This is a genomic window from Sellimonas catena (assembly GCF_027924685.1).
GTDB classification, from domain to species: domain Bacteria; phylum Bacillota; class Clostridia; order Lachnospirales; family Lachnospiraceae; genus Sellimonas; species Sellimonas catena.
The window spans coordinates 1-57671 of record NZ_BSBO01000011.1 but is presented as its reverse complement, the minus strand read 5'-3'; the positions used below and the strand labels follow the sequence as shown (position 1 = coordinate 57671).

The 57671-nt window shown below is 44.6% G+C and carries 48 protein-coding genes and 2 pseudogenes (1 of these 50 running past the window's edge); 7 read left to right on the top strand and 43 right to left on the bottom strand.

What is annotated here, in order from left to right:
* The 27 genes and pseudogenes from Selli1_RS06710 to Selli1_RS06580 form a co-directional block, all read right to left on the bottom strand.
* Window positions 1–465, bottom strand: the 5' portion of a protein-coding gene (locus tag Selli1_RS06710; protein WP_281872547.1) for a nucleotidyltransferase family protein. It extends 432 nt beyond the left edge of the window; 465 of the gene's 897 nt are visible here — the first part of the coding sequence; it begins with the start codon at window positions 463–465; the stop codon falls past the left edge of the window.
* A gap of 135 nt (window positions 466–600) precedes the next feature.
* Window positions 601–2259: a 2-isopropylmalate synthase gene (leuA, locus tag Selli1_RS06705; protein WP_087252532.1), complete on the bottom strand. Its 1659-nt coding sequence runs from the start codon at window positions 2257–2259 to the stop codon at window positions 601–603.
* A gap of 28 nt (window positions 2260–2287) precedes the next feature.
* Window positions 2288–2551 (bottom strand): HPr family phosphocarrier protein, encoded by a 264-nt coding sequence (locus Selli1_RS06700; RefSeq protein WP_087168360.1) that lies wholly within the window; start codon window positions 2549–2551, stop codon window positions 2288–2290.
* 14 nt (window positions 2552–2565) lie between these two features.
* On the bottom strand, window positions 2566–3831 hold the full coding sequence (locus tag Selli1_RS06695; RefSeq protein ID WP_281872546.1) for a CdaR family protein: 1266 nt from the start codon (window positions 3829–3831) through the stop codon (window positions 2566–2568).
* Window positions 3812–4690, bottom strand: coding sequence for a diadenylate cyclase CdaA (gene cdaA / locus Selli1_RS06690; RefSeq protein ID WP_281872545.1), 879 nt, complete (start codon window positions 4688–4690; stop codon window positions 3812–3814). Before cdaA ends, Selli1_RS06695 begins: the two co-directional genes overlap by 20 nt.
* Before the next feature lie 55 nt (window positions 4691–4745).
* Complete coding sequence (locus Selli1_RS06685) at window positions 4746–5876, bottom strand: hypothetical protein (RefSeq protein ID WP_281872543.1); 1131 nt, start codon at window positions 5874–5876, stop codon at window positions 4746–4748.
* The gene (locus Selli1_RS06680) at window positions 5869–6276 is read right to left on the bottom strand and encodes a hypothetical protein (protein ID WP_087168364.1); all 408 of its coding nucleotides are present in this window, start codon (window positions 6274–6276) and stop codon (window positions 5869–5871) included. The genes Selli1_RS06685 and Selli1_RS06680 overlap by 8 nt, the downstream gene beginning before the upstream one ends.
* A gap of 46 nt (window positions 6277–6322) precedes the next feature.
* Complete coding sequence (locus Selli1_RS06675) at window positions 6323–7030, bottom strand: ComF family protein (protein WP_191427797.1); 708 nt, start codon at window positions 7028–7030, stop codon at window positions 6323–6325.
* A gap of 22 nt (window positions 7031–7052) precedes the next feature.
* On the bottom strand, window positions 7053–9263 hold the full coding sequence (gene recD2, locus Selli1_RS06670; protein WP_191427798.1) for an SF1B family DNA helicase RecD2: 2211 nt from the start codon (window positions 9261–9263) through the stop codon (window positions 7053–7055).
* A 121-nt stretch (window positions 9264–9384) separates the two neighbouring features.
* Window positions 9385–10383: a rod shape-determining protein gene (gene mreB / locus Selli1_RS06665; RefSeq protein ID WP_087168366.1), complete on the bottom strand. Its 999-nt coding sequence runs from the start codon at window positions 10381–10383 to the stop codon at window positions 9385–9387.
* 168 nt (window positions 10384–10551) lie between these two features.
* On the bottom strand, window positions 10552–13383 hold the full coding sequence (gene uvrA / locus Selli1_RS06660; protein ID WP_281844393.1) for an excinuclease ABC subunit UvrA: 2832 nt from the start codon (window positions 13381–13383) through the stop codon (window positions 10552–10554).
* A gap of 16 nt (window positions 13384–13399) precedes the next feature.
* Window positions 13400–15388: an excinuclease ABC subunit UvrB gene (uvrB, locus tag Selli1_RS06655; protein ID WP_087168367.1), complete on the bottom strand. Its 1989-nt coding sequence runs from the start codon at window positions 15386–15388 to the stop codon at window positions 13400–13402.
* Between the two features lie 304 nt (window positions 15389–15692).
* The gene (locus tag Selli1_RS06650; protein WP_138372381.1) at window positions 15693–18893 is read right to left on the bottom strand and encodes an N-6 DNA methylase; all 3201 of its coding nucleotides are present in this window, start codon (window positions 18891–18893) and stop codon (window positions 15693–15695) included.
* 407 nt (window positions 18894–19300) lie between these two features.
* A pseudogene (locus Selli1_RS06645) lies at window positions 19301–19570 on the bottom strand (DEAD/DEAH box helicase family protein); the annotation flags it as partial.
* Between the two features lie 3 nt (window positions 19571–19573).
* On the bottom strand, window positions 19574–20089 hold the full coding sequence (locus tag Selli1_RS06640; protein ID WP_138372380.1) for a riboflavin biosynthesis intermediates N-glycosidase: 516 nt from the start codon (window positions 20087–20089) through the stop codon (window positions 19574–19576).
* 28 nt (window positions 20090–20117) lie between these two features.
* Window positions 20118–20555 carry a hypothetical protein gene (locus Selli1_RS06635; RefSeq protein WP_138372379.1) on the bottom strand — a complete coding sequence of 146 codons (438 nt, stop codon included), beginning with the start codon at window positions 20553–20555 and terminating at the stop codon, window positions 20118–20120.
* Window positions 20556–20819: 264 nt separating this feature from the next.
* Complete coding sequence (locus Selli1_RS06630) at window positions 20820–21533, bottom strand: putative ABC transporter permease (RefSeq protein ID WP_138372378.1); 714 nt, start codon at window positions 21531–21533, stop codon at window positions 20820–20822.
* 308 nt (window positions 21534–21841) lie between these two features.
* The gene (locus tag Selli1_RS06625; RefSeq protein WP_138372377.1) at window positions 21842–23161 is read right to left on the bottom strand and encodes a sensor histidine kinase; all 1320 of its coding nucleotides are present in this window, start codon (window positions 23159–23161) and stop codon (window positions 21842–21844) included.
* Window positions 23162–23380: 219 nt separating this feature from the next.
* Complete coding sequence (locus Selli1_RS06620; protein WP_191427144.1) at window positions 23381–24223, bottom strand: 4Fe-4S binding protein; 843 nt, start codon at window positions 24221–24223, stop codon at window positions 23381–23383.
* 31 nt (window positions 24224–24254) lie between these two features.
* The gene (locus tag Selli1_RS06615; RefSeq protein ID WP_191437119.1) at window positions 24255–25019 is read right to left on the bottom strand and encodes a 4Fe-4S binding protein; all 765 of its coding nucleotides are present in this window, start codon (window positions 25017–25019) and stop codon (window positions 24255–24257) included.
* A 22-nt stretch (window positions 25020–25041) separates the two neighbouring features.
* Window positions 25042–26898, bottom strand: a complete 1857-nt coding sequence (locus Selli1_RS06610; protein ID WP_191437118.1) for an ATP-dependent nuclease — start codon at window positions 26896–26898, stop codon at window positions 25042–25044.
* Between the two features lie 150 nt (window positions 26899–27048).
* Window positions 27049–28590: an LCP family protein gene (locus Selli1_RS06605; protein ID WP_281872542.1), complete on the bottom strand. Its 1542-nt coding sequence runs from the start codon at window positions 28588–28590 to the stop codon at window positions 27049–27051.
* Between the two features lie 203 nt (window positions 28591–28793).
* Window positions 28794–29435: a cytidylate kinase-like family protein gene (locus tag Selli1_RS06600; protein WP_087168875.1), complete on the bottom strand. Its 642-nt coding sequence runs from the start codon at window positions 29433–29435 to the stop codon at window positions 28794–28796.
* Window positions 29436–29474: 39 nt separating this feature from the next.
* Window positions 29475–30242: an SseB family protein gene (locus tag Selli1_RS06595; protein ID WP_087252519.1), complete on the bottom strand. Its 768-nt coding sequence runs from the start codon at window positions 30240–30242 to the stop codon at window positions 29475–29477.
* A gap of 85 nt (window positions 30243–30327) precedes the next feature.
* Complete coding sequence (locus Selli1_RS06590; protein WP_087168873.1) at window positions 30328–31911, bottom strand: ABC1 kinase family protein; 1584 nt, start codon at window positions 31909–31911, stop codon at window positions 30328–30330.
* A gap of 5 nt (window positions 31912–31916) precedes the next feature.
* Window positions 31917–32309, bottom strand: coding sequence for a phasin family protein (locus Selli1_RS06585; RefSeq protein WP_087168872.1), 393 nt, complete (start codon window positions 32307–32309; stop codon window positions 31917–31919).
* Window positions 32310–32327: 18 nt separating this feature from the next.
* The gene (locus Selli1_RS06580) at window positions 32328–32708 is read right to left on the bottom strand and encodes a diacylglycerol kinase family protein (RefSeq protein WP_087168871.1); all 381 of its coding nucleotides are present in this window, start codon (window positions 32706–32708) and stop codon (window positions 32328–32330) included.
* A gap of 253 nt (window positions 32709–32961) precedes the next feature.
* Here Selli1_RS06580 and Selli1_RS06575 point away from each other — a divergent pair, with 253 nt between their 5' ends.
* Entirely contained in the window at window positions 32962–33399 is a 438-nt protein-coding gene (locus Selli1_RS06575) for a gamma-glutamylcyclotransferase family protein (RefSeq protein WP_087168870.1), read from the top strand.
* Window positions 33400–33687: 288 nt separating this feature from the next.
* Here Selli1_RS06575 and Selli1_RS06570 read toward each other — a convergent pair whose 3' ends face one another.
* Complete coding sequence (locus Selli1_RS06570) at window positions 33688–34914, bottom strand: MFS transporter (protein ID WP_171027844.1); 1227 nt, start codon at window positions 34912–34914, stop codon at window positions 33688–33690.
* A 182-nt stretch (window positions 34915–35096) separates the two neighbouring features.
* On the opposite strand from Selli1_RS06570, the gene Selli1_RS06565 reads away from it, so the two are divergent.
* On the top strand, window positions 35097–35981 hold the full coding sequence (locus Selli1_RS06565) for a serine hydrolase domain-containing protein (protein ID WP_281872538.1): 885 nt from the start codon (window positions 35097–35099) through the stop codon (window positions 35979–35981).
* Window positions 35982–36107: 126 nt separating this feature from the next.
* On the opposite strand, the gene Selli1_RS06560 is transcribed toward Selli1_RS06565, so the two are convergent.
* Genes Selli1_RS06560 through Selli1_RS06530 form a run of 7 tightly spaced genes read right to left on the bottom strand, consistent with a single transcriptional unit; the run spans window position 36108 to window position 42504 of the window.
* Window positions 36108–36986 carry a DMT family transporter gene (locus Selli1_RS06560; protein ID WP_281872537.1) on the bottom strand — a complete coding sequence of 293 codons (879 nt, stop codon included), beginning with the start codon at window positions 36984–36986 and terminating at the stop codon, window positions 36108–36110.
* 20 nt (window positions 36987–37006) lie between these two features.
* Entirely contained in the window at window positions 37007–37819 is an 813-nt protein-coding gene (locus Selli1_RS06555; RefSeq protein ID WP_281872536.1) for a hypothetical protein, read from the bottom strand.
* The gene (locus tag Selli1_RS06550) at window positions 37816–38229 is read right to left on the bottom strand and encodes a hypothetical protein (protein WP_144289696.1); all 414 of its coding nucleotides are present in this window, start codon (window positions 38227–38229) and stop codon (window positions 37816–37818) included. Before Selli1_RS06550 ends, Selli1_RS06555 begins: the two co-directional genes overlap by 4 nt.
* Window positions 38230–38234: 5 nt before the next feature.
* Window positions 38235–39011, bottom strand: coding sequence for a carbohydrate ABC transporter permease (locus tag Selli1_RS06545; RefSeq protein ID WP_087169443.1), 777 nt, complete (start codon window positions 39009–39011; stop codon window positions 38235–38237).
* The gene (locus Selli1_RS06540; RefSeq protein WP_281872535.1) at window positions 39004–39861 is read right to left on the bottom strand and encodes a carbohydrate ABC transporter permease; all 858 of its coding nucleotides are present in this window, start codon (window positions 39859–39861) and stop codon (window positions 39004–39006) included. The genes Selli1_RS06545 and Selli1_RS06540 overlap by 8 nt, the downstream gene beginning before the upstream one ends.
* Window positions 39862–39898: 37 nt before the next feature.
* Window positions 39899–41185 carry an ABC transporter substrate-binding protein gene (locus Selli1_RS06535; RefSeq protein WP_281872534.1) on the bottom strand — a complete coding sequence of 429 codons (1287 nt, stop codon included), beginning with the start codon at window positions 41183–41185 and terminating at the stop codon, window positions 39899–39901.
* Between the two features lie 38 nt (window positions 41186–41223).
* Entirely contained in the window at window positions 41224–42504 is a 1281-nt protein-coding gene (locus tag Selli1_RS06530; RefSeq protein WP_281872533.1) for a type 2 periplasmic-binding domain-containing protein, read from the bottom strand.
* 300 nt (window positions 42505–42804) lie between these two features.
* Between Selli1_RS06530 and Selli1_RS06525 the strand changes: the two genes are divergently transcribed.
* From Selli1_RS06525 to Selli1_RS06515, 3 genes are all read left to right on the top strand, one after another.
* On the top strand, window positions 42805–43497 hold the full coding sequence (locus Selli1_RS06525; protein ID WP_204863942.1) for an ATP-binding cassette domain-containing protein: 693 nt from the start codon (window positions 42805–42807) through the stop codon (window positions 43495–43497).
* Window positions 43494–44255 (top strand): ABC transporter permease, encoded by a 762-nt coding sequence (locus Selli1_RS06520; RefSeq protein ID WP_138372368.1) that lies wholly within the window; start codon window positions 43494–43496, stop codon window positions 44253–44255. The genes Selli1_RS06525 and Selli1_RS06520 overlap by 4 nt, the downstream gene beginning before the upstream one ends.
* Window positions 44256–44393: 138 nt before the next feature.
* Window positions 44394–45776: a vWA domain-containing protein gene (locus Selli1_RS06515; RefSeq protein ID WP_281872532.1), complete on the top strand. Its 1383-nt coding sequence runs from the start codon at window positions 44394–44396 to the stop codon at window positions 45774–45776.
* 48 nt (window positions 45777–45824) lie between these two features.
* On the opposite strand, the gene Selli1_RS06510 is transcribed toward Selli1_RS06515, so the two are convergent.
* Together Selli1_RS06510 and Selli1_RS06505 are read right to left on the bottom strand one after the other, a co-directional pair.
* The gene (locus tag Selli1_RS06510) at window positions 45825–46505 is read right to left on the bottom strand and encodes an HD domain-containing protein (protein WP_087254079.1); all 681 of its coding nucleotides are present in this window, start codon (window positions 46503–46505) and stop codon (window positions 45825–45827) included.
* Between the two features lie 23 nt (window positions 46506–46528).
* A complete protein-coding gene (locus Selli1_RS06505) occupies window positions 46529–47902 on the bottom strand; it encodes a PhoH family protein (RefSeq protein ID WP_281844743.1) in 1374 nt (457 codons plus the stop codon).
* 251 nt (window positions 47903–48153) lie between these two features.
* Between Selli1_RS06505 and Selli1_RS06500 the strand changes: the two genes are divergently transcribed.
* Window positions 48154–48894: a DUF3592 domain-containing protein gene (locus Selli1_RS06500; RefSeq protein WP_087169454.1), complete on the top strand. Its 741-nt coding sequence runs from the start codon at window positions 48154–48156 to the stop codon at window positions 48892–48894.
* Window positions 48895–49339: 445 nt separating this feature from the next.
* On the opposite strand, the gene ppdK is transcribed toward Selli1_RS06500, so the two are convergent.
* The 6 genes from ppdK to trpC all read right to left on the bottom strand — a co-directional run bounded on the left by ppdK (window position 49340) and on the right by trpC (window position 57108).
* Window positions 49340–51967, bottom strand: a complete 2628-nt coding sequence (ppdK, locus tag Selli1_RS06495) for a pyruvate, phosphate dikinase (RefSeq protein ID WP_087169455.1) — start codon at window positions 51965–51967, stop codon at window positions 49340–49342.
* Between the two features lie 268 nt (window positions 51968–52235).
* On the bottom strand, window positions 52236–53642 hold the full coding sequence (locus Selli1_RS06490) for an aminopeptidase (protein ID WP_087169456.1): 1407 nt from the start codon (window positions 53640–53642) through the stop codon (window positions 52236–52238).
* 84 nt (window positions 53643–53726) lie between these two features.
* Window positions 53727–54494 (bottom strand): tryptophan synthase subunit alpha, encoded by a 768-nt coding sequence (trpA, locus tag Selli1_RS06485; protein ID WP_281872531.1) that lies wholly within the window; start codon window positions 54492–54494, stop codon window positions 53727–53729.
* Complete coding sequence (gene trpB, locus Selli1_RS06480) at window positions 54487–55671, bottom strand: tryptophan synthase subunit beta (protein WP_087254065.1); 1185 nt, start codon at window positions 55669–55671, stop codon at window positions 54487–54489. The genes trpA and trpB overlap by 8 nt, the downstream gene beginning before the upstream one ends.
* Before the next feature lie 34 nt (window positions 55672–55705).
* A complete protein-coding gene (locus Selli1_RS06475) occupies window positions 55706–56317 on the bottom strand; it encodes a phosphoribosylanthranilate isomerase (protein WP_087254062.1) in 612 nt (203 codons plus the stop codon).
* On the bottom strand, window positions 56314–57108 hold the full coding sequence (gene trpC / locus Selli1_RS06470) for an indole-3-glycerol phosphate synthase TrpC (protein ID WP_087169460.1): 795 nt from the start codon (window positions 57106–57108) through the stop codon (window positions 56314–56316). The genes Selli1_RS06475 and trpC overlap by 4 nt, the downstream gene beginning before the upstream one ends.
* A gap of 176 nt (window positions 57109–57284) precedes the next feature.
* On the opposite strand from trpC, the pseudogene Selli1_RS18485 reads away from it, so the two are divergent.
* Window positions 57285–57671 (top strand): annotated as a pseudogene (locus Selli1_RS18485) (transposase); the annotation flags it as partial.

Genomic DNA, 57671 nt, shown 5'->3' with positions numbered 1-57671 from the left:
TCCAACCATGCAGATCGGCTCTTTTCCTGATGCTTCTTTTTTCTCTTTCAGATACTGATATGCCTCCACATATGCTTCTTTTCCGTAGAAGTCATCTGCATTGATAACAAGAAACGGCTCTGTTACCTTACCCCGGCATGCCAGAATTGCCTGCCCTGTTCCCCAAGGCTTTGTTCTTCCCTGGAATTTTTCCTGAAATTCCTGCGGAATGTCATCCAGCTCCTGAAAAGCATATTCAACAGGAATCTGTTTTTCAATCCGTTCCCCGATGACCTCTTTGAAATCTTTTTCCAGATCTTTTCGAATGACAAATACAACTTTGTCAAATCCGGCCTCTATGGCATCCCGGATTGAATAGTCCATAATGATTTCTCCATTTGGTCCTACCGGCTCCAACTGTTTGATTCCTCCGCCAAATCTGCTGCCGATACCGGCCGCCATAATCACTAAAGCTGCTCTGCTCATCACTTTTTCTCCTTTTATAAATTAAGATTTTTCTTCATTATACTGAATTTTATAATAATTGTCTACCAGACACATCAGCCCATTTCTCATTTTTGACAACATAACAAAACAGGGCAGGATATCCTGCCCTGTATCTTAATTTTCAATCAGTCTGTCAACTGCGCTGAAGAATGCGCGGAAGCCTGCTCTCGTAATATTAGCGCTGACACCAACTCCGTATGTTTCTTTTCCGGTGCGGTTATCATGCAGACAGATATAAGCAGCTGCCTTTGCCTCGGATCCTTTGCTCAGTGCATGCTGTGAATAATCCACCAGTGTGAAATCCATGCCGGTTTCGTCTGCCATCAGCTTTTTAAGTGCGGCAAGCGGACCGTTTCCTACTGCTTTTGCACTCTTTAATTCTTCACCTGCCATGAATACTACTTCTACTTCTGTCTCATTTTCAGCCACATCTTCTGCCTTTGCCCGAATGAATTCATACGGTGTCTTTTTCCGCAGATATTCTTTTTCAAATACTTCCATGATGGTTGCCGGTGCAACTTCACCCTGTTCTTCCGCAATCTTCTGGATTACATCTGCAAACTCTTTGTGCATCCTTTTCGGAAGCTTGTAGCCGAACTCGCTGTCCATCACAAACGCTACACCGCCTTTTCCTGACTGGCTGTTGATCCGGACAATCGGCTCATATTCTCTTCCGATGTCGGATGGATCAATCGGAAGATACGGTACTTCCCACCATTCCTGATTCTTCTCATGCATTGCCTGCATACCTTTGTTGATGGCATCCTGATGAGAACCTGAAAATGCAGTGAACACCAGCTTTCCGGCATATGGATGACGCATCGGAACATCCATCTTGCTGCATCTTTCGTAAACTTCTTTGATCTCTGTCACATTTTCGATATTCAGCTCCGGATTAATACCCTGTGAGAACATATTGTAAGCAACGGTGAGAATATCCAGGTTTCCTGTTCTCTCTCCGTTTCCAAAAAGCGTTCCCTCCACTCTGTCTGCTCCTGCGAGGAGTGCGAGCTCGGTCGCGGCAACACCGGTTCCTCTGTCATTATGCGGATGAATGCTGAGAATCACGCTTTCCCTGTCGCTGAAATGGCGGTTCATCCACTCAATCTGATCTGCATACACATTCGGTGTTGTCATTTCCACAGTAGCCGGAAGGTTAATGATGATAGGTTTCTCTTTTGTCGCTCCCCATTCTTTCTGAACAGCCTCACACACTTCCAGAGCATAATCAAGTTCTGTTCCGGTAAAGCTTTCCGGGGAATATTCCAGCCTTAAATTCCCCTCAAAGTCCTCCGCGTATTTTTTTACCATCCTTGTTCCATCAAGGGCAATTTCTTTAATTTCTTCTTTTCCCTTTTTGAATACAACTTCCCTCTGAAGGGTGGACGTAGAGTTGTAGATATGTACGATCGCATTCTTCACTCCTTTGAGAGACTCAAATGTTCTCTGCACAAGATGATCTCTGCACTGTACAAGCACCTGAATCCATACATCATCCGGAATCAGATTTTCATCCACCAGTTTCCGCAGAAAATCATACTCAATCTGGGAAGCAGACGGAAATCCTACTTCGATCTCCTTAAACCCAAGTTTGACAAGCAGGTTAAACATCTCTATTTTTTCTTCTACAACCATTGGTTCAATCAATGCCTGGTTTCCATCTCTTAAATCCACGCTGCACCATACCGGTGCTTTTTCGATCTGTTTATCCGGCCAGGTCCGTTCTGGATACGGAACAACCGGCACCCTCCTGTATCTCTGATAATTCAGCATTCCAATCACACTCCTCATTCTTCTGTCTCTATTCTCCCAGTCCGCTCTCAACAAGTGCCACCATTGTCTCAAGTGCCTGTTTTTCATCTTCTCCGTCACAGATGATCTCCAGTTCATCTCCGCATTTCACACAGGCTCCAAGAACACTGAGAACACTTTTTGCATTGCTCTCGCCTTTATTCGTACGGAACTTTACACTGCACCGAAATTCAACCGCAGTCTTACAGAACAGTCCTGCGGGCCTCAGATGAAGTCCCGTAGGATTGCTTACAACTACTTTCCGGCTAACCATAGTATTCCCTCCAGTTATTCACTTTCTTCGTTTTCAACCTGTTCCAGCCTGACCTTGATGACAACATCTTCCGCCAGTGAACATCCTTCCGGCAGTCTTACTTCCACCGGTACATCATATTCTCCCGGCTCTCGATATGTGACAAGATTAATTGACAGACTGCCTTCTCCAAGTTCCAGAGAATCCAGGAGTTCCTGATCTCCCTGAACCTTGATCTCCAGATTGCTGCCGGATACATAGGAATAGCGGAGACCTTCCTGCAGATTGTTCACGACAATGGATCCTGTCGGCATCTCCAGAGTCCTGCTTCCTTCCTCTTCAATTCCTATTGTGACGACAACCGCTCCGGCATTTTTATCAATCAGCTCCACGCCATCCGGGAGATACGGGGTAATATCAACCACAACCTCCTCTTTACTGTTCAGATTCTGAATGTTCAAAGCACTTGCAGGGATCTCAATCTTGTCAAGATCTTCAAGTACATCTGAACTTCCTGATACCTGAACCTCCGTCGGTTCTGTCGCGATACCTGTAAATATGTATCCGTCAGCCGTCCTGATGGATGATGTGTCGAACTCCAGCTGGAGTCGTTTTGTATTTCTCACCTCAACCTGAACACTTACATCGTTCTCATCTCTCAGATCCTGAAGTGTGAGCAGCGTATTATCGATTGTCTTTCCTTCCGCGTCATAGAATACCAGCTTGGACTGAAGTGTCGTATCTTCTGCCAGTCCGGTTACATCTACTTCAGCAACCACCTTGTCAATCTGATCGATGATGGACTTCGGTCCATTGACTCTTACTTTCTCCGGATCTGCTTTAATTTCTCCCAGCACGTATCCATCTCTGACGCTTCCTGTTGTTGTCGGCGTAATCGGGAATGTATTCTGTGCTTCATCCTCGATCGTTACCTGCAGATTTCTCGGACTGGAATATGCCTCCACATATTCAAATCCCGGTATCGACACCTCAATCGGAACCTGTGAACCAAGAGACATCTCTTTCATATCCGCAGATGCTTTAATGTCAGAAACAGTCATGCTGTGCAGGACAGACCTCTTGGCCCTTACTGTCACCCGGACCGTATCTGTTTCATCTTCAATCTGATAGGTCTTTCCTTTACTGGTCACAACCTCCGGATGCAGTACTTCAACCGGTACATTTGAAAACTGCACGGATGTAACCGGATCGTCAACGTTTACAACGACTGCCCATAAAAATACGGCAAGTGCAAGCGACAACAGCTTCAGAGGGAGGTTTTTAGTCAGTTTCTTTTTCATGTTTCCGCCTTCCTTTCCACAGTTTCGCTATTTTCTTTTCCGTATTCTTCGTCTGAATCTTGATCAGACTCTCCTTAAGATATTCCGGAGTCACATTTCTTACAAGCTGTCCGCCCTGTGCTACAGACACATATCCGGTCTCCTCGGATACCGCAATGATCAGCGCGTCGCTGACTTCGCTCATTCCAAGAGCAGCTCTGTGCCGTGTCCCCAGTTCCTTACTGATCTCCATGTTATCTGAGAGCGGCAGGTAACAGGTCGCGGAAACAATCCGGTTTTCCCTTACAATAATTGCACCGTCATGCAGCGGGGTATTATGCTCAAAAATATTAATCAGAACCTGGGAAGATACAATACAGTCCATATAGATTCCGGTACTTTCATACTCCGTCAGACGGATCGCCTGCTCCACTACAATCAGTGCTCCTGTCTTTACTTTTCCCATGGCGAAGCATGCTTCCACAATCGCATCGATCGTCCTGCTGCTGAACCGTTCGCTTTCTTTTCCCTTGTCAAGCGGCACAATCGCTGTGAGGAACCGTTTTTCCCCAAGCTTTTCCAGCGCCCGGCGAAGCTCCGGCTGGAAAACCACAATCGCCGCGGTCGCAAGGATCGATACACTGTTCCTTGCAATCCACAAAATGGTATTCATCTTCAATATGGCTGCGACAAGAATGAAAACAGCAAGGACCAGAATTCCCTTTAGCAGCATCCATGCCTTTGTGTTTTTGATCCAGACCATGATCTGATAGATCAGAAACGCTACAATCACAATTTCCACAATATCCGTCCAGTAAATATCCGGCAGATACCAGTCCGGAAAATATCCTCTCATAGCTTCAAAAAATCTGCTGTTCATTCCTGTCACCTCCCATCATCTTATACTCACCCATGTTATCCCCTTTTTTCTTTTGCTATTTAGATTCGTCTTTATCGTCCAATTCATTTTTCAGCAGCTTCTCAAGATCCATTTCTTCCTGAAGCTGCTTGGCCAGAAGCATCTCTTCTGTCATCCCCGGTATGTAGGTCTTCTCTGTAGTTTTTTCCGCCGGAGACGGGGAAACTTCTTCTATTTCTTCGATCCTTGTATCCCGGTTTTTGTTCTCATTCTTTTTGGAATCTGTCTTTCGTCTGCTGATCTTTTTCACCCGTTTTTCAGGAACAGCAACAGATACCTTTGGTATCGCTTTAACATAATAGTAATATTCGTCATCCTCGTACTGAAATTTTTCTGCCTTGGAATAGTCGACAGAAAAAATGAAAAACTCCAGAATCAGGGCAAGAAGAACCGAAATAATATTTCCGAAAATCAATGTCACATAATCAATCTGTACACTGAAGACGATGCTTCCTGCAACGATGACGATAATGTCGGCCACCGCTCCGGCTGCCACGCCGATTTTCCATGATTGATCGAACTCACTTGTTCTAAGTGTGTAGACAACCAGAACCGCCACAACAAATGATGCGATGTAAATCCACATTTCTTTATTCTGCAGGATCTGTGTGGCAAACAAGGTCATCTCTCCTGCCATTCCGCTTGCCCCCGTTACAGCTGTTGCCGACATTTCCAGATAATTGATCATGGAATAGATCAGCGTACCGAAAAAAATCGGAATGATACAGATTGGCGTTCCCATCAGCGCAAATGCCATCGGAACCGCAAACGGAATCTTGAAAAAGTATGCGACCATAACAAGAAGGACAATCATCGACTTTTCCGGTGTAAAACGAAAATAGAAAATGAACATTACTGCAAACAGAGCTGCCGTCACAATCATAACTCCCATCGACAGGGCATATACGTGAATTAAAATCAGCACCGCTGTCACCAGTACGGTAAGTGTTCCCGGAAGGAACGCACAGATCAGAGCCAGTATCAAAGTAACAAGCGGATTTGCCACAGCCTCCATATAACCAATCTTGGAATTAACAAGATAAAATACAATAAAAGCAAGCAGAAACTGTACGATTTTATCTACTTCTTTTGAGTATTTCGCGTAAAAGGCCTGCAGCTGCTCCTTCAGGACAAATAAATTACTCATTTTTTTTCTTCCTTTCTTTACCGTAAAATTTCTCCAGCTGAGTCAGCATACGGACATAGCGCTTTACTCTCCCCTTTGCCCTGATATGCTTCTTCTGGTAAAACCTGGAAGCAAAAAGCCCGTAAGAAACAGCAAGAATCAGATATAGCGCAACAGCCGCCAGCATAATCAGAACTATGCTTATCAAAGTTGCCTCATTCAGAAAGGATTCCATAAAAGCGGCCGCAAACACTCCAAACAGAACTACATATCCTATCGTAACCCAGATCACAGTAATAATCGTCTGATAGCTGATATAATCTTTTTTGTAATAGGAAGCAATTTTAAAATCTTCTTTTCCATATTTTTCCTCATATAGAGCCATTTTGTTCATCAGCTTTACTTTTTCTTCGTTAACCATATTCCACCTTCCTATCCTCAGAAAACTATGTTCAGTATATCAAAAATCAAATATCTTGTCCAATACTTATCGTCAAAAAGAACACCCTCCTGACTCCTGATTTCTTCAGTGTTTTTGCGGCCTCATTGACCGTATTGCCCGTCGTATAGATGTCATCAATAAGAAGTACCCGTTCCGGAAGTCCGGTTTTTCGTTCAACCTGAAAACTTCCTTCCAGATTATGTGCTCTTCCGCGTCTGTTCAGACTTTTCTGAGCGTCTGACGTCTTCCGCTTTCGGATCAGTCCGGTTTCCACCGGAATTCCGGTAAGTTTTCCAAGTTCTTCTGCCAGAATTTCCGCCTGATTGTAACCACGTTTTCTTTTCTTCCACTTATCCATCGGAACCGGAAGGATCGCCTGTACCTTCCATTTCTGAATCTGCTTTCCCAGACGTTCTTTCATTGTTTCCGCATAATACCGGGCATATACCCTGCGGTTTTTAAACTTGAACTGATAGATGGAGCCGCTCACCGGGGGCCGGTGCGTCCAGAGACTCCTCCCTCTGTCAAACCAGCAGTTTCCATCCTCAATTCTCTCCCGGCAGTCCCTGCAGTACTCTGTCTGTTCATCCCCGACCGGTTTCCCGCATTTTTTGCACATTGGTTCTTTTATCCATGAAAGTTTTTTCAGGCAGTCTGTACACGGCCCCTTCGCGTTCACCTTTCCGCAGAACGGGCAGACATCCGGATAAAGCAGTTTCCATATATTCTTCATGCTGTTTTTGTTCTGATTTTCCCTACGATAGTTCCCGGATCCTCTCCGAGAGAGAAGTGTTCCGCTTCTGCTCTTCAACATTTCGAATCATTTCCTGAAAAACAGTATCGCTTCCTACAAGTGTAACACATTTTTTTGCTCTTGTAACTGCCGTATACAATAAATTCCTGCAATAAAGCTGTTTTGGTCCCGAGAGAAGCGGAATAATAACCGCCGGATACTCACTTCCCTGAGATTTATGGATGGTAACCGCATAGGCAAGCTCCAGTTCATCCAGCAGCTTAAATGGATATTTTACCTTACGTTTTTCGTCAAACTCCACTTCCACAGTCTCATCATATGTATGAATGGCCGTCACAATACCTATATCTCCGTTGAAAACTCCGATCCCTTTATCAACAACCAGTCTGTATTTTGTGGCAATCTCCCATTCCAGCTGATAGTTGTTTTTCGTCTGCATCACTTTATCGCCGACACGGAATATTTTTTCCCCATATTCCTTTTCCTGCTTTTTAGGGGACGGCGGATTTAAATACTGCTGCAGAATCCGGTTTAACCGTTCCACTCCCAGAAGCCCCTTCTTCATCGGCGCCAGTACCTGAATATCTGTCATTTTTGCATCCACATACCGCGGAAGTTTTTTCTGGATCAGTGTCAGGATCACGCTGATAATAACATCTGCATCCTGTCTTTTTAAAAAGAAAAAATCTCTGCTCTTATTATCAAGCCGTACTTCCAGTCCTGCGTTGATCCGATGCGCATTGACGACAATATCACTTTCCTGTGCCTGCCGGAAAATTCTGGTCAGCATCATGACAGGAAATACTTCGGAATCGATCAGATCCTTGAGCACTTTTCCCGGACCCACCGACGGGAGCTGATTGATATCTCCTACAAGAATCAGTCTTGTCCCCGGGATCACCGCAGACAAAAGCGCATGCATCAGAGGCAGATCCACCATGGACATTTCATCAATAATTAACACATCTGTTTCCAGAGGATTCTCCTGATTTCTCCCGAATCCTCCTTTCCCTGTCTCCTCAGGATTTCCACTGACTTCCAGAAGGCGGTGAATTGTCTGCGCCTCATATCCGGTCGTCTCTGTCATCCTTTTGGCGGCGCGTCCTGTCGGCGCGGCAAGACGGATATCCATCCCTTCACTCAGGAAATAGCGGATCATGGCATTGATCGTGGTTGTCTTTCCGGTTCCCGGCCCTCCTGTCAGGATAAAGATACCGTTTTTTACCGCCTCTGCCACCGCTTCTCTCTGTCTTTCATCCAGCGTGGACTCATTCTGCTTTTCCAGCTTTTCAATCCGTTTCCGGATCAGACTGTCGTCTTCCTCGTACCGGATATTCAGCTCTTTGAGCATCCGTGCCGTATTCATCTCCATGTAATAGTACTTTGCCGGATATACACGGACCTGCTCTTCATCCTGCTTCAGGACAACCTTCTTTTCCATCGCAAGATCCATCAGATACTTCTCAATATCTGTAATCTCCACTTCCAGAAGCTGTGCGGCTTTTGCTGAAAGCACCTTTTCTTCCAGATATACATGACCTTCCTGTACACTTTGAAGCAGTGTATAAAAAATCCCGCTCTGAATCCTGAAATCTGAATCCGTATGAATTCCGATTCTGAATGCTATCTCATCTGCCGTTTTAAATCCGACTCCTTCAATATCATCTGCCAGTCTGTATGGATTTTCTTCCAGAATGCTGTAAATTCCCAGTCCGTATTTCTGATAGATCTTGACTGCCAGATTGATGGAAATCCCGTATTTCTGCAGATAAATCATTGCCTGTCTGAGGTCTTTCTTTTCTTCTACCTGTACGCAGATTTCCCGGGCCTTTCTCTCACTGATTCCCTTGATTTCCGCCAGCCGCTCCGGCTCTTCCTCCATAATGCGGAATGTATCTTCTCCAAATTTCGCAACGATCTTTCCTGCAAGCGCAGGCCCGATCCCCTTCACAGCACCGGATCCAAGATACCGCTCAATGGATTCCCTGTCCTCCGGCTCCTTTACCTTGTGCCCTGTCACCTGAAGCTGCAGCCCGTAAGAAGGATGCATGACATACTCTCCTTCCAGTTCCAGAAATTCTCCATCCCCAATGTACGGAAATTTCCCGACACAGGTTACTTCCCCGTTCTCATTATGAAATTGAAATACCGTATAACCATTTTCCTCGTTTCTGAAAATAATATGGTCAATGTATCCCGTTATCTTTTCCACCTGTTTCCTCCATTTGTATTCACCTTCAATACCGCCAGCCTCTTGTCATGCAACCGGCGGAAAGCAACAGGACTGCTGCGAAAGTAATCCTCTTCCCGCAGCAGTCCTTCTGTTTTGACTTCTATACATGAAACTTTTTGTTCTCACTCATAAATTCTACGAACTGACCGGTTCCGATCGCAACAACCTGCATCGGATCCTCCGCTGTCATTGTATTGATGCCTGTCCGCTCTTCAATCAGCTCTTCCAGGCCTCTGAGCAGGGAACCGCCTCCTGTCAGAACAATTCCTCTGTCGAGAATATCTGCTGAAAGCTCCGGAGGTGTTCTCTCCAGCACACCAATTACAGCTTCCACGATCTGACTTGTCGGCTCTCTTAAAGCTTCTTCTGTCTCCGAAGAAGAAACCGTTACCGTCTTTGGAAGACCCGTAACAAGGTTACGTCCCCGCACCTCGATCGTCTCGTCCTCCACCAGCGGATAAGTCGTGCCTATCCGGATCTTGATATCTTCTGCGGTACGTTCTCCAATCAGAAGATTGTGCTTTTTCCTCATGTAACGCACAATCGCCTCATCAAAGTCATCTCCCGCAATTTTCAGTGATGTATTGACAACAGTACCGCCAAGAGAGATCACCGCAATATCTGATGTGCCTCCTCCGATATCTACAATCATATTTCCACATGCTTTGGAAATGTCGATACCTGCCCCGATTGCCGCTGCAACCGGCTCTTCGATCAGATGCACTTCTCTTGCGCCTGCCGCGAATGTCGCCTCTTCCACAGCCTTTTTCTCAACCTCTGTTACACCGCTCGGTACACAGACGCTGATACGAGGGCGTTTGAATGTACGCTTTCCAAGCGACTTCTGCACAAAATATTTGATCATCTTCTCCGTAACCGTATAATCTGAAATCACGCCCTGTCTGAGAGGACGTACCGCTACAATATTGCCCGGTGTTCTTCCAAGCATCAGTCTTGCCTCTTCCCCGATTGCGCGGATCTCATTTGTATCTCTGTCAAACGCAACTACGGACGGCTCCTTGAGCACAACGCCTTTTCCTTTCACATATACAAGGACACTCGCTGTCCCCAGGTCAATTCCAATATCTACTACCGCCATGAACTAAACCCCTTTCGCAAATCCTCTATATTCGCTCCTCTTTGGTCTATTATACTTCCTCTTTCGCATGTCAGAACTCATAAACCTCTGGTTCTACGCATACATTTGTTATTATAATCAATCTTCCTGGAAATGGAAAGAGTTTTTTCCCAGAATCTGTAACTTTCATTATTTCTTAAGGAATGGGGCGAGATAGCGTCCTGTGTAGGATTCCGGACATTCGACGATCTCTTCCGGAGTTCCTTTTGCAATCACAGTTCCGCCTTTGTCTCCTCCTTCCGGCCCCATATCAATAATATAATCTGCTGTTTTGATCACATCCAGATTGTGTTCAATGACAATGACTGTATTTCCATCAGCCGCAAGTCTTCTGAGAATCTCGGTCAGCTTATGGACATCTGCAAAATGAAGTCCTGTTGTAGGCTCGTCCAGAATATAAACGGTCTTTCCGGTACTTCGTTTACTCAGCTCGGCAGCAAGCTTGATCCGCTGTGCTTCCCCTCCGGAAAGGGTGGTAGACGGCTGGCCCAGACGGATATAGGAAAGTCCCACATCGTAGAGCGTCTCCATCTTTCTGCGGATACTCGGCACATTTTCAAAGAAGGTCAGCGCTTCTTCCACTGTCATATCCAGCACGTCGTAAATGCTCTTTCCTTTATATTTCACTTCCAATGTTTCCCGGTTATAACGCTTTCCGTGACAGACTTCACACGGTACATAGACATCCGGCAGGAAATGCATCTCAATCTTCAGGATTCCATCCCCGCTGCACGCCTCACAGCGTCCTCCTTTTACATTGAAACTGAACCGGCCCTTCTTGTAGCCTCTCGCCTTTGCATCCGGCGTTGCCGCAAACAGGTCACGGATCAGGTCAAACACTCCTGTATACGTGGCCGGATTGGACCGCGGCGTACGCCCGATCGGAGACTGGTCGATATTAATGACTTTGTCAAGCTTCTCCAGCCCCAGAATCTCTTTATGCTTTCCAGGGATCGTTCTTGCATGATTGAGCACTTTTGCAAGCTTTTTGTACAGGATTTCATTGATCAGAGAACTTTTTCCCGAACCGGAAACTCCTGTTACACAGGTCATAACGCCAAGTGGAATCTCTACATTGACATTTTTCAGGTTGTTTTCTTTTGCCCCGACAATTTTCAGATATCCGGACGGAACCGCCCGTTTCTCCGGAACAGGGATACGGATTCTTCCGCTCAGGTAATCTCCGGTGACAGAACCCGGCGTATTCATAATCTCTTCCGCTGTACCTGCAGCAACTACCTCGCCTCCGTGCTCCCCGGCTCCCGGCCCGATATCCACGATGTAATCTGCAGCAAGCATGGTATCTTCATCGTGCTCTACCACAATCAACGTATTTCCAAGATCACGAAGATGTTTGAGCGTACTGAGCAGCTTGTCATTATCTCTCTGATGGAGTCCGATACTTGGCTCATCCAGAATGTAGGCGACTCCGACAAGTCCGGATCCAATCTGTGTTGCAAGCCGGATTCTCTGTGCCTCTCCTCCGGACAGCGTTCCGGTTGCTCTGGCAAGCGTCAGATAATCCAGTCCTACATCCATCAAAAATCCTATTCTGGACTTGATCTCTTTTAAAATCTGGCCTCCGATCATTTCCTGAACCGGTGTAAGTTCCAGATTCTCGAGAAATTTCTGGAGATTTTCAATCGACATTGCGGTAACTTCGTAAATATTTTTGTCGCCTACCGTCACTGCCAGCGCCTCTTTCTTCAGTCTCTGTCCCTTACATGCATGGCACGGGGTAATTCTCATAAAAGTTTCGTATTCGGCCTTCATCGCCTCCGATCCGGTCTCCCGGTATTTTCTTTCCACACTCTTTATGAGTCCGTCAAAAGCCACGTCATAGACACCTTCTCCCCGCTGTCCTCTGTAACGGACTTTTACCGACTTTCCGTTGGTTCCGTAAAGCAGAATGTCCTGAATTTTTTTCGGATACTCTTCAAACGGGGTATCCAGATCAAAATCATAGGCTTCTCCGAGAGCACGCAGGATGGCATTGGTAAAACTGGACGGATCCATGCAGGACTGCCATCCAAGCACTGCAATCGCGCCCTGATTGATACTCAGTCCTTTATCCGGAATCATCAGGTCTGCATCAAACTCCATCTTATATCCAAGTCCAAAACATTCCGGGCAGGCGCCGAACGGATTGTTGAACGAAAAACTTCTTGGTTCAATTTCATCAATGCTGATGCCGCAGTCCGGACAGGAAAAGCTCTGGCTGAAGTTGATCGGCTCGCCTCCGATCACGTCGACTGTCATCAGTCCTTCCGCCAGATTCAGTACGTTCTCAATGGAATCGGTCAGACGCTTTTCGATTCCCGGCTTTACCACAAGCCGGTCGACTACGATCTCGATATAGTGTTTAATATTTTTTTCCAGACTGATCTCTTCTGTCAGCTCGTACATATTTCCATCGATACGTACCCGGACATACCCGCTTTTTTTCGCTTTATCCAGAAGCTTGGCATGAGTTCCCTTTCTGCCTCTTACCACCGGTGCAAGAAGCTGGATTTTGGTACGCTCCGGCAGGCTCATGATCTGATCCGTCATCTGATCCACCGTCTGCTTTTTGATTTCCTTTCCGCAGTTCGGACAGTGCGGAATTCCAATCCTCGCATAGAGGAGACGGAAATAATCATAGATCTCCGTAACGGTTCCTACCGTTGATCTTGGATTCCGGTTAGTCGACTTCTGGTCAATGGAAATCGCAGGGGAAAGTCCCTCGATGCTCTCTACATTCGGCTTTTCCATCTGCCCCAGAAACTGTCTCGCATAGGAAGACAATGACTCCATATATCGTCTCTGCCCCTCTGCATAAATCGTATCAAAGGCAAGAGATGACTTTCCGGAACCACTCAATCCCGTCAGTACGACAAGTTCATTTCTCGGTATGTCCAGATCAATATTTTTCAGATTATGTTCATTTGCTCCGCGTATACGGATATACTGTTTGTTGTCCATCTTTTTTCCCTTCTTATTACCCATCTATCTCCTGCAGATGCTTTTTGATTTCAATCATCTTGTCACGCAGCTCTGCCGCAGTCTCGAAATCCAGATCGGCTGCTGCCTTTTTCATCTGCTTGTTCAAGTCTTTTACAAGTTTTTCCAGTTCTTCCCTGCTCATGGATTCCGGATCTTTCTCCAGCATCTTTTCCTGTTTTGCCACCTTCTTGGAAATGCTGATCAGATCGCGGACTGCCTTTTGAATCGTCTTCGGCGTGATGCCGTGTTCCTCATTATACTGCATCTGAATCTCCCGGCGCCGTCTCGTCTCGTCAATGGCAGCTTTCATCGAATCTGTCACGGTATCCGCATACATGATGACATGGCCTTCCGCATTTCGTGCGGCACGTCCGATCGTCTGGATCAGTGAAGTCTCCGAACGCAGAAATCCTTCCTTGTCCGCATCCAGAATCGCCACCAGTGTAATCTCCGGTATATCGAGACCTTCTCTCAACAGGTTGATTCCCACAAGCACGTCAAATACATCCAGACGCATATCCCGGATAATCTCTGTCCGTTCCAGTGTATCAATGTCAGAATGAAGATACCGTACCCGGATTCCCAATTCCCGCATATAATCCGTCAGATCTTCTGCCATCCGCTTGGTCAGTGTTGTGATCAGAATCTTGTTTTTCTTGGCCACTTCTTTGTTGACTTCACCGATAAGGTCGTCAATCTGGCCCTCCACAGGACGCACTTCCACTTCCGGATCCAGAAGTCCCGTCGGGCGGATCACCTGCTCTGCCCGCAGAAGCTCATGCTCTTCCTCGTAGGTGCCCGGCGTCGCTGACACAAACATCACCTGGCTGATCTTGCTTTCAAATTCTTCAAAGTTAAGCGGACGGTTGTCCTTTGCTGACGGCAGACGGAATCCATAATCCACAAGCGTCGTCTTTCTGGACTGGTCTCCATGATACATTCCGCCAATCTGCGGAATCGTCTTGTGAGACTCGTCGATAATCATCAGGAAATCATCCGGGAAATAATCCAGAAGAGTATGCGGCGGTTCGCCCTCTTTCAGACCTGTCAGATGTCTGGAATAGTTCTCAATACCGGAGCAGAATCCCGTCTCCCGCAGCATCTCAATGTCAAAATTTGTCCGCTCCGAGATCCGCTGCGCCTCTAAAAGCTTGTCTTCACTTTTGAAAAAGCGGATCTGCTGTTCCAGCTCCTCCTCAATCTGCCCGAGCGCCCGGTCCATGTTTTCCTTTGATACCACGTAGTGGGACGCCGGGAAAATCGCGATGTGATTCAGCTCATTTTTAATCTCTCCGGTCAGAGAATCCACTTCTGTGATCCGGTCGATCTCATCGCCAAAAAACTCTATCCGGATAATATTTTCTCCCGATCCCGCCGGAAATACTTCCAGCACATCGCCGTGTACCCGGAAAGTTCCCCGCTTAAAGTCAATATCATTTCTGTCATACTGAATATCAATCAGTTTCCCGATCACTTCATCCCGGTCCTTAATCATGCCCGGCCGCAGGGAAATCACCATGTTCTGATAATCGATAGGGCTGCCAAGTCCATAGATACAGGAAACACTCGCTACAATAATAACGTCCTTTCTCTCAGACAACGCCGCAGTGGCCGAATGCCGCAGCTTGTCGATCTCATCATTGATCGCTGAATCCTTGGCAATGTAGGTGTCTGAGGACGGAACGTATGCCTCCGGCTGGTAGTAATCGTAATAGGAGACAAAGTACTCTACGGCGTTATGAGGAAAGAATTCCTTGAATTCACCGTAGAGCTGCGCGGCAAGTGTCTTATTGTGGGCGATAATAATCGTTGGTTTATTTAACTGCTGGATGACGTTTGCCATCGTAAATGTTTTTCCGGAACCGGTGACACCAAGAAGGGTCTCACACTGGTTTCCCTCCTTGAAACCTTGAACCAGCTGCTCGATCGCCTGAGGCTGGTCACCGGTTGGCTTGTATTCTGATACTAATTCAAAATGGTCCATAGCAAAACCTCTCCTTTGTGACTTTTGATATGTTCTATATCAGCCACCCTCAAAAAATTCATTCGTAACAAAAATGTCAAAATAATAGCCTTATAGGACTCCATTACAACTTTTTGGAAGAAAAGAAAAGGGACAAACGTTCAATTTTCCTTCATGCTGTTTCGATTGTTAATAAATCATAAGGTCTTTATCTATTCTTAGATTTATCTTTAATAATAGTCTCCAACTATTCCATTTATAAAAACTCATACTTTTCTCCCATCGCTACCTCAAAATTTACAATTCATACCTTGCAATCTGCTTATTAACAATCCAATAATAATTTGTTTACCTTTTTATTAAGTTCTTCTTCAATTTCGCCCAATCTTTTTTCGTCTCCGACCATCAAATGGGCATTTTTAGCCAACTCAGCAATTTCATTATGCAATAAATTTTCATCACAATATTTTGGTATGTTTATTCTTTCTAATATATGTCCTGATATAAACCACGCAACATAAGCATTTACAAATTCAGAAACAATATCTGAGTTTAAAATACCCGTCAAATAATATGCTTCTGTTTCATTTTCTAACGGAACCATTACCAGGTTATGATCTGGTACGAGCATACGCTCATTTTCATTGGAAATAGTTACTGCAGCAACACCTTTTGCCAATGCTTTCCAAATAACCTTATAGGGAGAAAATGTATATTTACCAATATTATACAGAGAATACTCCGGAGCATGTTTATTCTGTTTTAAAATTAATTTCTTATATGTAGCCCTTTCCTTCAAAATCGGAAGGAAACCATGATTCTCCATGAAAAAATAATCATATACATTCGGGCATGTTATTATCAATTCATCTTTTTCAATAACTTTTCCATCATTAGTGTAAGGCAATATTATTGAATATTCTGAGTTATATTTCCATTTTTTCACATCTTTCCCTCTTAACAATGGATAAATATAATCATTCTCTAATGGAAAGTTAGAAACATAAGTGATTCTTTTTCGACTATTTTCTGGTGAATTGTCAACAAGTACTAAATTAGATTTTATCTTTTTCTTCTCTTTTACCCAAAAAATTGCATTGGCACTTGTATCTACACCCTTTCTAGCACGATAAAAGGGATTTGCTTCTTTACTTATTATTCTATCAAAAATCCTTTTTTGTTCCTTTGTTGCGATCATCCATGGCGAATTATATTCATTAATTGGTGTAGCATATAACTCCTTACATTTTATTAGTTTTTTTAACACTTTTTCTTTATTCTCATTGGAATCAATCACTTTTTTATTGCATTTATACCACTTTTTATACACAATAGGATATCTATTTTCTTCATTCTTCTGCAGAATAATGGTTGCTGTCTTATTGCTTACTTCTAAATCTTTAAATGGTTCGATTTCTACAAAATCATTTACGGATTTAACGCTTACTGGAATTTTTTCTTTTATGGTAAATTTTCTAAAACCATCGCCGCCACCAGATGATTGTAATAAATTTTGATTTATTACAAAAGCTAATTTTCCTCCATCTTTCAAAAAGTTATCCATTATAACATATGTCATAAGCACTGATATATCATCGTGAGCACTACCCAATTGTGCTTTTAGACCTTTATGATCAAAAACACAGTAATCATACCAATATTTCTGTATTGAATCTCGATAGTTTTCAGGAAGATTCTGCCAATCTATCCATGGAGGATTTCCAATTATATAATCGACTTTCCTTTGGAATACTGGTGCAAATGCATTTTTAATAACATTAGCCCAAATGCCATCTATTTTTTTTTCATTCAGTTCTTCCATTTTTATATAAAAATCTCTAAGTATTTGATACTCTTTTGGCGACAAACTTTGAATTAACTCTGGTAATTGTTTCATTAATTGTTTTTCAAAAACATTCAAACTACTATTTCTATGAATCAAATCATTCACAATGTCAAGCACATTATTTATCTCTTTCATATCAACAAGTTTTTTAGGAAGAATAAATGTTTCTGCTTTAGTTGGAATAATGTAGCAATCTTTATTTTCTTCGTATCCTTCTAAAACAGTTAACATAGCATCGCATAAATATATAGGAATTTCTATTGGCTCCTCACATTCTGACAGAACGTCTCCCAATGCAATTATATAATTAGCACGTGCACATATGACAGCCAAAGGATTCAAATCATATCCACAAACACTATTGGTAATTATTTTTAAAAGTTTTTCTGAAGTTATACTCGAACTATAACAATTAATTATCTTTTTTATAAGCATTACTAGAAACGTACCGGAACCACATGTTGGATCCAAAAATAAAGTATCTTCTTTTATCTGCGGATGTAAATCTTCAATTAAAAACTCAGCTAACCAATCTGGAGTATAAAATTCGCCCAACGCTCTTCGCATTGCAGCTGGTAACAATTCGTAGTATAAATTTTTCAATAAATCTTTTGCAATATCGCGTTCTAAAACAATTATTGAGTAATCATACTTTTCGAATGTTTCTATTAAGTTCTGTAAGAGTTCTCCTATTTCATCATCCCACAAATATAAGTACCAGCTGAAAAAATCTCCTTCCAAAAAATTTGAAATACCGAGTCTCCGAAATACGCCTCCCTCTTCAATATCTTTAAAATCATTTCTTAACTTTTCAAAATTTTCTGTATGAAAATGAAACTTTTCGATCAAAGCATTATCCTTTAAATACGTTAAAATATTCAAAGACAAAACTTTGATCAGTAACGAAAAATATGTCTGAATAGCAAAAATCAAATGAGGGTAATTTATTATTTCAGTTTGCAATGAATATAGTTCTTTTAATCCTTTTATTTTCAGATCTCTTGTTTCAAAACTATATCCACATACTTCGCGATAAAGCATCTGCCACTGCTCAAATAGTATTTTAGTTTTATTTATCTTTTGATTGCTTTCTAATTTATTATAGAATGTAGATATAATTCGTTTTGATTGTATACTAGAGGGTCCAAAATCCTTTATTAAATTTTCTACCACTAAAGCCTTTCCACTAGAATTTACTGACAACAGTCTCATCAGAAACAATTCATGTGAATTAACACTCATTTCTTGTGGTGTACTGATGTTCCAACTATCCCCCTGTTTCTTAACATATATAACATAATATCCATCAAAAACTACCCCCATTACTTTATTAACAGGAATACTTGTTTTCTGATAAAATCCTTCAATCTGTCTTTGAACTTGTTTTACAAATTCCATATTACTTGTTGTATTTGAGGCCGAAATCCTTGTTGGGTATTTGTACTCAATAATAAAATTACCATATAAAGAATCTATTCTCCCTTTAAATACTGTAAATTCATTTTCGATATTTATATTTTCTTTAATTTTCAATTGTTTAAATAAGTTGTCTAATATAATTGCATAATTCTGCCGAAAATTTTCTTCTTTATTTTCATTTCCGCTTCTTGCTTCTACTAATTTTTCAAATAATTCTTCTTTGTGATTATGAATATAGAATCTAATCTCTGAGTTAATCATTTGGAAATCCCCTTTTAAATTTCTTTTTTGAATAATTTAGCATATTTGTTCATCTTGCGGTTTAATTTTATACTCGTTAATTACATACTTATCAAATATTGCATCATACAAGAAACCCAATTACTCTACAGAAAGCCATACTATATCATTTACAAAAATATCCTCATGTTTTGTCAAACCTTCATCTGTAGTATACATTAATAAATTCGATTCTTGCATCCAATCTTGCCTCTTTGTCTATCTTGTATTTTTTTCAATTTCATCACGAATTTTCTGCCAAAAGTCACAAAATCATTTTGTCCGCTTGGTATCATCCAGCTCGTTTCGTCCTGTTCTATCCACAAAATCCGGACGAAACAGCACGAAAAATCACTAAATATACCTCATTTTCCGGCCCCGACACACTAAGAGACAAAGTACTCTACGGCGTTATGAGGAAAGAATTCCTTGAATTCACCGTAGAGCTGCGCGGCAAGTGTCTTATTGTGGGCGATAATAATCGTCGGTTTATTTAACTGCTGGATGACGTTTGCCATCGTAAATGTTTTTCCGGAACCGGTGACACCAAGAAAGGTCTCACACTGGTTTCCCTCCTTGAAACCTTGAACCAGCTGCTCGATCGCCTGAGGCTGGTCGCCGGTTGGCTTGTATTCTGATACTAATTCAAAATGATCCATAATTTATCCTTGCTCCTCTACCTGACGGATTTTCTTCTCATAATTCCCTTGTTTGATATCTTTCCGAACATCCATCAAAATTTTTCCCAACAGATTTTGTCCTTTCCATCTATCTACGCAAAACCTGTCCTTATCTTTCATAGATAGCCCAATCCCCCATATCCTATCCTTTACCGCACATTCTGCAATTACCTCTTCTCCTGTTCTTTCCAACCTTTTCCTAAGTTCAGGATTTTGGCGAAACTTCTCAAAGACTCCTTTGTAAACAATCTCTTCTCTCGATTGTCCCCAGACTGTATCATCAAAATTTTGCACTGTTCTTCCCAAAGCCTTGATCTCCGCCACGTTATCCGTCTGTAATATTTTTTCCGCTGTCTCCTGATCATGAAACAGAATTGCCTTTTCGTACATCATATACTGTTCCATTGACGAGAATGTAATATCATCAATAATAAATTCAGACAAATACCAGTTACTCAAATATCCATTCTCCTCGTCCGGATTGTGAAAACATATCACCGCTTATTCCTCCCGCAATCATTTATACCTATTTTTGTGTCCCAAGTCCACACTGTTCTCCTACCTTACAGACAGCCACCTGCAAATCAAGATCATGAAGTCCTGGATACCATTCAAACATAAATTCAACTGGAAGCAATTTGACGACTTCTTTACTTGACATCTTATATAACCATTGAAACAATGCATAAAACTGACCAATCCAGTTCGGCGCAAATCCCTTGGCCACTTTTCCTTGTTTCGGTTGATATTTATCATTTTCCAGAAAATAATTGAATAAAGATTCAGCATCCATAGTTGAAACATACGCCTGCCCTTCATCTATCAGTGCTCTTGTACGGCTTTTCATATAAGCTTCTATGAAATCTGCCACGTCTATACCAGGGCAATGCTCTTCTGCATACTCAAATAATTTTCCTTGATTTTCAATCACTTCTTCCAAATAGGCTTCGCTGAATACATCCATTTTTCTACCTCTTATATCAATTTACTAAACACATTTTCAATCTTGTTCAAACATTTCGAATAACTGACTCTTATTAGAATCCATTTAAATAGAATCCCTCTCTGCCATTGCATCCATTGCCTTTTCGCACATTATAACAAATCTTTCCGCAAAAGTATATAGGACAAGTCCCAAAATCAGAACAAACATTCGATCGTGTGCTCCATATCCATTCTTTCTCCCTTTTCTTCTCTATCAGAAAACCCCACCGAAATCGATGGGATTTTAACTTTTTGTTTCCTGTATATATATTTTTTTACCTGTAACTGTGCTTTTCATTTTCGGAAAATATCGTTGCAGTGTCTGGTCAGGGAAGCATTGATCCAGCACATATTCCACAATATTTTCCTCTACATTCCGGCTCTGTCGTTCATGCATTCTGAGCAGCGCCGCCCCGGTGAGAACCTGAGAACAGACCATGAACACCAGAAATACTCTCATTGCGGTGTTCGGCCCTGTCAGAACCGGAGTTTCCAGTTTTCTCCTGATCAGAGGATAAATCTTCCACACCCAGGCAACGCCGATTCCTCCCCACACCAGGCAGAACGGGAGGTTGATGTACTTCCCGATATGAAGCGGCATTGCGGAATAATCCCAGAAGGTCACTTCCAGAAGGTGCTCTCCCAGATAGCCGCACAGAAATTCAAACAGTGCGCCTAGAACAGTACATTTCACAAACAGATATAGCTTACTGTTTTCCTGATCTTTTGCAGTAAATAAATGCAGAAGTACTCCTCCGAATCCCCATATGCAGCTGATTGGGAAAAACAGGTTGCTGGTTCTGCTCGTAAATTCATGAAAATCAATCCAGCACCATATGGATTCAATCAGAAATCCTCCGACACCGCAGATAACATAAATCCAGAACAGCCTGTAAAAGGTTCCCGCCCATTCTTCTTTTTGTATCTTTTCGTTTTTCAGACTTATGATATGTTCCATAGCTTATTTTTTCTTTTGAATGTTCTGTTCTCCTTTCTCAGAAATCTGCTTTTATCCTACCCTTCGTTTGTTTACAGAACGTTCCTGTTTTGTTTCAGAAATATGAAAAAGAATTCCACAGAGCCGTAACTGCCCCGCAGGATTCTTCTGATTTTTGCTTCGGTATTGCAAACGCCTGTCTGTCAATCGATCTATTCGCCTGCCGTCATATCGTTTTCTCCTTTCGGAAACGTAAGAATAATCTTCAGTCCGCCATCGTTTTCGGCTTTTGCAGATCCGCCATGCTGTTTCATAATATAATCTGCCACCTAGAGTCCTACTCCGCTTCCTTTTTTCTGTCTGGACTCATCGCACCGGTAAAACCGCTCGAAAATCCGTCCGAGTTTTTCCTCCGGCACGCCGTTTCCGTTGTCTTTCCACTCCAGCTTGATCTCTGATTCTGTCTCAGCTACCGTAATATCAATTTCCACCGGCTCTACCATGGCATACTTCATGCTGTTTTCCAGAAGATTATCCAGTATTCTCCTTACCTGTTCAATATCAAACCGGACTTCCGCTATCAGCTCTTCTTTTTTATGGAAATGAAATTTCAATTTCCGAGGATCAGCAGTCACTTCTTTTTGCGCCACATAAGACGCCGCATATTCCGCCAGATCTGCTTTTATCATATGGAACGGCATCTGTCCGCTTTCCATACGTGAAAAGTCAAAGAGTTTCCGGAGCAGCTGATTCATTTCTTCTGTAGATTCGTACGCCGTTTCCAGATACCGTTTCCTCTTTTCTTCCGTATCCGCCACGCCGTCGAGCACTCCTTTGATGTATCCCCGAATGGAAGTCAGCGGGGTCCTCAGATCATGTGAAATTCCTGTAATCATGTCTGTTCTCGCTTTTTCTGTCTTTTCCCGCTGCCTTTGGTCTTCCAGAATTGTGTGCTGCATCTCATTGAACGTCTCGCAAACATGTTCAAACTCCGCTTCTCCCCGATACCTGATGTTCTCTTTTAAATTTCCACTTTTGATCCGTTCCGCTCCTTCTACCAGCTGTTCCAGCGGCTCCATGACAACCCGGTTCATTCTGCGTGTAAAGAAGGATGCCAGAAGAAGCAGAACCGCAATTGCAGCAATGCCGGCCAGGAAGACCACGCCCAGGAACATATAAAAAGCACTGTTCAGGGACAACGCTTTTCCTCCCCAATCCGCGGAATGAACCGCGGCAATATAAATCTCCTCATTCGCAAAATATTTTCCTACAATCGTTGCGTTCAGAAATGTAAAGACTTCTGTCTGTCCATCATGGTATTCTTCCGATTGAAAAAACTCAGCCAGATCTTCCATATGCTCGTCATCAGCTCCGCCCACGACACGACCATTCCGAAAAAGTGCTGTCCGGTATTTCAGATTTTCTGCCTCTTTTATAAACTCCTGTGTTTTTGCCGGATCTGTCTCTTCGATCAGCTGTGCCACCTTCCATGCATTGGAATCCACCTGGTTCTGGCTTATGGAATGAAGCTGCCTTTCAAGGGAATCCTCAAACAAAACCAGCACTCCCAAAATAATCAGTATGAAAGAAATCAAAGCTGTAAACAGTATCATCATATTGGAACGAAACACTCTCTTTTTTAATGACATGGTTTTTCCTCTTTTCCTTTTTTCTGATCTTAATCATAACGCAGACGTCTGCTTTTTCCAGATGTCTCTGCAAGCCTCTTCTGTCTGGTTTTCTTTCCTAAAGCGTACCACGGACGGCTAAAAATTCTTCTATCATTTCTTAAACAATTTCTAAACAGTAAAAGCCGGATGGCATTCAACTGTTGAAAACCATCCGGCTCAAAAACTTCCGTCTTTCTCTTATCCTCTTTTTCCCGGTATTCTGCTCTCACACGGCACTTTTGTCTGGCATTTTCCGCATCCGTACCGGGGTGCATACTTTTTCTTTGTCTCTTCCAGAAACTGGTCGCACGGCAGATGTTCTTTTCCGTTTTCCAGCGAAATCGCTCCCGCCGGGCATCGTCTGATACATGCGCCGCAACGGGTACAGTACTCATAAATGTCTGTATATTCCCGTTTTCTCGGTTCAAATCTTTCACTGACAATCAGACTTCCGAGTCTCCCCGCAATTCCCTTTTCTGTAATCAGCCCTTTGGACAGGCCAAAGGTTCCGAGTCCGCACACAAAGGCAACATGACGTTCCGACCAGTTGCTTGTATAAGAGGCACCCTGCCATTTTTCTCCCCGTTCTGGATCTGGTTTTGTCACACTTTCAAACCTTGGGTCTGATGCCGGAATCACACTTATGATCCCCTCTTCCTTGAGAATTCTCTGGATCTCATCACAGACTGCAATGACAAACCGCTGTCCTTCAATCCTGGCGTGCAGCCACTGGGCAGACGGCTCCGCCGCATCAGTCCAGTTACTTTTTTTGACCTCATCCGTAAACGGAATAAAGAAACTGATGACACTTTTGGCGTCCGGGAGCCATGCATCCGGCAGGAGAAACTGTTCTCCCACCGCCTCTTTCTTTTTCAGTTCCTCAAACATCGGATCATTTGCATCCCCATATCCCCAGATAGGAGGGTCGTACATGCGAAGTCCTGCATATTCAGGCGCAATTGCTTCCTCCTCAGACACGTAATTCAGTCTGTTCTCCATGACAAACTGTTCAATCTGCTTTTCCAGCATTATTTTCTCCATCTTTTCCGCCCCTTTCTTCCACACCCGGCAATTAGAGATACAATTCACATTCCTTTCTGACAGAGCATACTTCTTTTAGCTTTTCACTGACCATGGCCACGGCGTCCGGGTGCAGTGCCCGTGCGCCATGCGGGCATACTGCCGTACATCCCATACATGAAATACATGTTTCCTCCTGAATGTCAGCCGGATCCTCGGGATCAATTGCATGAACCGGACATTTTGCCGCACAGAGTCCACACTTCACACAGGTGTCTGATGGCTGCGGGAGCATTCCTCCGCCTCCGGCTTCCCGGTACGGGCGGTTCCCCGGAATCGTTTCCGTTAAAGCCCGTTCTCCTCTCTGAATCTTCTGCCAGATCTGTTCTCCGAAAGCATGCAGATTCTCCGTATCCGTTTCATCCGGGCGTCCGGCCGCATATTGATGTGCGATCGAATGTTCCGCAATCGCAGCCACAGCCGCAGTCACCTGAAAGCCGCAGTCCTTTGCCAGATCTTCCATTTCTGCCAGTGTATCATCGTAAGCACGGTTGCCGTAAACACAGAGCAGAATACACGCTGCTCCATTTCCCTTGATTCTGGAAAACCGTTCTGCGGCTGCCGACGGAACACGGCCCCCGAAAGATGGCACAGCAAATACCACCACATCCTCTTCTGTAAACCTCTCTTCAGAAAAGTCAGCCCCGTACGTCATCAGATCCATCGTTTCCGTTTCTGTTCCCCAAGTCTCCGTCAGTTTTTCTGCTGCCTTTCTCGTTCCGCCTGTCGGGCTGAACAGTATGTTTACAATTCGCATCCTTTTTTTCTCCTTTAATCCTTTAGTTCTTCCTTGCTCTGCTTTCAAAATAAATAAACCGGTCAATGGAATCGAGAATATCCTTGAAATCCTCCCTTGGCGCCAGGTCAATATATTGCTTCAAAAGCTCGGTTTCCTGCTTTTTGTATCTTCCATAGAAGATATCAAACAGGTTGTGGCCCCGGAGATGAATCCGGATCTCCTCCATATGGGCCTTCACATCCTCTGTTGTCTCCAGATCTTTCCCAAGTACCTCCAGAAGCTTTCTCCCACTTCGGATTTTATGCAGATACTCCTTCCATTTTTCCAGAAAAATCTCATAAAACGCTTCTTCGGACGGTACGACTCCAAGCTGAGCCATAATCTTCGGGTTCAAAAAATAATTTTCAAACGAATAATACTTCAAAATCAGTACATTTTTCTCCGTCACCCGCGGAAGTTTATCCACGTCTTCCAGATTTCGCTCTTCATAGTACCGGCAGAGCTGCCGTTTCAGTTCCCCCGGATCTTTCCCGTCCCCATCCCGGATCATCAGAAAATTATCCCTGAGATAGATCTGGTTCATGTATTTCAGGTTCGCATAGGTTTTGATGTTCGTGCAGCTGTTGGTCGTAATAATAGCAATCCTGGAAAGTGTCCCGTCCTCTTCATAGGTTTCGTCATAATACTTCCGGATCAGAAGCGGCAGCCTGTTTTTATCCTGCTTCCCTTCCACGATGAAAACAAAATTTACATTCATAAGATCATTGGCGGAATATCCGAGATCATCCAGCACTTCACTGATATCCGTCTTTTCCCGGACTTCGGAGGAGCCGTCCTTTCCGGTCAGCACCTGGCGGATCTGTCTGCTGTTAAAGTTTGCCAAGAGATTAGGCGCATGGGTGGAAAAGATCACCTGACTCTTTCTGGAAAGCCGGTAAAGGATATCTCCTGTCACCTTCTGCAGCTTTGGATGAAGGAAAATCTCCGGATCTTCCACGAGGATCAGGTCTGTCCCCGCTACTTTTGTCTCCTCACAGGTCTCCAGAAGGGAAAGCATGTAAATACTCCGCATGCCCTTTCCCATGCTGTCGATACTTCGGATGCCATTCTGATCATCCCTGCTGATTTCCGTTGTAACCGAAAGCATCTTCTCCATATCCCGGTTCATCGAATAACGGATTGTCTCTTTCCCTCCGTTTTTACGGAAATTTGCATTGACACGCTGGGAAAAGCTGTCCAGATTCAGATGATACAGCTTGTATTCCAACAGTTTTGCGGCCTCAAACGCATTCAGTTCGGCCGTCGTCTTTTTATGAATCAGTCCGATACAGGAAAAACAGTGATTACACATTTTGGCCATATCAAACATACAGCTTCCGGATCTCATTCTTTTTACCAGATCATCCTCCTGCATCATCCAGAGATCTTCCTCAAAATTTTCCAGATCCCTTTGCGCGTCAATATAATATATTTTCGGAAAGAGCATCGGAATATGGCGGTTGTTTTTTGTGAAACCATCACCGTAGCGCACCTTCCCGTCTTTGTTCACTGTACATTCAAATGTCATCTCTCCGTCATGAAATGACGGAATCTTTCTGCAGAAGTCCCGGTACCAGGATTCGTACCGTCTGTAGGAACTGACAATCCCGCACTGATGCAGTCTTTTTAAGTCTTCCTCTTCTACCGACAATGTCAGCATGATTTCAATATTGGGAAAATCTTCCCTGAAATCTTCCGGCTGAACCTGATAGATTCCTCCCGCGGTCCGGAGCGCATCCAGAATGGCCGTCTTTCCCGTACTGTTCTGTCCGACCAGGATCAATGCCTGCTCAATATCCGGGATATGAATCTCCCGGATCGACTTAAAATTTCGGATACGGATATCCTTGATACGCATGGAAACACCTTCTTTCCTTCCTTTTAGAATTATTGTAACAGGATCGCTCTCATGCTTCCAGTCATAATCCATTTTCCGTGCAAAAAACCGGACAGATTGGAAAGTTTTTCTTCCCTTTCTGTCCGGCTTTTATTTATACGTCTTTTTCTTTTATTCGGAAACCGTTTCTCCTGCCTCTACTGCATTGATCTTTTCCTGAATCGAAGCTACGGAAGAATCATCCGGCACGATGACCGAAAGCGGTCCTCCTGAGTAGGAATAGCAATACTCCGTGGAAGAAGTTCCTTCTGCTGCGACAGATACGACATCCCAGCCATTCATCCCTGCCAGCTGGACTCTGACAAGCTCCTGGAGCTGGCTTGTAGACATATTGGTCTCGGTATTTCCGCTGACCTGATCAATCAGACGAGGTCCTTTAATCAGGATCGATGGAGACATTGCCTTTTTCAGCATGGCCTCAATGACAGCCTGCTGGTTCTTCCCTCTCTGATTATCTCCCTCCGCAAGCGCGTGACGTTCACGGCAGAATGCCAGTGCTTCCTGGCCGTTGAAATGATTGGTTCCTTCTTTGACCTCAACGACAAGTCCTGACTCCTCTCCCGTCGTAAACGCAATGTCCGACTCAACATCAATGCCTCCAAGAGTATCCACCATCTCTATCAGAGATGTAAAGTTTACTCTTACATAGAATGGGATATCCACATCATACAGCTCTTCCAGAGTTGCCATGGAAGTCGCGATTCCATAAGTACCTGCATGAGTCAGCTTGTCCGGGTAACCTTCCGACACACCGGGGATCGGTACGTAATAGTCCCTCGGTGTCGTAACAAGTAAAATCTGCTTTGTCTTCGGATTCACAGTTGCGATGATGTTGACATCACTTCTGCTCTGCTGCGTAATGTCTCCATACACATCAATTCCGCTGATATAAACGCTGAACGGATCTTCGGAAACATTGACACCCGCGGCGGCTTCACTTAACTCCGGTGCTTCATTGCCGTCCGTAATATCATTTAATGCGGAACGCACTTCAAACATATAGAATGCCGCCACGAGAAGTACTGCACTGATCAGGAGTCCAAGCAGCGCTCCCAGAAAACGCTTCTTCCGGAATCCGTTCTGCATCCGGTAAACCAGAAGAACGAGAATCAAAAGGACAATTGCTGCTGCACCAAGATAAAGCCACGGAATCATTCCCAGATAAACTGCTGATGCCAGAAACAACGCCGTAGCAATCAGCTGAATCAAAAGGATCAGCTTCCCATTTTGCTTCCGGCTCCTTTTGCCTGACACAGGATAGGAGTCTTCCGGCCTTCTCCTTTTTGAGGAGCTTTTCTCTCTCCGGTATCCAAACCCAAGATCTTCCGGCATCCGGGTTCTCCCCGGTCTTTCCTCGTAATCATAATCATCATCATAGTCGTCATAGTCATCGTAATCATAGTCATCATACCCGCTATAACGATCATATGTATCATAGCCTGTGTATCTGCTGTTTCTTCTATTATTAATGTAACTTTCGTCAATCTCATTTCCATCATAGTCCGTATAGCGGCTTCTGGATCGCCCTGCGGTACTGCTTTTGGAAGTTCTGGAGTAAGCCGTCCGCTGTCTTTTCCCCGGACTGCTCTGCTTTTTTCGTCTCTTCAATGCCTGCTCATAGGCCTGCCTGTCCTGACGACTCATTTTCGACATAGTTCATCTTCCCTTTTCTCTTATTTATTCCCATTCATTCCCTCGTTAGATTATATCCCGTATTCCAAAAGGAAGTCAAGCAGGACCCTTGGAAAAAAGACATCAAAACAGAGCCGGACCCCCCGACAAATCCCGTATTTGCGCAGGTTCCCGGCTCTTTATGATTTTGGTTTTCACAAAAAATTAAGAAATCTGTCAGGTTTTTATCCCTGCTTGACATTGGATTCCCACTTTCTGTAAATCGCTTCAAGCGCATCTGTCACTCCTTCAATCCCCAGAAGGCTTACATTAAAAAGCATTCCATGCGCCTCAATACTTCCCCATTCTCTTCCGGTATGAGCTTCGTAATAAGTCTTTCTCTCCCGGTCCATCTTCTTAATTTTTTCCCATGCCTGTTTGGAATCCAGTCCATAAATCTTCATGATACGGCGGATCCGATCCTCCTTGTAGGCATAGATAAAAGTGTGAATGCAGTTGCTGTAATCTCCCAGAATATAGTCAGCGCATCTTCCGACGAAAATGCATGGTCCTCTCTCGGAAAGGCGGTTGATAATACTCGTCTGGACTTCATAAACCTTGTCGCTTAGCGGCACAGATTCATTGCTGTCATTGATAAAGACTGTATAATCACGCATATTTACTACATAGGCCGAGAGAAACTTTCCAAGGATTGTCTCATCCACCTTCTCTGCCGCCTCCTGACTGATCGACAGTTCATGCGCTGCCATTGAAATCAGATTGTTATCATACAGCGGAATGTTCAATCTCTCGGAAAGACGGTTTCCTACCTCATGCCCTCCGCTTCCAAACTGTCTGCCAATGGTAATAATAGTATGATTCGTCATATGCACACACTCCTTTTCGTTTATAAGTGAAACATGGAATCAGTTTTTCTTTTTCCGGATCTGGAGCTGTAGATTGACCGTCATCGGGTTGATAGTCACACCCTTTGTCTCCGGTGCAAGAAGATCCGGAATCTTTTCCGCCGGAATTACAGCTGTCCGGAAACGATTTTCTCTGTTGAATTTCTGAAATTCCATAATATCCGTAAATACCGGCTGATATGTGTCATCTTTCTTGTCTTTTAAAAGAGGAATTCCCTTATCCGCCTCAAAAGCTACGATATAACGTCCTCTGGAAAAATGCGCCATTACTTCATCCTGAAGATCTTTGATCTCCTGCTCACCTTCTCTTAACCGGAGTCTCTGGGTTTTCTGCATCAGATATAATGCCGTAAGAACCAGTTCCGGATTTTCCACCCGTACCTTTCCATCCGGTAATTCTTTTACCTCTGCCCTATGTACAATCTCCTGAAGCTGAAGGCGCTCTTCCTTGTCGGAATTCTGATCCACAACAACACAGTTGACTCCAATTGTGTAAAGATTGGAAAAAAAATGCAGAAGCTGCTTGTTCTCTACTTTTACAAGACTTACCGGCTCCTTTTCCTCAGCAAGTGCTTTCGCCGCTGTCTGTGCATCCTCAAGCTTCAAAAATACAAAAACTTCATCGTCAAATGTCTCCGGATCGCAGAAAACATATGGCATCTTTGTACATACGGATGCAATGGTATAGATCTCTGCCGCCCTCTGGATTGACTGAATTACTTCTTTTTTTCTGTCTGTCAGTGTCTCATTCTTCTTTTCGTCACTCATAATCTATATCTTTCCTTTCTGTGTCATTCCTGCATAGATATAGTATATACGATTTCTCCAAAACCTACAATTTATTTCTTTTCCTTTATTTTCGGATATGGATATGACTTAAAAAAATATAAAGAGCCATGCAAAGAGCCAGAATATATCCGATTGCGCCAAGCGCCGGAATTCCCCAAATTTTAGGTTTCATATCCGTCGTACAAATGATACTTGAGCTGATCAGAAGAGCCATCGCCAGAAATCCCATGATGATCCGCTTCACAAGTCTGGTCAGCATTTCATTCAGGTCATCTGTAGAATGCAGATCCAGATTGATCCGGTTCTGTCCTTTCAGAAAACCATGAAGAATATCTGCCGTCAAAGCAGGTATGTCAAGTGCCTTATGCAAAGACCGGTACACGCTTCTTGCATTATGCTTTAACGCATTCTTCCAGTCTTTTTCCAGGAAAATGCTTCCAGACATTCTCGCTGCTGCTATGCCGACCATATTGATCTCAGGAGCCAGATCTGCAAGAACCCCCTCCATATGTGTCAGTCCCCTTGCCAGCATTGTCAATCCGTGCGGCATCCGGATTTTATTTTTCTTCATCACTTCCATCAGATCCTGGATCACTTCGGCCAGATCGATATCCCCCATATCAACAGTTCCATATTTAGAAAGCAGATCCCCGATATCTCTGTACAGCTCGCTCTGATCCGGATGTCCCTGAAATTCTCCAAGAGCCATGACCACTTCCAGAATCAGCGCCACATCATTGGCGGCCACCCCTTTTACTGCTTCGGCAATCAGATCTTTATCTCTTTCTGTCAGCCTGCCCATCATTCCCATATCAATCCAGATGATTTTGCCGTCCCGGATTCTTACATTACCCGGATGCGGATCTGCATGGAAAAAGCCGTCATCCATAACCTGTTTAATATAGTTATCCACAAGCTTGGTCCCGATCTCTTTCAGATCGTACCCGTTTTCCAGCAGTTTTTCCTTTTCATCAATTCCAAGTCCGTCAATATACTCCATTACAAGAACATGGGTTGTCGTATATTCCTTGAAAAGCGCCGGAGTTCCCACAAAAGCCACATCTTCATTTTTTTTGGCAAATTCTTCCATGTTGGACGCTTCAATCAGAAAGTTCATTTCTTCCTGAGTGACTGCCCAGAGCTCGTCCAGCACCATATCCAGATCCACCAGACCTTTCATGCTGATGGGCGGAAGCAGCCGGACCGCCTTGTGAAGAAGCCCGATGTCGCGGGACATAATATCATAAATTCCCTTCCGCTGTACTTTTACCACTACTTTTTCCCCGGTCTTCAGTACCGCCTTATGTACCTGTGCAATGGATGCAGACCCCAGGGGAACCGGATCCACCTCTGCAAAAACCTCCGTATACGGACATCCGTAGGCTTCTTCCAGTACTTCCTGTACCTGTTCAAAAGGCATCGGAGCCACGTCAGAACGGAGCCGCATCAACTCGTCACAGTATTTTTTCGGAAGAATATCGGAATGCATGGAGGCAATCTGCCCCAGTTTGATATAGGTAGGACCAAGTTCCTCCAGAATCAGGCGGAGCTTTTCCGGTGTCACTCCACGTGAAATCGCATGCTTATGGAGCACTGAGGTTATTTCTTTTAAACGTTTTCCATATTTTTCCGATGATTGCTCGCTCATTAAAACTATTCTGTCTCTCCTTTATCCTCTTCTGATGTCTCTTCCGGTTCTTCTGCTTTTCCCTCCGGATCTGTCCCGGATTCCTCCTGTGCCTTCGGCTCTTCTTCCATCTTCTGGATCGCCGCTTTTAAATCAGCAAGCTGTTCCGGCGTCATCTTTCCTACCAGTTCCTGAAGTTCCTCCGGAGACGACGGTTTGATGGAGACATTGACCTTTTCCTTCATAGTCTTCCTGATATTATGCTTCAATTCTTCGTTGAGTACCTTTCCCTGTTCTACCGTGATCTCGCCTTTTTTTACCATCTCATCAAGAAGATCTTTTGACTTTTCTGCCGTAACCGCTACGGCCCCTACCCCGGCAAGAAGTACTTTCTTTAAATTTTCACCTAATCCATCCATATGTATTCTCCTCTCTTTTTACGACTGTATGAACCATCCGGCTATATGCGGGACAAAAATCAGAAGTCCTATTATGACAGAAGCAATCGCTGCGATCAGAACCGCGCCTGCCGCCGTATCTTTTGCAGTTTTTGCCAGGGGCTTTTTCTCCTCCGTCACCAGATCCACTACCGCTTCCACTGCTGTATTGACAAGCTCCAGCGACATGACAAGCGCACAAAGGACAATGCAGATACACCATTCTGAAACGGTAATCCGGAAGGCAATCCCCGCAATCACAACCATCAGAAGTGCCGTGCAGTGAATTTTCATATTCCTCTCTTTCCGGATTCCTGTCCAGATTCCGGCAAAAGCATATCCAAAACTCCTCCACAGCGGATTCTTCTTTTTCCCCGGCATACTTATCATCCCCCATCTTTCTCCGGTCTTTGTATCCCGCTAATTTATTATTATTTTATCAAATCTCGAGCAAATTAACCAGTCTTTCTCATTATTTTTTTATTATTTTCAGAATTTTTCCACTTGCGAATATTAATCCACTCGATTTTTAAATCATATCACTTCTTCTTTTTTTCAGGATTCTATTGATAAATACGCAAAAATAGTACAAAATGAAAACAGATACAAGAAATTACACAATAGGAGAGAAAATATGAGATTATATGTAGCTTATGGAAGTAATCTTCACAAAAAACAGATGGAAGAACGGTGCCCGGGCGCAGTTCCTTACGCAGTCGGAACGCTGGAAGGATGGGAACTGATTTACCGTGGACTTGAACCGGAAAAAATCTATGCAACCATCCAGAAAAAAGAAGGTGCTGCCACCCCGGTCGCACTGTGGGATATTACTCCGGAAAATGAAAAAAGCCTTGACGAGTACGAAGTGTACCCGACCCTTTACTACAAAGAGGATGTTCCGGTTACGCTTCAGGACGGACAGACAATCACAGCCATGGTCTATATCATGGCCGAAGAAGCAAAACCGGGCCGCCCGTCAGACACCTACATCCAGACAATCCGGGAAGGCTATGGAGACTTTGGACTGGATCTGTCTGTCTTTGAAGCATCCCTGGAACATGGCTGCTGTTAAAATCTGACCTTGGTGCAAACCATCTAACGCAGCATCATAAATTAAAAAGAATCTTATTCCTATTTCTTTATGTTTTAGCATTATAATGTTGCAACAAATGGAGGTTTACGGTTGAGACTCTCCCTACCGTGATCTTAACCGTACAACATGCCTAAAAAGTTTGCGGTTAAGGCCCTTACTTTTCAGGTTGTTAACCGTATATTATGATGTTGCATATAACGAATCACTTAACCAGCTAAAGCCACATAAACAAAAAAAGAGAGAACTCTCTTTTCCCGAAATCTGATTTCAGGAAAGGAGTTTCTCTCTTTTCTTTATAACGGTAACTATCCCTGCAATCACCAAAAGCAGGCCGCTCATCTTCCATGTCGTTTCGATCGACCAGATCTCCGCAATCTTTCCCATGACCAGCATGGAAACATAATTAAAAATACTCACAATCATTGAGTGAAAGGACAGGACTGTGGCCCTGTTTTCATGGCTGATTCCTGCATTTAATACGGTCTCCTTGAGCGGATATATGATCCCCAGGAAAAACTCAAACAGAAGGATTCCAAACAGCAGGTTCCAGAATGTATGCAGATATGCCAGTGCAAACACACTGATTCCGCATACTGCACTAATCACTGCAAGTGCCGAAAACGACCGTTCTTTTCTTCGTTCCAGTACTGCATTGCCAGCCAGCATTGCGGCCCGCATCAATACCCACGCCAGCCCGATCACTGTATAATTAACGCGTTCAAAACTGTGCAGCACCGGCGACCAGAATACAAATACCGGTGAAAACGCAAAAGTCAGAATACTGTTAAACAAAATCACATTCCAGACATTTTTGTCTTTCATACAGTACTGCACGCTCTCTTTTATGACTTTTTTTACACCAGACGCTGCTTCTGAAATCTGCCTTTGTGTTCTCGTCTTTCTGACCGTCTCCACCTTTGGCATCACTACGAGGCTGATTCCTATGTAAATCACCGCTGCCACAAAAGCAAGCAGGAAAATTCCTTCGAGATAAAAATCCGCAACCAGACCTCCTAACAGGCCGGACAGGATCATCATGACAGAAATCCCTTTGTTTTTCAAAATAAAGACCGTTCTGCTTTCTTCTGTCGACGTATTGTCGATAACCCATGCATCCAGCGTCCCGGACTCAAAAGCACAGGCAATACCAAGAGAAATCTGTGCCGCCAGAAATACCGGCATTGTATCACAGAAGAAAAACAGCACATTGGTCACAGCCATCAGAATTCCGCTGAGTACAGTCGTCCTGACATATCCAATTGAATCCGCCAACGCGCCAGTCGGAATCTCCATGAAAAACGAAACAATCAGCGACATGGCAACAACAAGATTTGCTTCCATCGTATTCAGTCCCTTGCTGTACAGAAACAGAACAAATGTCGCACCTGTAATTCCCGCATAAAACTCAAACAGACAGTTCAACAGCAGAAAAGTTCTTCTGACTTTCTTCCTTCTTACGCTTTCCGAAGCGTCAATCATGCTTCCTTTTCTCATACCCTTCATCCCATTTCCATTTTAGAAATATATTGTTTCGATTATATCACCAGCATAATAAAATTGCTATTAATTTTTAAATTTTAATTTTATAAATTGACTTTTTAGATATTTCCATCTATAATGACAGAAATTTATTAATCCCTTTTTCTATACGATATTTCATCAAAAGGAGGTTGCATATGAAGCACTCTTTAATTCAATTGGATTCTTTTATTAATGCCACACGGCCTCTTGGGCTTTTGGGTGTGAAAATAAATATTGGGAAAACGCTTGTTGGCGAATGGTATCTTGAAGAAGAACATCGTAGAAACGTCTATTCTGCAGCCAAGAGTTTCACTGTCTGCGCTGTAGGCTTTGCGCTTCAGGAAAATTTGTTATCCTTAGACGAAAAGCTAACAGATGCTTTTGCAGAAGACCTGCCGTCTACAATCAGTGAGAATTTATCCTGTGCAACTGTGAAAGATCTGCTGACTATGCATTTAGGACAGGAAAGGAGTTATCTCCGGGATGCAGAGCGCCCTCTTTTAGAATCTGATAACTGGGTCAGATTGTCTCTCCGTTTTCCGTTTCTTTACAGCCCTGGTTCCAAATTTGTTTATAATAATGTTGGTCCGTATCTGGCGGGTGTTCTGGTACAAAGACGCGCAAAATGTAATCTCGTTGAGTATTTGACTCCTCGTCTTTTTACCTATCTTGGCATCAAGAATCCCACCTGGGAAACTGATCCCCTCGGAAATACTTTTGGCTCTGCAGGGCTAATGTTAACCTTATCCGAGCTTCATCGCTTTGGTTTATTTTGTCTCCAGCAAGGCAAATGGAATGGAAATCAACTACTGGATTCCGACTGGATCAATGAATGCAGCCGCCAACACTATGATGCTCCGTACGGTTATTGTTTTTGGTGTGGAAAGCACCATTCCTTTCGAGCAGATGGGAAATATTCGCAGTTGTCAATTATATTTCCAGACGAACAGGCAGTCGTCACAACTTTTGCAGAGTGCCGGGATGGAGATCGTTTTCTCAATGCTGTCTATGAACTGCTTTACCCTCAAATTTCTAGATAAATTTTTCCCATCTCTTTCCAAATAGCACAAAAGAAGTACATTTTGATCTTCTACTCTCAAAATGTACTTCTTTTTTCTATATTCCATCTTAACACACCACTTTCTTCCGTCACCCAAAAGAAGATGCTATTCTTTTCTCAAGGAAATTACCAGCGCCACTCCAAGAATCACCGCACCTCCGATCAGTTCCCGGATCCCCGGCACTTCTCCGAGAAAGAGAAGTGCATACACGATTCCGTAAACTGTTTCCATACCGGAGATAATACCGGCCGTCTGGGCTTTTACCTTCCGCTGTGCAGCCACATAAAGGGAATGCGCAAATGCGGTACAGATAAAACCAATTGCAGCAATACCAAGAATATTCTGTGTTGTCCAGCTTGTTTTTACGAGAAACATTGCCGGAAGCAGGACAACCGCTGCCGTTCCCTGTTCGTACAGGCAGACTGTTCTTGCCGCATAACTGCGGGATAGATACCGGTTTGCCAGAGACAGAACCGCATACGACAGACTGGACACCATTCCCCAAAGGATCCCGATGGTAATCTGATTCTCCAGTGAAAATTCCGGTATCGTAATAAAGACGCCAAGAAGCAGGATCGCCGCGCTCAACACACTTGTCACCTTCAATTTTTCCCGGAACAAAAGTGGTTCCAGAAATGTCAAAAACAGCGGGAACGTAGAAAAGGTAATGGTCCCGATCGCCACAGAGGAACTTTGAATCGCCTGGAAAAAGGTCGTCCAGTGGACTGCCAGAATGATCCCTGCAAACACCGCGATGCCATAGTCTTTCCTCGATTTGAGTTTCAGGGAGGCTCGGCCTGCTATAGAAAGTAGGAAAAGCAAAAGGGAGGAACAGATGACCCGCCCTCCTGCTACAATCACTGCCGGAGCTGTCACAAACTGTCCCAGGACAGCAGACAGCCCAAACAGCATGACTGCAATATGTAATGATATCAGACTTTTTCTATATTCTTCTGACTGAACTGACTGCTCTTCGTTGTGCATGCCGATCGTTTCTCCTTTGTCTATCCGTATTGCCGTCTTCTTTCTCTTTTCTTTTGATTACGGCTTTCCACACCTGCGGCTATCCAGAAAATCAGTGTACCGATCCATCCGCATATAACCCAGGCTCCATAAATTTCCACCTCCTGATTATAACATGCCCGGAGCGTCTGGTACAGTTCCAGATCGGTCCATCTATCATCCGCAAAGAATCCCCGGATTCCATCCACATAAAACCGGATATCCAGGATCTGTTCCGGCGGCAGAAATTCTCTCGGTATCTCAAGTTTTCCTGTCAGAAAATAGATCACCACAAGCCATGCTCCAATCATCAGTACGCCTTCGACTCCCTGTCTCCACTGCTTCTCCTGCAATGCCCCGAGTTTTCGGATACCGACAATCAGAAGGATCACGCTCATCGGAAGCAATGCAATCAGCCATGACAGATACACTGCCTGCGAAGCCATTGTTCTGTGTGAGGACAGATTCAGACTCTCTCCTTCGATCTGTCTGCCAAAAACATTCCATGTAAAGTCAGACACCTGATTGACATGGAGCGGCTTCTCATTCGTCTTTCTGACAGTATAAACCGAAACGCTGCCCGATCCCTCTTCTATGTTTTCTATCTCATATCCGGCAGTTTCTGCCTTCGTAATCTCCCCGGCCTCCAAAGGCTCCGCAAGTTTCAGCAGGATTCCTTCCGGGAGCTTTTCGATCTGCTTTTCCATACCCCGTCCAATCAACATATGAAAAGCCAACAATCCTGCAAGCAGAATCAATGCTGTAAGAAACAGAACAATTCCTCTACTACTCTTTTTTCTCTCCTTTTCCATCATTCTTCCCCCGCAATCACCACTGCGTCACCGTCTTCCAGCGGCCACGCGGAATAATCCACAATTTTTCTCAGTTTTCCCTGATCATTCCTCGCCGACTGAGAAAGGATATACGCCTTATTTCCCTCTTCCCACATTACAGCAGCATTCTCGTCCTTTACAACATACAGTTCCTTTCCAAACAGCCCTTCCCGCTCTTCCACATAGTAAAGAGCTGTCCCGAACTCATCTTCTTTAAAACAGGACACCGGAAGGGTAAACATGTCTATCAGTTCTTCCTCGGTACATTGGATCGGACTGACTGTTTCCACTTCGATCCGCATCATCTTCTCCACCCTAAGAGACAGTACTGTGCAGATCAGAAGCAGAAGAAACACCGTACATCCGGCAATCCAAACTTTCTTTTTCCTCATACTCATCAACTCCATAGAATATCTCTTAAACCATCTGTCAACTCTTTATGATAATACAGGAAGAAGAATGTAACCGGGATCAGACACAGCAGTCCGCATACCGACTGTACTGCCATGCTGTTTTCCATCACGCTTGCGAGAAATACCGAAAGCGGATAATCCAGTTCTCCTTCCAGGAAAATGATCGGCTGTTCCACCATGTTCCAGCTCTCCACAAAGGTGAGCACAAACAAGGTCACCACAGCAGGCTTTGAAGCCGGCACTACAATATAGCGGACAATCTGAAGCTGATTTGCACGGTCCAGCCTCGCCGCCTCCAGCCATTCATCCGGAATCGATTGAAAGATAAATGTTAGCCACACTGTTCCGAACGGCGAAAAAATTCCCGGAATAATCAGAGACTTCCAGCTGTTCAAAAAGCCCAGTTTCTCCATCAGAATATAATTTGGAAGCAGGGTCACCTGTACCGGAAGAATCATAAAAAGCGCCATGACAAACAGCCAGAACTTCTTCCCGATAAACCGGTATTTTGCAAACGCCGTACCTGCCATGCACGCAAGCACCGTCTGTCCTCCCGCAATCAAAAGGCACATGCCAAGACTTCTCCAGAATTTGATCAGATATCCCGGACTTTCCAGCAGTACCTCATAATATCCCATCAGGGAAATTCCCGCATTTCTTCCTTCCCAGACCGAGCAGACCAGCATATAGATCACCGGATAGAGAAAGACCAGAGAGAGAATTCCCAGAAAAAGAATCCGTTTTTGTTTCTTTTTAGCCATACTTCTTCCCCCTCCTCATAATCAGATACAGCACATACACAACTCCGGCAGCCAGAAGTAGCGCCGCGACAATACTGACTGCAGCCGCGGAGATCTTCTGGTAATTCAGGTTCTGGAAATTGTTGTTCATAAAATGCTGTAACAAATAAATACTGTCATCCGGATAATTGCCTCCAAGGAGGAATGCTTCCCTGTAGCACTTGAACGCATTCATCACGGAAAGAACAATTGTAAACAAAAAGGTCGGGATCAGCATCGGCCAGGTGATGTGCCGGAAGGACTGAAACTTTCCGGCTCCAAACAACATTGCATACTCATAATACTCTTTTGGAATCATCTGAAGCCTTGCGAAATAAATGAGCACATAGTAACCGGTAAACCGCCAGCAGTACAAAATGCAGAGCACCCAGAACGCCGCCGAAGAGTTCAGCCAATCTTTTGCCTCTCCTCCAAGCAGTTCCATCACCTTATTCCAGATGCCGGACTCGCCCCAGAGAAACTGTACCCCAAGTACCACCGATGCAATCGGCAGAATCATCGGGTAAAGGAAGGAAAGCTGGAAAAACCGCACTCCTCTTACCGTATTCTGAAGCAGTATCGAAAGCACTATGGCTCCAAAAAGTGTCACCGGAACAGTCACAATCATATAGCGAAGTGTATTTTTTACCGCCAGCAGAAACATCTCGTTTTCAAACAGATCCTGAAAATTGGCCATTCCGACAAATTCCCTTTTTCCGATCCCGAAAGAAACCGAATACCATCCCGTAATCAGAAACGGGACGAAATAAAATACAAGGAAGCCTGCCAGCGCCGGAAGCGCAAGCAGAAGACCGCTGTTTCTCTTTCTCATCACTTCTCCCTCCTCTCTTCTTTCAGCTCCTGTTCACTTACTCCTCCACCAGCATTTTGTAAGTATCAATAGCGGTGTCGGCAATCTTGGAAAACTCCGTTTCTATATCACAATTTAGATTCGTAACCCTGGAATTTCCCGCCATAACATCGAAATTCAATGCCCTTTCTCCTTCTGTCAGGAAATAGGCACCGTCGATCTCACGAAAACTCTCCTGCATTTCCTGAATCATTTCTTCCGATGGGAATTCTCCCCATTGCTCAAAAGCGGTCTCCTGAACCGGCATATAATTACCGTCCAGATATCCATATAAACTCGGCAATCCCATGCTGGAATCATCTGCATGTTTTTTTCTGTACTGTTCCGTCCGGTCATTTAAGAACAACATGAGAAAATCATAAGCTTCTTTCTTTCGATCGCTGGACATAGATACTGCCCCATAAGACATGATCGATGCCATTTTCCTTCCTTCGATATCAGGAACAACCTGCAGATCTATTTGAGATTCATAAAATGCGAGCAGTGTTTTGTTCAACGGTCTAAAGTATAGTTCATTTTCTTTTCCGCTTATTTCTTCATATGCTTCTTTCCTAAATTGGAAATACTTCTCTGAAAATTCAACCCACTTATCTTTATCAAGCAGTACTTCTTTCGTCTCATAATCCGCCGCCGGCTGCATCCACCGCGCACTATGGGTGGAGCCGAATTTACAAAGTGCCTGTTTCAAACGGATGTCATCAGAAGCACGGATCTGTTCCAGCCATTCTTCCAAAGTATCTCCCGTCATCTCTTCTATGTTCTCTGATCTTGGCAGTACATAGTAACATACTGACATTGGAATAATATACTGACGTCCGTCATACTGTCCTGCTTTCAGAAATGTTTTATTATAATTGCCGTCCTCCCAGTAGGAATCTTTTTCCATGAATGTATCCAGAGACGCTAATGCTCCACTCTGCATCGTTTTGTACGGGTTATCTATCAGAAATCCACCTTCTATTTCCGCATTCTCCGGAATACATTCCAGTAAAAAAAGATCCGGTCCCTTTCCCGCCATAATCTCTGTCTTAAGTTTCTGAATCTGGGGCTCCCGTTCCTCTTTGTTTCTCGCAAGTGTTTGAATTTCCACCTGTATTTCGCTGTTCGTACCTTCAGTGAACTCTGCCGCAGAGTTTACCTCATCATAAAAAATATCTTCCGTCACAACCCGCAGGATTTTCTTTTCTTCACTTTTCTCGTCTATTCCGCAGCTGCAAAGTCCTGCTGCCAGAGCGCACACAGATAAAACCGCAACTCCTTTCCGAACCATGTTTCGCTTTCTCATCATCCCTCCCCCTCTCTCTTCTTTCAGCTCCTGTTCTCTTACTCTGACACCATCATCTTATAAGTGTTCCATATGCTGTCGGCAAGCTTCGCAAGAGCCGGATTCCAGTCGTAGTCTGGATAGGTGGACTGACTATCAATCTCATATACTCCTTCATACAATTCTCTTTCTGCCCTGGTCAAAAAATATGCGCCTTCAAGTTCGCGGAAAGATTGCAGCATTTTCTCAAGTTCTTCGTCAGGCGGATAGTGCATCCATGCATCAAATGCACTTTCCTGCACTGGAACAAAAGCGTAATCAAAATACCCATAAATTTGTGGTAATATCATAGAATCTTCGGAATGTTCCCGGGTGTACTTCTGGGATCGGTCATTTAAAAACAGCATCAGTAAATCGTACGCCTCCTGTTTCAAATCACTGGACATTCCTACCGCTCCATAAGTCTGAATTGCTGCCATTTTCCGTCCATCAAGATCCGGCACAACCTGTAAATCTATCGGAGAAGTCTTGTCGGAAAACACTGCTGACGACAGCATTTCAAAATAATACCAGTTATCTGTCTCATGAACTTCCTCACCTGCATCTATATGAAACTGGAAATACTGATCTGAAAATTCCATCCACTTTTCTTTATTAAACAGTACCTCTCCCCGCTCATAATCCGCTGCCGGCTGTATCCACCGTCCACTCTGTGCCCATAACGATGCCCAAAAAGCGGTTTTTAAACGTGTGTCCTGAGAATTTCGTGCCTGTTCCAGCCATTCTCCCAAGGTATCTCCCGACATTTCTTCCATGTCCTCCTGTCTTGGCAGTACATAGTAACTTACCGACATAGGAAGAATATACTGATGTCCGTCATACTGTCCTGCTTTCAATATCACATCGCTATAAGTATCATCCTTCCAGTAAGAATCCTTCTCCATCAATTCATCCAACGGTGCCAGTGCCCCGCTCTGCATTGTCTGATATGGATTCTCCAACAGTGGAAGAAACTCCTCTCCATTTTCCTGTTTTCCATCCAGCAAATATACATCCGGTCCCTTTCCTGCCATAATCTCTGTCCGCAGTTTCTGAATCTCTATCTCCCGTTCCTCCTTGTCATCCGGGAGCCTTTGGATTCTCACCTCTATTTCGCCATCCACTCCTTCCAAAAAGTCTGCAGCAGATTCCACCTCCGTATACAGCCTTTCATCCGTCACGACCCGCAGGATTTTCTCTTCTTCACTTTTCTCTTCCGTTCCACAGCTGCAAAGTCCTGCTGCCAGAGCGCATACACATAACACTGACATTCCCTTCTGAATCATGCTTTGCTTTCTCATACTTTTTCCCCCTCCTCTCCTGTTCAATTATCCGGCTATTATTGTCTAAATTATATCATTGTCAAAAATACTTGTCTATCATTATAGATTTAAATTCATTTTTTTGTGATAATATTTAATCATCAACATTATTTGTCAATATTTTCATTTGGAATATTCTGTAATCTTCCCTTAATGTTTATTCTGATTATTTTCTTTTATATAAAATATTCCAAAATTTTACCCCCACCCCAATTAAATTGACACACATTTTATTTGTTGATATAATAAGGGAAATACAATTTATGTGAGGGCAAAGGTATGATATCTGTAAAACAAGTTAGTAAATCTTTTCATGGTAATTGTGTTCTGGATCACATCAGCTTTGAAATCCCGGATCAGACAGCCACGGCGCTGATCGGACCAAATGGAATCGGAAAAACAACGCTTTTGAATATTCTGTGCGGATCTCTGGTACCGGATTCTGGAGAAGTCACCTCCGAAACTCCTGATTTTCAAAGAGAAATTTTTACCGTTCTGTCGGGTTCCCATCAGCTGTATGCGAAAAATACAGTGAAAGAAAACATCGAATTCCTTGCGGTGCTGCGGGGCCTTTCCAACTCGGATATCCGGCAGAACCTGGACCGGTACCTGCCTTCTTTCCCGCTGTATGACTCCGTAAAAAACAAACTGTTTGAGGAGCTCTCTACCGGTCAGAAACAGCTGATGATTCTGCTTGCGGCTCTGGTGACGAATTCCCGGTATCTGATTTTAGACGAACCGACCGAAGGACTGGATCTGGATCACAAACGGGCACTGCTTCACGCTGTTACTTCCATCCGAAATACGAAGACCATTTTGATCACGTCCCATGATTCGGACTTTATTACGTCGGCCGCCGAACGATTTCTGTTTCTGAAAGACGGGCAGATCGCAGTCGAAAAAGAACATCTTGATACAAAGGAATTTCTGGAAATTTATGAAGCATTATATTTACAGGGGGAATCGTTATGAGAATAATCTGGTATGAATGTAAAATGGATGTGTTAAGGACGTTCCGCTATAAGATGGGACTGGTTTCTGACCTGGTGATTTATACATTACTTCTCTGTTTTTTCTTTTGGTCTAATACAGGGCAGTCCTTTCAAGAACTGTATGGCGTAGAAAATTATCAGGCACTGCTTCTTCTGGGCTACGTGGCATGGACCTTTTCTGTCACAGCAATTTCCACTATTGCTTCCCAGCTTCTGGCAGAGCTTCAGCGCGGCACCCTCTTTTTCAAGCTTCACTCCCGTCTTCCGCTTCAGATTCTCTATCTGGGAGACCTGCTTTCCTCGGTGCTCGTCCAGACTATTGTTGTGATCATTTATTCTGTTGTAACATATTTCTTTTTCGGGGTACGGTATACAGTAACACTTCCGATCGTAGCCGCATTCTTAATTTCCATCCTCGGCATGTACGGAATCGGGCTGATGATCGCAGGGCTTTCTCTGTATTACAAACGGATCGGCGCTATTGTGCTTCTGGTACAGTTATTTCTTCTTTTTGTTACGGATACCATTCCAACATCGCCCGTCATCACAGAAGTTTCCAGTGTGCTTCCGCTTACGATGTGTAATACCGTGATCCGGAACAGCTTTGTTCACAAAGATCTGGGAATGACGTTCCTTTTGCTGTGCGTCGTCAGCCTTCTCTGGTTTGCGGCTGGATATATAGTCTTTGACTGTTTTATGAAACAGGCCAAGAAAAAAGGCAATCTTCTTTTATACTGATGTACTGTTTTTGCAGACCCTTCTTTCTCCGGGAGAGAACTGGTTTCCTATTCGACAAAAGGAACCATTTCTCTCCCTTTTCATACCCTGATAGTGAAGGATTTATTTCCTCTAAAATAAAAAACAGGAGGCACTTTCATGGGTATTACAAACTCTAACAAAGAGGTCAATGTCTCACAGATCACCTGCGGCGGAACCTTCCAGGTAACACTTGGTCTTTCGGCAGCTCCGGATATTTCGGAAAATCCGGTGGATATTGTTCTTGTTCTCGACCGCTCCGGCAGTATGGCCGGAAGCCCGCTCGAAAATCTGAAGCTTGGGGCGGACACCTTTATTGACATTATCGATGAAACTACCGACAGTACTCAGGATGGACAGATCGGCTCGGGAAGCCATATCGGTATCGTCAGCTTTTCCGGCAGCGCATCAGCAGACACACAGCTGATTACTTCGGTTGCTGACTTAAAGGCGGCAGTAGCTGCGCTTTCTGCAGGCGGATCCACCAACCATGCAGACGCATTTTCCACTGCTGCATCCCTTTTTGACCCTTCTTCTTCCAACGAAAAGGTCATTGTCATGTTTACAGACGGGAAAACGACTTCCGGAATTCCTCCTGCACCGGTCGCGGAGACGATCCGTGATTCGGGGATCATTATTTACTGTATCGGTCTGATTGGAGACACAGGAATTGATGTGGATGTACTCAATGACTGGGCAACAGATCCGGATGCATCTCATGTTGCTGTCACCCCGGATGATTCCGAACTGGAGGACTTGTTTGCGGATCTGGCGGCCAACATTTCCAAACCGGGAGCGACAAATATTGTCATTAATGAAACTCTCAATCCGGATTTCACTATTGTAAGCATTGGCATGCCATCTTCCGGTACTGCCGCTGCCATTGACTCTCAGTCTCTGCAATGGAAAATTCCATCACTCGGAGTCTCTGGAAACGAGGGTGCGTCTTTGGAATTCTATGTGCAGCACACCGGCCAGACTTCCGGAAATCTCCCGGTCAACCAGTCCATTTTTTACTCGGATACAGAGGGAAATACGGTTACCTTCCCTGATCCTTCCGTTCAGGTTGACTGCGGCGTTTCGGTAGACCCGGAATCTTGCCCGATCCCGGTCGATTTTACAATCGAAAAATGCCAGGACTCTCTGGTCGTTGATCTGGGAGATGTGTATCTGGAATCTTCCGGCCGGATCGTACAGCTCAATGTCAAACTGAAAAATGTCTGCCCTCACAAACGGGTTGCTCTCGGAATTATTCTGACTGAAACCGATAACTACGGAAGCGAATATCAGCGCGGCATGAAGGCCATCACCGTACCGGCCCATAATCAGAAGAACTGTCAGGATGTAGAAGTAAAATGCATCAAGTTTGTTCTTCCGGAAGACCTGAATGTATCCGGCTGTCCGTGCCAGTCGCTGTGCTGTGAACGGCATCTGAAAGTGCGGATTATCGCGCATTATATCGATACCGACTTCCGCTGCTGCGATTCTACAGTAACCTTCTAACGTATAACGGGGAGAGCATTTCGTCTCTCCCCTCTTTTCTTTCAATATTTAACAAATCTTGTTGCCGTTTGCCACAAGCTTGAACTTGCATCCCAGAACCTCTGCAGCTCTCCGGCACATGATCATCCGTTCCAGAAAGATTTCAAAATAATCCATCACTGTACACATCTCGTCATCCAGCTCCAGATTCATCTGAATCACTCTCTTCTCTTTTTTGACTTCCAGGCTGGAGGCCAGCACCGCATAGTTGACCCGGTCGTGGATATCAAAATTGGCAATGGTCGGATTCTGCACCCGGTTTCTTCGCACATCGGTTTTATCCGCCAGAATCAGCGCCGCAGAGACGATGTCCACGGCAGTGCCCGTGGATTCATCATGGTTTCCAATCGCGGTCGTCACAGTCATCACATCCCGGAGAGGCATCCCCATTCCCTTTAAAATTCCGTAAGCCAACAATGCTCCGGTATGGGCGTGGTCGTGCCGGTTGATGCTGTTGCCGATATCATGCATGTACCCTGCAATTTTGCTGAGCCGGATTTCTTTTGGCCCATACCCAAGATCTTTGAGAATCTTTCCGGCGGTTTCTGCCACCTTGGCAGCATGTTTTCGGGAATGTTCCGTAAATCCAAGAACATCCAGCACCTCATTTCCTTTCTCTATCAAAAGATTTATCTCTTCATTTTCCTTTACCTTTCTGTAAGTAATGATGTCTTGTTTCTTTTCTGCCATATATTCTGTCGTAACTCCTCTTCTTATAATCTTGTAATTGCGTCCATGGCAAGGGCGGAACGCTCACATTCCTCCGGCGTGAAGGTTACCTGCCAGCAGAGCGGGCTTCCTTTCATATATTCGGAAGCATAACTGAGACCATTCGTCCGTTCATCCAGCATCGGGCGGTCAATCTGGTTTGTATCACCAAGCAGAATGATTTTGGTGCCTTTTCCTGCTCTTGTAATAATTCCTTTTACCTGATTCGGCGTCATGTTCTGTGCTTCATCGATAATCAGATAAGTCTTCATAATGGAACGCCCGCGAATATAATTTAACGCTTCCGTCTGAATCAGCCCGCGGTCGAAGATTTCATCGATCTTCCCCTGTAATTCCCGCTCATCTTTATAGCGTTCTTCCTCGTTGGAATCGATCAGCTGTTCCAGATTGTCAATGACAGGACGCATCAGCGGAGAAATCTTCTCCTGTTCGTCTCCCGGGAGAAAACCGATGTCCGAGTCAAACTGTGCGTTTGGCCTGGAAATCAGAATTCTCCGGTATTCTCCCGTTGGATGATTCAGGATTTTTTCCAGACCGACCGCCAGCGTATAGAAAGTCTTACTGGTCCCTGCCCTGCCTTTGATAATAACAAGCGGTGCCTTTTCAGCCGGCTGCATCAGTGCTTCCTGTACGAAATATTGTCCTGCATTTCTTGGAGAAACACCGTAAGGCTGGGTTTTCCGGTATTCCAGCTTTTTAATCACTCCCTTTTCCACCCGACCGAGCTGGGTTTTCTTTGCAGACTGATCCGCCTTTAAAATCACAAATTCATTTTCTTCCAGCTTTGGCACGATCCGGTTTCCCTGTTCGTCCGAAAGGTAGACATCCTCCACCGGAACGCCCTTTTTCTTAAACTCTTTGAATTTTTCTTCCGGCACATACACTTCTATCCTTCCCCTGTACTGCCCTTCATACTCTACAACCTGCTCTGTCGTATAATCTTCCGCCCGGATTCCGATGATCTGTGCCTTAATTCTGAGCAAAATGTCTTTTGTCACAAGAACCACCTGTTCCTCACAGGACTCCGCCAATCCCTTGCAGACTTTCAAAATCCGGTTATCCATCTTCTCTTCCGGCAGATCCTCCGGAAGCTGCACGTTTACAAAATTTTTCTCCACCCGGAGTATACCTCCTGATGCCAGTTCAATTCCTTCCAGCAGATCTCCTTTTTGCCGGAGTTCTTCCAGAATCCGGATTGCCGCTCTTGCATTTCTTCCCTTCTCGCCATCTGCCTTCTTTAGATTATCCAGCTCTTCCAGTACAACAACAGGCAGAATCACCTGATTATCCTCAAAACTGAGCAGTGCCTGTGGATTCTGAATGAGAATGTTGGTGTCGATGACATAGATTTTTACCATATGCAGGTCTCCTTTACCATATAGACTTTTCATAAAACACAAAAGGAAAGCTGTTCTTCCCCTTTATGGAAATTATAGCTTTCCTGTATTTTAACTTTGCTCAGATTTGGGTTAAATTTGGGTTAAAGCAGGCATGCAGATAAACATCGCCATTTCCTTTTTATCAGGATTTTACTTAGACTTGACAGAAAGCCAGTAGTTCATACCGGTTCTTTCTTTTATAATGACAGTAAAGATTGGAGGGCTGTCTTATGCTTTTCTATACGATCATGATTCTTATTCTAGGCATACTTAGCGCAGGCATAACTGTATTTTTCTTTTTCCGGTGGAGACAGAATCGAAATGTTCCAGAAGATATCAATACAGAAAATACAACTGTTCCGGCGCACATATCCATTTTTACCAGACTTGGGACAGCACTGTTTCTTCTTGTTTTCACAGTTGGATTTATGTCAGTCGGCGTTTATTTCCTATATTCTTCCTGTCAGGAAGATCTGAGATATTCCGGCGAAGCGAATGGAACTGTAGTAGAATATACCCGGAAATGGGATACTACAGGCGAAACTTCCGGCTATCTCTACGCCCCTGTAGTCCGCTATCAGGCAGAAGGAAACGGGATCTGCATGGGTACAGGAAATGTCTGGAGCTCCAGACGCTCCTTTGAAATCGGAGAACAGATTACCATCCGCTACAACCCGGATCAGACCGATATCGTCTCTATAGAAGGCAACGGTTTATCCGTCGGTTTCAAAATGGGATTCGGATTTTTTCTGTTTGGTTTCACGGTATCTATTCTTGTTCTTATTTTCTTCGCCCTGAAACTGTTGGTCCATAATCAGGACACCAGGAACCGGATTATGGGACGGATCTGCGTGCTTCTAATCGGGCTTTTGATTGCAGGGGTCTGGATTGTCTTGGCCGGTCTGAAACTGGCAATGGCAGTATTCGCCCTGTTTGGATTGTATGTTCTTATTCATCGAATCCGAAGGTAGGGATAGACATTCCAGAGGACGTTTTCAATATCCGGATTAGTTAAATCCACATTTTGCATTAGATCTACTTCATAATCATTTTAAAGGACCAAGAAAAGGTGGAATCTTATTACAAAATAATTGAAGATCTTAAGAATTCACTTACGGACGAAAATGGGAATGCAAAAAACTTCATTTTTACAAGCTCTTATTTGGATCTATATCGCAAAGCAGACTCCAAGATTTTGGCTGTGATTAATTGAAAAGAATAGAACAATCCATGAAAGTTTTAAAACCATAAATGGAGAAGAATTCGGGTATCTAAATTTAAAGAGGACCTTTCTTCGTGAGGGTTCTTTAAGAGGGGCCTTCATGATGGGCTGGTAAAACAAACATAAGGGTAAGGAAAAAAGGGAAGCATACGCTTCCCTTTTTTGTCATAAATATAGATTAAAATCTTTATTTATTATTTGTTGTTGATTGCTGCCTGTGCTGCTGCAAGTCTGGCGATCGGTACACGGAATGGTGAGCAGGATACGTAGTTCAGGCCAAGTTTATGGCAGAATTCTACGGAGCTTGGATCTCCACCGTGCTCTCCACAGATTCCTACATGCAGGTTCGGGTTAGCCGGTTTTCCTAAATCGATAGCCATCTTCATCAGTTTGCCGACACCAACCTGGTCAAGTTTTGCAAATGGATCGTTCTCGTAGATCTTAGCGTCATAGTAAGCGTTGAGGAACTTACCAGCGTCGTCACGGGAGAATCCGAATGTCATCTGTGTCAGGTCGTTTGTACCGAAGCAGAAGAAGTCAGCTTCTTTTGCGATCTCGTCAGCTGTAAGAGCAGCTCTCGGGATCTCGATCATTGTACCAACTTCGTATTCAAGGTCGATACCAGCTGCTGCGATTTCAGCGTCAGCTGTTTCAACAACGAAGTTCTTCACGTATTTAAGCTCTTTTACTTCTCCAACAAGCGGAATCATGATTTCCGGTTTGATGTTCCAGTCCGGATGAGCTTTCTTTACGTTGATAGCTGCACGGATAACAGCTTTTGTCTGCATCTTTGCAATTTCCGGATAAGTAACTGCAAGACGGCATCCACGATGACCCATCATCGGGTTGAACTCGTGCAGGCTGTCGATGATTGCTTTGATCTGCTCTACAGTCTTGCCCTGAGCTTCTGCAAGTTTCTTGATATCTTCTTCCTCTGTTGGAACGAACTCATGAAGCGGCGGATCCAGGAAACGGATTGTTACCGGGTTACCTTCCAGAGCTTCGTAGAGAGCTTCGAAGTCTCCCTGCTGATATGGAAGAACTTTTTCAAGAGCTGTTTCTCTTTCTTCTTCTGTTTCAGAACAGATCATTTCACGGAACGCGTCGATTCTTCCTTCACCGAAGAACATATGCTCTGTACGGCAAAGTCCGATACCTTCTGCGCCAAGTTCTACAGCTTTCTTAGCGTCTTCCGGTGTATCTGCGTTTGTACGAACTTTTAATGTTCTGTATTTGTCAGCCCAGTTCATGATACGTTCGAACTCACCAGCGATTGTAGCGTCTACTGTCGGGATTACTCCGTCGTAGATGTTACCTGTTGTACCATCAATGGAGATGAAGTCTCCTTCGTGGAATTCTTTTCCGCCAAGTGTGAATTTCTTGTTTGCTTCATCCATTACGATGTCGCCGCATCCGGATACACAGCATTCACCCATACCACGGGCAACAACTGCTGCGTGAGATGTCATACCACCGCGAACTGTCAGGATACCCTGAGCGCTCTTCATACCTGTGATATCTTCCGGTGATGTTTCAAGACGAACCAGAACGACTTTTTCTCCTCTTTCAGCCCACTCTACAGCGTCATCAGCTGTGAATACAACTTTACCGCAGGCAGCTCCCGGAGATGCTCCAAGACCTTTGCCCATCGGTGTAGCTGCTTTCAGTGCAGCAGCGTCGAACTGTGGGTGAAGTAATGTATCAAGGTTACGAGGATCGATCATAGCAACTGCTTCTTCTTCTGTTCTCATGCCTTCGTCAACAAGGTCGCATGCGATCTTCAGAGCAGCCTGTGCTGTTCTCTTTCCGTTACGTGTCTGAAGCATGTACAGTTTACCATGTTCTACAGTAAACTCCATGTCCTGCATATCTCTGTAGTGGTTTTCCAGAGTGCTGCATACTTCTTTGAACTGTTTGAATGCTTCCGGGAATTTGTCTTCCATTTCGGAAATGTGCATTGGAGTACGAACACCGGCAACAACGTCTTCGCCCTGTGCGTTTGTAAGGAATTCTCCGAACAGACCGTTTTCTCCTGTAGCCGGGTCACGTGTAAATGCAACACCTGTACCACAGTCATCTCCCATGTTACCGAATGCCATCATCTGTACGTTGACAGCTGTTCCCCATGAATACGGGATATCGTTGTCACGACGGTATACATTGGCACGCGGGTTGTCCCATGAACGGAATACAGCCTTTACAGCGCCGATGAGCTGTTCTTTTGCGTCAGCCGGGAAGTCGGATCCGATCTTCTCTTTGTATTCAGCTTTGAACTGTCCTGCAAGAGCCTTGAGATCTTCTGCTGTCAGTTCAACGTCCAGCTTCACGCCTTTTTCTTCTTTCATCTTGTCGATGAGTTCTTCAAAATATTTTTTGCCGACTTCCATAACAACGTCGGAATACATCTGGATAAATCTTCTGTAGCAGTCCCATGCCCAACGCGGGTTTCCGGAAGCTTCTGCCAGAGTTTCAACAACTTCTTCATTCAGACCAAGGTTCAGGATAGTATCCATCATACCCGGCATGGAAGCTCTTGCACCGGAACGAACGGAAACGAGAAGCGGATTCTCTTTATCTCCGAATTTCTTTCCTGTGATCTCTTCCAGTTTTGTCATAGCTTCCATGATCTGACTCATGATTTCGTCATTGATCTGTCTGCCGTCCTCATAATACTGGGTACAAGCCTCTGTTGTTACAGTGAATCCCTGAGGTACCGGGAGTCCAAGGCCTGTCATTTCAGCAAGGTTCGCACCTTTACCACCCAGAAGGTTTCTCATTGTAGCGTTACCTTCTGTAAACATATACACCCATTTCGTAGCCATGTTTCAATGTCCTCCTAATAATATATTTGTAATATTTGACACGAAAAACACGACTTTGCGTTTCTCTTATGTAAAGTCGTACTTCTGTGCCCGGAATATTACGTTCTTTTGCAGTTTCCCGCTGGTAATATTGTAAATGTTTTAACATTGTTCGTCAAGAAATTTATCGTATTTTCTGTAACAATTCTGTCATACCTCATACAACAATTCCGTTACAGTTTTTGTGACAATCCGGTCATGTCTTACGGCCGGATTGTCACTCCCTGCTTTATTTCTGTCCGATTTTTTCAATAAATGCTTTATAGCCTTTCACAGCTTCGTATACATCTGCCTTACTGGAGATCTCATACATTGCATGCATACAGAGAACTGCAACACCGCTGTCGATCACTTCCATGCCGTACTGTGCCATGATGTATGCGATCGTTCCGCCGCCGCCGACATCTACTTTACCAAGTTCTGCATACTGATATCCGACTCCTGCCTCATCCATGACGCTGCGGATTTCTGCGAGATACTCTGCGTTCGCATCGTTGGAGCCGTTCTTTCCACGGCTTCCTGTGAACTTGTTGAATACAAGTCCTTTTCCGAAGAATGCGGAGCTTCTCTTTTCAAATGCTGCTGCAAACATCGGATCGTAAGCAGCACTTACGTCTGAGGAAAGCATCTTGGAATTCTGAAGGGCACGTCTTACTTTTAATTCGGACTCTTCGCCTGTCAGTGCAATGAGCTCTGCTATCGTATTTTCAAAGAATCTGGAATGCATGCCGGTTGCTCCGACGCTTCCGATTTCTTCTTTATCTACCAGGATGCAGCATGCGGTACGGCTGATCTGCGGGTTGTCCAGCATTGCAAACAGAGATGTGAATGCGCAGACTCTGTCGTCCTGTCCGTAGGATAAGATCATGCTTCTGTCAATACCGCAGTCTCTTGCTTTTCCTGCCGGAACGATTTCAAGCTCTGCAGATACGAAATCTTCTTCTCCGATTCCGTATGTTTCTTCCATAAGACGAAGAACGCCTGCTTTTACTGCTTCTTTTTCGTCTTCTTTGAGTCCCTCTGCTTCTGTGAGCGGACGGCTTCCGATCAGAAGATCCAGATTGTCGCCTTCAATCACTTCAGATGCTTTCTGTGACATCTGTTTTCCAGCCAGATGTACAAGCAGGTCTGTGATTACAAATACCGGATCATTTTCATTTTCTCCGATATTAACACGGACTTTTGTTCCGTCTTTCTTTACGATCACTCCGTGAAGAGAGAGCGGGGAAGCAAGCCACTGATATTTCTTGATGCCTCCATAGTAATGAGTATCGAGATATGCCATCTCATCCGTCTCATAGAGCGGATTCTGTTTGATATCGATTCGTGGAGAATCAATGTGAGCTCCAAGAATATTCATTCCGTTTTCCAGCGGTTCTTTACCGATCTGGAAAAGAAGAATCATCTTGCCCATGAAAGATGCGTAAACCTTGTCGCCTTCCTTTAATGGTTCTCCTGCCTCTTTGTAAGAGCACAGGCAGCGGTATCCTGCTTCTTTTGCCAGGCGCTCTGCGACCTCTACGCATTCTCTTTCTGTCTTTCCTTCATCCAGGCAGCGTTTATAACGTGCGCTGATGTCTTCCATCTCTTTTAATTCTGCCTGTGTGTAAGTCTTCCATACATTTCTTCTGTCCACTGTTTTGTTCCTCCTTCTGACATGAGATATTTTCAGGCTCAAATGCCCTCAAGTACTCTTATTATACATCACTTTTGCCAAAAGTCACAGTGCTTCTTTCATTTTCTTTACATATTCTTTTATATACGGCACACACTGCTCTTTGTACTGCCCGCAGAGCTTCACAATGGCCGAACCTACGATCACGCCGTCCGAAACTTCCGCCATCTTTCCTGCCTGTTCTTCTGTCGATATTCCGAATCCGACCGCACACGGGATATCTTGTTCTTCTTTCACCAGCTGCACCATTTTTCCCACATCCGTTGTGATCTCTGAACGTACACCCGTTACCCCGAGCGAAGAGACGCAGTAGACAAAACCGGCTGCCTCTTTTGCAATCATCTGGATCCGGTCTCTGGATGTCGGTGCGATCAGCGAAATAAAGTCCAGCCCATACTTCCTGCACACGCTGTCAAACTCTTCCTTCTCTTCAAACGGAACATCCGGAAGAATCAGACCGTCCATGCCGATTTCCGATGCAGTCCGTATAAAACGTTCCGTCCCGTAGGAGAATACCACATTGGCATAAGTCATAAAGGCCATAGGAATACTGGTGTTTCTTCGGATCCGCCGGACCATCTCAAAGACCGCATCCGTCGTAATTCCTCCGGAGAGAGCACGTAAATTCGCATCCTGAATCACCGGTCCTTCCGCCGTCGGATCGGAAAACGGAATTCCAAGCTCAATCAGGTCTGCTCCCGCCTCCTCCATGGCATAGACGATCTTCTCTGTCACCTCGACGGACGGATCACCGCAGGTGATAAATGGAATAAATGCTTTTCCATGTGTAAATGCTTCTCTGATCCTACTCATAAATATCCTCCCCTCTGTATCTGGCGATGGCCGCGCAGTCCTTGTCGCCTCTTCCTGACAGATTGACGACGATACACTGGTCCGGTCTCATCTCTTTTGCAAGTTTCATGGCATAGGCTACGGCATGGGCGCTTTCGATGGCCGGAATAATTCCTTCCGTCCTGGACAGATATTCAAAGGCGTCCACTGCCTCGTCATCTGTCACCGCCACATATTCAGCCCGTTTCTTATCATAAAGATCCGCGTGTTCCGGACCGATTCCCGGATAGTCCAGTCCGGCTGAGATGGAGTATACCGGAGCAATCTGTCCGTACTCATCCTGGCAGAAATAGGATTTCATTCCGTGGAAGATACCGGGCTTTCCTGTAGCAATGGTTGCTGCCGTCTCTTTCGTGTGGATGCCGCGGCCCGCCGCTTCACATCCGATAAGCCGAACGTCTTTCTCTTCGATAAAATGGTAAAACGCTCCGATCGCATTGGAGCCGCCGCCGACACAGGCCAGCACCGCGTCCGGAAGTTTTCCTTCCGCCTCCAGGATCTGCTCTTTGATTTCTTTGGAAATCACTGCCTGGAAATCCCGTACGATGGTTGGGAACGGGTGGGGCCCCATGACAGATCCAAGGACGTAGTGGGTATCATCGATCCGGTTCGTCCACTCCCTCATGGTTTCGGACACCGCGTCTTTTAAAGTTGCCGTTCCGGTAGTGACCGGATGTACCCTGGCTCCGAGAAGGCGCATCTTATACACGTTCAGTGCCTGACGTTTTGTGTCCTCCTCTCCCATGAACACTTCACACTCCATCCCCATCAGAGCGGCTGCAGTTGCGGTTGCAACTCCGTGCTGCCCTGCTCCTGTCTCCGCAATCACACGGGTCTTCCCCATCTTTTTTGCAAGCAGAACCTGACCAAGGACATTGTTGATTTTATGAGCGCCGGTGTGATTTAAGTCTTCCCTTTTCAGATAAATTTTAGCCCCGCCCAGATCCTTCGTCATATGCTCCGCATAGTAGAGTCTGGATGGTCTCCCTGCATAATCATTTAATAGTGTTGTAAGTTCCTTCTGAAATTCCGGATCGTTCTTATAATGATTGTAGGCCTCTTCCAGTTCAATAACCGCATTCATCAACGTTTCCGGTATATACTGCCCTCCATGGGCTCCGAATCTTCCCTTTGACATCTGATTCCTTCCTTTCTTTCTCTTATCTGATATCTCAAGTCAGCGACCGCAGCATGTGTACTGCGTCCGCGATCTTTTTTTCGTCTTTCACTCCGTCTGTCTCAACGCTGCTGCTCAAGTCGACAGCAAACGGATGAAACCTTTCCACGGCTTCTTTCATATTATGAATGCCGATTCCTCCGGCAAGAAAGTACGGCTGTTTTGCTTCCTCCAGGCATGACCAGTCGAAACTTCTTCCTGTTCCGCCGGTTCCACAGTCAAACAGCAAATAGTCTGCCGGAAATCCCGCTGCTCTTTCTACATCTTCTCTGCTCTTTACGGAAACAGCTTTGATCACCGGCACGCCGGCTGTCTCCCGAATCGTCCGGACCATCTCTTCTCCTTCCTGTCCGTGGAGCTGAATCATTTTAAGCCCGCTTTCCCTCACAATGCGTAGAATCGTATTTGTATCCTCATTGACAAAGACTCCTACAGGCACAATCCCCGGATCCAGCTCTTCCAAAAGCCCTTTCAGTCCTTCCGGATCCATATTTCTCCGGCTTTGCGGCACGTTTAGAATAAATCCACAGTAGTCCGGCCTTGCCGCGTTCACATATACAATGTCTTCTTTTCGCCTCAATCCGCAGATTTTGATCTTCGTTTTCATTGGTCCATTCCCCCAAGACAGGTAAGCGCTTTCCTTTTGTCCGGTTCCCGCATCAGTGTTTCGCCGATCAGCACCGCGTCCGTTCCGTTTTCTTTTAAAAGCCGTATGTCCTCCGGAGTGCGGATGCCGCTCTCTGATACAAAGATGATTTCTGGCGGCACCAGTCTGCGCAGACTGGCGCTTGTCTGAAGATCTACCTGAAACGTATGAAGATCCCGGTTGTTGACACCGATGATCTTTGCCTGGCACCGCTTTGCCATCTCTATCTCTTCCTCAGAATGTGTTTCCACCAAAGCGGAAAGTCCAAGATGCTCTGCAAGTTCCAGATCAGACCGTAATTCCTCTTCCGTCAAAATCGCACAGATAAGAAGCACTGCATCGGCTCCCATGGCTTTTGCCTCGTAGATCATGTACGGATCCACAGTAAAATCTTTCCTCAAAACAGGGATCTGTACTTCCCTGGCAATTGCTTCCAGATAAGCATCGCTCCCCTGAAAATAGAATGGTTCGGTCAGACAGGAGATGGCTGCCGCTCCAGCCTTTTCATAGTCTTTTGCAATGTCCAGATATGGAAATGTTTCCGCAATCACCCCTTTGGACGGGGAAGCTTTCTTCACCTCGCAGATGAACGAAAGTCCTTCCCTGGAAAGGCTCTTCTGAAAAAGAAACGGTTCTTTTTGCTCCTTCCGGCTTTCGATTCTCTCCAGAAGCCGGCCTGTCGGAATCTCCCTCTTTTTCTTTGCAATCCGCTCCCTTGTCTTTTCAGCGATTTCATCCAGTATGGTTTTCATACCCGTTCCTCCTGTACTTCCGGGGTAGTGTCAAATACTACCTTGTTTTTTTGTGTCTAAATCTTTCATAAACCTTGTTTTTAAGGGAAATCTGCAATAAAAAGAGCATTGACCTCCCTTTTCTGGTATAATGTCTATCGCCAAAAACAAACCTTACACGAAAGGAGTCAATGCTCATGAACATTATACTATACTTACTTTCTATTATTCAATATCTTTACCAGCAAAACTGCTGGCTGATTTGTTTTATCTGCAGATACATCCCACTCAAGCAGTGGGTCTTTGACGATTCCCACTCCCCAAAGTATCAGAAATTCAAAGTTGACGAACTCCCTCACATCAGAACCTTTATCAAACAGGACTGGCAGTTTCTCCTGGAATACTACCTCTGGAAGTATGGCAAACCCGTTAAGCCTGTTCAACGCCGAAACGGCAGCTCTATCCCGGAAGATGTTGTCTGTCCTCTGTGCGGTGCACCCCATCACTTTCTCTACGATAACAATGGCGGTAATGGACAGTATCGGTGCAAAATCTGTGCCCAGACCTTCCGTTCCGGTGATCTT

Excerpts from the sequence above, each read along its gene's own strand:
- Selli1_RS06570 (WP_171027844.1), bottom strand. The coding sequence starts at position 34,914 with ATGAGAAAAGGAAGCATGATTGACGCTTCGGAAAGCGTAAGAAGGAAG.
- Selli1_RS06630 (WP_138372378.1), bottom strand. The coding sequence starts at position 21,533 with ATGGAACATATCATAAGTCTGAAAAACGAAAAGATACAAAAAGAAGAA.
- Selli1_RS06540 (WP_281872535.1), bottom strand. The coding sequence starts at position 39,861 with ATGAGAAAGAGAAACAGCGGTCTTCTGCTTGCGCTTCCGGCGCTGGCA.
- Selli1_RS06580 (WP_087168871.1), bottom strand. The coding sequence starts at position 32,708 with ATGCCGGGGAAAAAGAAGAATCCGCTGTGGAGGAGTTTTGGATATGCT.
- Selli1_RS06575 (WP_087168870.1), top strand. The coding sequence starts at position 32,962 with ATGAGATTATATGTAGCTTATGGAAGTAATCTTCACAAAAAACAGATG.
- Selli1_RS06520 (WP_138372368.1), top strand. The coding sequence starts at position 43,494 with ATGAGAATAATCTGGTATGAATGTAAAATGGATGTGTTAAGGACGTTC.
- Selli1_RS06565 (WP_281872538.1), top strand. The coding sequence starts at position 35,097 with ATGAAGCACTCTTTAATTCAATTGGATTCTTTTATTAATGCCACACGG.
- Selli1_RS06620 (WP_191427144.1), bottom strand. The coding sequence starts at position 24,223 with ATGGAGAAAATAATGCTGGAAAAGCAGATTGAACAGTTTGTCATGGAG.
- uvrA (WP_281844393.1), bottom strand. The coding sequence starts at position 13,383 with ATGGACAACAAACAGTATATCCGTATACGCGGAGCAAATGAACATAAT.
- Selli1_RS06510 (WP_087254079.1), bottom strand. The coding sequence starts at position 46,505 with ATGGCAGAAAAGAAACAAGACATCATTACTTACAGAAAGGTAAAGGAA.
- Selli1_RS06530 (WP_281872533.1), bottom strand. The coding sequence starts at position 42,504 with ATGAGAAAGCAAAGCATGATTCAGAAGGGAATGTCAGTGTTATGTGTA.
- trpB (WP_087254065.1), bottom strand. The coding sequence starts at position 55,671 with ATGTCAAAGGGAAGATTCGGAGCCCATGGAGGGCAGTATATACCGGAA.
- Selli1_RS06600 (WP_087168875.1), bottom strand. The coding sequence starts at position 29,435 with ATGACGAATCATACTATTATTACCATTGGCAGACAGTTTGGAAGCGGA.
- ppdK (WP_087169455.1), bottom strand. The coding sequence starts at position 51,967 with ATGGCTACGAAATGGGTGTATATGTTTACAGAAGGTAACGCTACAATG.
- Selli1_RS06515 (WP_281872532.1), top strand. The coding sequence starts at position 44,394 with ATGGGTATTACAAACTCTAACAAAGAGGTCAATGTCTCACAGATCACC.
- Selli1_RS06475 (WP_087254062.1), bottom strand. The coding sequence starts at position 56,317 with ATGAAAACGAAGATCAAAATCTGCGGATTGAGGCGAAAAGAAGACATT.
- cdaA (WP_281872545.1), bottom strand. The coding sequence starts at position 4,690 with ATGAACAGCAGATTTTTTGAAGCTATGAGAGGATATTTTCCGGACTGG.
- trpC (WP_087169460.1), bottom strand. The coding sequence starts at position 57,108 with ATGAAAACCATACTGGATGAAATCGCTGAAAAGACAAGGGAGCGGATT.
- leuA (WP_087252532.1), bottom strand. The coding sequence starts at position 2,259 with ATGCTGAATTATCAGAGATACAGGAGGGTGCCGGTTGTTCCGTATCCA.
- Selli1_RS06650 (WP_138372381.1), bottom strand. The coding sequence starts at position 18,893 with ATGATTAACTCAGAGATTAGATTCTATATTCATAATCACAAAGAAGAA.
- Selli1_RS06545 (WP_087169443.1), bottom strand. The coding sequence starts at position 39,011 with ATGGCTAAAAAGAAACAAAAACGGATTCTTTTTCTGGGAATTCTCTCT.
- Selli1_RS06550 (WP_144289696.1), bottom strand. The coding sequence starts at position 38,229 with ATGAGGAAAAAGAAAGTTTGGATTGCCGGATGTACGGTGTTTCTTCTG.
- Selli1_RS06695 (WP_281872546.1), bottom strand. The coding sequence starts at position 3,831 with ATGAAAAAGAAACTGACTAAAAACCTCCCTCTGAAGCTGTTGTCGCTT.
- Selli1_RS06680 (WP_087168364.1), bottom strand. The coding sequence starts at position 6,276 with ATGGTTAACGAAGAAAAAGTAAAGCTGATGAACAAAATGGCTCTATAT.
- Selli1_RS06675 (WP_191427797.1), bottom strand. The coding sequence starts at position 7,030 with ATGAAGAATATATGGAAACTGCTTTATCCGGATGTCTGCCCGTTCTGC.
- Selli1_RS06700 (WP_087168360.1), bottom strand. The coding sequence starts at position 2,551 with ATGGTTAGCCGGAAAGTAGTTGTAAGCAATCCTACGGGACTTCATCTG.
- Selli1_RS06555 (WP_281872536.1), bottom strand. The coding sequence starts at position 37,819 with ATGATGGAAAAGGAGAGAAAAAAGAGTAGTAGAGGAATTGTTCTGTTT.
- Selli1_RS06605 (WP_281872542.1), bottom strand. The coding sequence starts at position 28,590 with ATGTCGAAAATGAGTCGTCAGGACAGGCAGGCCTATGAGCAGGCATTG.
- Selli1_RS06685 (WP_281872543.1), bottom strand. The coding sequence starts at position 5,876 with ATGAGTAATTTATTTGTCCTGAAGGAGCAGCTGCAGGCCTTTTACGCG.
- Selli1_RS06595 (WP_087252519.1), bottom strand. The coding sequence starts at position 30,242 with ATGAGTGACGAAAAGAAGAATGAGACACTGACAGACAGAAAAAAAGAA.
- Selli1_RS06625 (WP_138372377.1), bottom strand. The coding sequence starts at position 23,161 with ATGTCATTAAAAAAGAGAGTGTTTCGTTCCAATATGATGATACTGTTT.
- Selli1_RS06615 (WP_191437119.1), bottom strand. The coding sequence starts at position 25,019 with ATGCGAATTGTAAACATACTGTTCAGCCCGACAGGCGGAACGAGAAAG.
- Selli1_RS06560 (WP_281872537.1), bottom strand. The coding sequence starts at position 36,986 with ATGCACAACGAAGAGCAGTCAGTTCAGTCAGAAGAATATAGAAAAAGT.
- trpA (WP_281872531.1), bottom strand. The coding sequence starts at position 54,494 with ATGAGTAGGATCAGAGAAGCATTTACACATGGAAAAGCATTTATTCCA.
- Selli1_RS06535 (WP_281872534.1), bottom strand. The coding sequence starts at position 41,185 with ATGAGAAAGCGAAACATGGTTCGGAAAGGAGTTGCGGTTTTATCTGTG.
- Selli1_RS06610 (WP_191437118.1), bottom strand. The coding sequence starts at position 26,898 with ATGCGTATCAAGGATATCCGTATCCGAAATTTTAAGTCGATCCGGGAG.
- Selli1_RS06500 (WP_087169454.1), top strand. The coding sequence starts at position 48,154 with ATGCTTTTCTATACGATCATGATTCTTATTCTAGGCATACTTAGCGCA.
- mreB (WP_087168366.1), bottom strand. The coding sequence starts at position 10,383 with ATGGCGGTAGTAGATATTGGAATTGACCTGGGGACAGCGAGTGTCCTT.
- Selli1_RS06505 (WP_281844743.1), bottom strand. The coding sequence starts at position 47,902 with ATGGTAAAAATCTATGTCATCGACACCAACATTCTCATTCAGAATCCA.
- Selli1_RS06635 (WP_138372379.1), bottom strand. The coding sequence starts at position 20,555 with ATGGATGTATTCAGCGAAGCCTATTTGGAAGAAGTGATTGAAAATCAA.
- Selli1_RS06525 (WP_204863942.1), top strand. The coding sequence starts at position 42,805 with ATGATATCTGTAAAACAAGTTAGTAAATCTTTTCATGGTAATTGTGTT.
- Selli1_RS06585 (WP_087168872.1), bottom strand. The coding sequence starts at position 32,309 with ATGGATGGATTAGGTGAAAATTTAAAGAAAGTACTTCTTGCCGGGGTA.
- uvrB (WP_087168367.1), bottom strand. The coding sequence starts at position 15,388 with ATGGACCATTTTGAATTAGTATCAGAATACAAGCCAACCGGTGACCAG.
- Selli1_RS06590 (WP_087168873.1), bottom strand. The coding sequence starts at position 31,911 with ATGAGCGAGCAATCATCGGAAAAATATGGAAAACGTTTAAAAGAAATA.